This window comes from Mesorhizobium sp. M0306, from assembly GCF_040321655.1.
In the GTDB taxonomy this organism is placed as follows: domain Bacteria; phylum Pseudomonadota; class Alphaproteobacteria; order Rhizobiales; family Rhizobiaceae; genus Mesorhizobium.
Map to the genome: position 1 here is coordinate 1 of NZ_JAMYRY010000012.1, position 57,671 is coordinate 57,671.

50 protein-coding genes and 1 pseudogene (1 of these 51 running past the window's edge) are annotated in these 57,671 nt (G+C 61.9%); 26 read left to right on the top strand and 25 right to left on the bottom strand.

Going from position 1 to position 57,671, the window contains the following annotated elements; translation table 11 throughout:
- Positions 1-150: 150 nt before the first annotated feature.
- The 7 genes from NKI95_RS17935 to NKI95_RS17965 form a co-directional block, all read right to left on the bottom strand.
- Positions 151-579: a GNAT family N-acetyltransferase gene (locus NKI95_RS17935; RefSeq protein WP_352718543.1), complete on the bottom strand. Its 429-nt coding sequence runs from the start codon at positions 577-579 to the stop codon at positions 151-153.
- Between the two features lie 79 nt (positions 580-658).
- Positions 659-940 (bottom strand): type II toxin-antitoxin system TacA family antitoxin, encoded by a 282-nt coding sequence (locus NKI95_RS17940; RefSeq protein ID WP_352693593.1) that lies wholly within the window; start codon positions 938-940, stop codon positions 659-661.
- Between the two features lie 158 nt (positions 941-1,098).
- On the bottom strand, positions 1,099-1,518 hold the full coding sequence (locus NKI95_RS17945) for a hypothetical protein (RefSeq protein WP_352518116.1): 420 nt from the start codon (positions 1,516-1,518) through the stop codon (positions 1,099-1,101).
- Complete coding sequence (locus NKI95_RS17950; protein ID WP_352518109.1) at positions 1,508-1,768, bottom strand: type II toxin-antitoxin system prevent-host-death family antitoxin; 261 nt, start codon at positions 1,766-1,768, stop codon at positions 1,508-1,510. The genes NKI95_RS17945 and NKI95_RS17950 overlap by 11 nt, the downstream gene beginning before the upstream one ends.
- Before the next feature lie 62 nt (positions 1,769-1,830).
- Complete coding sequence (locus tag NKI95_RS17955) at positions 1,831-2,772, bottom strand: DUF2493 domain-containing protein (RefSeq protein WP_352689081.1); 942 nt, start codon at positions 2,770-2,772, stop codon at positions 1,831-1,833.
- 247 nt (positions 2,773-3,019) lie between these two features.
- The gene (locus NKI95_RS17960; RefSeq protein WP_352718546.1) at positions 3,020-4,075 is read right to left on the bottom strand and encodes a DUF7146 domain-containing protein; all 1,056 of its coding nucleotides are present in this window, start codon (positions 4,073-4,075) and stop codon (positions 3,020-3,022) included.
- A 12-nt stretch (positions 4,076-4,087) separates the two neighbouring features.
- On the bottom strand, positions 4,088-8,593 hold the full coding sequence (locus NKI95_RS17965) for a strawberry notch-like NTP hydrolase domain-containing protein (RefSeq protein WP_352718549.1): 4,506 nt from the start codon (positions 8,591-8,593) through the stop codon (positions 4,088-4,090).
- 183 nt (positions 8,594-8,776) lie between these two features.
- Here NKI95_RS17965 and NKI95_RS17970 point away from each other — a divergent pair, with 183 nt between their 5' ends.
- Complete coding sequence (locus tag NKI95_RS17970; RefSeq protein WP_352689067.1) at positions 8,777-9,970, top strand: DUF1173 domain-containing protein; 1,194 nt, start codon at positions 8,777-8,779, stop codon at positions 9,968-9,970.
- A gap of 35 nt (positions 9,971-10,005) precedes the next feature.
- Here the strand turns inward: NKI95_RS17970 and NKI95_RS17975 are convergent, their stop codons facing one another.
- The gene (locus NKI95_RS17975; protein WP_352718552.1) at positions 10,006-10,689 is read right to left on the bottom strand and encodes a transposase; all 684 of its coding nucleotides are present in this window, start codon (positions 10,687-10,689) and stop codon (positions 10,006-10,008) included.
- A 463-nt stretch (positions 10,690-11,152) separates the two neighbouring features.
- On the opposite strand from NKI95_RS17975, the gene NKI95_RS17980 reads away from it, so the two are divergent.
- Positions 11,153-11,548, top strand: a complete 396-nt coding sequence (locus tag NKI95_RS17980) for a hypothetical protein (protein ID WP_352718555.1) — start codon at positions 11,153-11,155, stop codon at positions 11,546-11,548.
- Positions 11,549-11,966: 418 nt separating this feature from the next.
- On the opposite strand, the gene NKI95_RS17985 is transcribed toward NKI95_RS17980, so the two are convergent.
- The 4 genes from NKI95_RS17985 to NKI95_RS18000 form a co-directional block, all read right to left on the bottom strand.
- Positions 11,967-12,599 carry a DUF1419 domain-containing protein gene (locus NKI95_RS17985; protein WP_352718557.1) on the bottom strand — a complete coding sequence of 211 codons (633 nt, stop codon included), beginning with the start codon at positions 12,597-12,599 and terminating at the stop codon, positions 11,967-11,969.
- A gap of 133 nt (positions 12,600-12,732) precedes the next feature.
- Positions 12,733-13,098, bottom strand: coding sequence for a hypothetical protein (locus NKI95_RS17990; protein ID WP_352718559.1), 366 nt, complete (start codon positions 13,096-13,098; stop codon positions 12,733-12,735).
- 111 nt (positions 13,099-13,209) lie between these two features.
- Positions 13,210-13,701 (bottom strand): UCP036055 family protein, encoded by a 492-nt coding sequence (locus tag NKI95_RS17995; protein ID WP_352718562.1) that lies wholly within the window; start codon positions 13,699-13,701, stop codon positions 13,210-13,212.
- A gap of 59 nt (positions 13,702-13,760) precedes the next feature.
- Complete coding sequence (locus NKI95_RS18000) at positions 13,761-15,911, bottom strand: ParB/RepB/Spo0J family partition protein (protein WP_352718564.1); 2,151 nt, start codon at positions 15,909-15,911, stop codon at positions 13,761-13,763.
- A 183-nt stretch (positions 15,912-16,094) separates the two neighbouring features.
- On the opposite strand from NKI95_RS18000, the gene NKI95_RS18005 reads away from it, so the two are divergent.
- Entirely contained in the window at positions 16,095-16,715 is a 621-nt protein-coding gene (locus NKI95_RS18005; protein ID WP_352718567.1) for a DUF433 domain-containing protein, read from the top strand.
- Positions 16,712-17,233: a DUF5615 family PIN-like protein gene (locus NKI95_RS18010; protein ID WP_352718570.1), complete on the top strand. Its 522-nt coding sequence runs from the start codon at positions 16,712-16,714 to the stop codon at positions 17,231-17,233. The genes NKI95_RS18005 and NKI95_RS18010 overlap by 4 nt, the downstream gene beginning before the upstream one ends.
- Before the next feature lie 255 nt (positions 17,234-17,488).
- Here the strand turns inward: NKI95_RS18010 and NKI95_RS18015 are convergent, their stop codons facing one another.
- Positions 17,489-18,685 carry a DUF932 domain-containing protein gene (locus tag NKI95_RS18015; protein WP_352718573.1) on the bottom strand — a complete coding sequence of 399 codons (1,197 nt, stop codon included), beginning with the start codon at positions 18,683-18,685 and terminating at the stop codon, positions 17,489-17,491.
- Between the two features lie 373 nt (positions 18,686-19,058).
- Here NKI95_RS18015 and NKI95_RS18020 point away from each other — a divergent pair, with 373 nt between their 5' ends.
- The 17 genes from NKI95_RS18020 (at position 19,059) to NKI95_RS18100 (ending at position 38,550) form a co-directional block, all read left to right on the top strand.
- Positions 19,059-19,523: a Ros/MucR family transcriptional regulator gene (locus NKI95_RS18020; protein WP_352718755.1), complete on the top strand. Its 465-nt coding sequence runs from the start codon at positions 19,059-19,061 to the stop codon at positions 19,521-19,523.
- Between the two features lie 292 nt (positions 19,524-19,815).
- Complete coding sequence (locus NKI95_RS18025; RefSeq protein ID WP_352718575.1) at positions 19,816-20,055, top strand: hypothetical protein; 240 nt, start codon at positions 19,816-19,818, stop codon at positions 20,053-20,055.
- A gap of 1,332 nt (positions 20,056-21,387) precedes the next feature.
- Complete coding sequence (locus tag NKI95_RS18030; protein WP_023803258.1) at positions 21,388-21,660, top strand: hypothetical protein; 273 nt, start codon at positions 21,388-21,390, stop codon at positions 21,658-21,660.
- A 123-nt stretch (positions 21,661-21,783) separates the two neighbouring features.
- A complete protein-coding gene (locus NKI95_RS18035) occupies positions 21,784-22,482 on the top strand; it encodes a thermonuclease family protein (RefSeq protein ID WP_352718578.1) in 699 nt (232 codons plus the stop codon).
- Positions 22,483-22,748: 266 nt separating this feature from the next.
- Complete coding sequence (locus NKI95_RS18040; protein WP_352718581.1) at positions 22,749-24,335, top strand: hypothetical protein; 1,587 nt, start codon at positions 22,749-22,751, stop codon at positions 24,333-24,335.
- Positions 24,319-25,521 carry a PAN domain-containing protein gene (locus tag NKI95_RS18045; protein WP_352718583.1) on the top strand — a complete coding sequence of 401 codons (1,203 nt, stop codon included), beginning with the start codon at positions 24,319-24,321 and terminating at the stop codon, positions 25,519-25,521. Before NKI95_RS18040 ends, NKI95_RS18045 begins: the two co-directional genes overlap by 17 nt.
- A gap of 596 nt (positions 25,522-26,117) precedes the next feature.
- Positions 26,118-27,131, top strand: a complete 1,014-nt coding sequence (locus NKI95_RS18050) for an ABC transporter substrate-binding protein (protein WP_352718585.1) — start codon at positions 26,118-26,120, stop codon at positions 27,129-27,131.
- A 29-nt stretch (positions 27,132-27,160) separates the two neighbouring features.
- Positions 27,161-28,168 (top strand): ABC transporter substrate-binding protein, encoded by a 1,008-nt coding sequence (locus NKI95_RS18055; RefSeq protein WP_352718588.1) that lies wholly within the window; start codon positions 27,161-27,163, stop codon positions 28,166-28,168.
- A gap of 45 nt (positions 28,169-28,213) precedes the next feature.
- Entirely contained in the window at positions 28,214-29,221 is a 1,008-nt protein-coding gene (locus NKI95_RS18060) for an ABC transporter substrate-binding protein (protein ID WP_352718589.1), read from the top strand.
- A 32-nt stretch (positions 29,222-29,253) separates the two neighbouring features.
- The gene (locus tag NKI95_RS18065) at positions 29,254-30,264 is read left to right on the top strand and encodes an ABC transporter substrate-binding protein (RefSeq protein ID WP_352718592.1); all 1,011 of its coding nucleotides are present in this window, start codon (positions 29,254-29,256) and stop codon (positions 30,262-30,264) included.
- Between the two features lie 20 nt (positions 30,265-30,284).
- On the top strand, positions 30,285-30,845 hold the full coding sequence (locus NKI95_RS18070; RefSeq protein WP_352718593.1) for an SCO family protein: 561 nt from the start codon (positions 30,285-30,287) through the stop codon (positions 30,843-30,845).
- The gene (locus NKI95_RS18075; RefSeq protein ID WP_352718595.1) at positions 30,811-33,465 is read left to right on the top strand and encodes a GAF domain-containing protein; all 2,655 of its coding nucleotides are present in this window, start codon (positions 30,811-30,813) and stop codon (positions 33,463-33,465) included. The genes NKI95_RS18070 and NKI95_RS18075 overlap by 35 nt, the downstream gene beginning before the upstream one ends.
- A gap of 14 nt (positions 33,466-33,479) precedes the next feature.
- The gene (locus NKI95_RS18080) at positions 33,480-33,827 is read left to right on the top strand and encodes a response regulator (protein ID WP_352718598.1); all 348 of its coding nucleotides are present in this window, start codon (positions 33,480-33,482) and stop codon (positions 33,825-33,827) included.
- Positions 33,828-33,841: 14 nt separating this feature from the next.
- Positions 33,842-34,969: an adenylate/guanylate cyclase domain-containing protein gene (locus NKI95_RS18085; protein ID WP_352718599.1), complete on the top strand. Its 1,128-nt coding sequence runs from the start codon at positions 33,842-33,844 to the stop codon at positions 34,967-34,969.
- Between the two features lie 695 nt (positions 34,970-35,664).
- A complete protein-coding gene (locus NKI95_RS18090; protein ID WP_352718600.1) occupies positions 35,665-36,669 on the top strand; it encodes an ABC transporter substrate-binding protein in 1,005 nt (334 codons plus the stop codon).
- A 565-nt stretch (positions 36,670-37,234) separates the two neighbouring features.
- The gene (locus NKI95_RS18095; RefSeq protein ID WP_352718603.1) at positions 37,235-37,957 is read left to right on the top strand and encodes an antitoxin Xre/MbcA/ParS-like domain-containing protein; all 723 of its coding nucleotides are present in this window, start codon (positions 37,235-37,237) and stop codon (positions 37,955-37,957) included.
- Positions 37,958-37,959: 2 nt separating this feature from the next.
- Entirely contained in the window at positions 37,960-38,550 is a 591-nt protein-coding gene (locus NKI95_RS18100) for an RES family NAD+ phosphorylase (protein ID WP_352456130.1), read from the top strand.
- 426 nt (positions 38,551-38,976) lie between these two features.
- On the opposite strand, the gene NKI95_RS18105 is transcribed toward NKI95_RS18100, so the two are convergent.
- Entirely contained in the window at positions 38,977-39,261 is a 285-nt protein-coding gene (locus tag NKI95_RS18105) for a hypothetical protein (protein ID WP_352453834.1), read from the bottom strand.
- A gap of 489 nt (positions 39,262-39,750) precedes the next feature.
- Here NKI95_RS18105 and NKI95_RS18110 point away from each other — a divergent pair, with 489 nt between their 5' ends.
- Positions 39,751-40,005, top strand: coding sequence for a transposase (locus tag NKI95_RS18110; protein WP_352718606.1), 255 nt, complete (start codon positions 39,751-39,753; stop codon positions 40,003-40,005).
- 165 nt (positions 40,006-40,170) lie between these two features.
- Positions 40,171-40,892 (top strand): annotated as a pseudogene (locus NKI95_RS18115) (transposase); the annotation flags it as partial.
- A gap of 809 nt (positions 40,893-41,701) precedes the next feature.
- Here the strand turns inward: NKI95_RS18115 and NKI95_RS18120 are convergent.
- Positions 41,702-42,154: a phasin gene (locus tag NKI95_RS18120; protein ID WP_502894983.1), complete on the bottom strand. Its 453-nt coding sequence runs from the start codon at positions 42,152-42,154 to the stop codon at positions 41,702-41,704.
- Between the two features lie 807 nt (positions 42,155-42,961).
- Positions 42,962-43,183 (bottom strand): hypothetical protein, encoded by a 222-nt coding sequence (locus NKI95_RS18135; protein ID WP_352718608.1) that lies wholly within the window; start codon positions 43,181-43,183, stop codon positions 42,962-42,964.
- Positions 43,184-43,436: 253 nt separating this feature from the next.
- On the opposite strand from NKI95_RS18135, the gene NKI95_RS18140 reads away from it, so the two are divergent.
- Positions 43,437-43,655, top strand: coding sequence for a KTSC domain-containing protein (locus NKI95_RS18140; protein WP_352718757.1), 219 nt, complete (start codon positions 43,437-43,439; stop codon positions 43,653-43,655).
- An 807-nt stretch (positions 43,656-44,462) separates the two neighbouring features.
- On the opposite strand, the gene NKI95_RS18145 is transcribed toward NKI95_RS18140, so the two are convergent.
- Positions 44,463-44,972, bottom strand: coding sequence for a hypothetical protein (locus NKI95_RS18145; RefSeq protein ID WP_352718774.1), 510 nt, complete (start codon positions 44,970-44,972; stop codon positions 44,463-44,465).
- Between the two features lie 110 nt (positions 44,973-45,082).
- Here NKI95_RS18145 and NKI95_RS18150 point away from each other — a divergent pair, with 110 nt between their 5' ends.
- Positions 45,083-45,280, top strand: a complete 198-nt coding sequence (locus NKI95_RS18150) for a hypothetical protein (RefSeq protein ID WP_352718610.1) — start codon at positions 45,083-45,085, stop codon at positions 45,278-45,280.
- Between the two features lie 630 nt (positions 45,281-45,910).
- On the opposite strand, the gene NKI95_RS18155 is transcribed toward NKI95_RS18150, so the two are convergent.
- From NKI95_RS18155 to NKI95_RS18190, 8 genes are all read right to left on the bottom strand, one after another.
- Entirely contained in the window at positions 45,911-46,162 is a 252-nt protein-coding gene (locus NKI95_RS18155; protein WP_352531233.1) for a DUF982 domain-containing protein, read from the bottom strand.
- Positions 46,163-47,087: 925 nt separating this feature from the next.
- A complete protein-coding gene (locus NKI95_RS18160) occupies positions 47,088-50,618 on the bottom strand; it encodes a hypothetical protein (protein ID WP_352718613.1) in 3,531 nt (1,176 codons plus the stop codon).
- The gene (locus NKI95_RS18165) at positions 50,615-54,796 is read right to left on the bottom strand and encodes a hypothetical protein (protein ID WP_352718616.1); all 4,182 of its coding nucleotides are present in this window, start codon (positions 54,794-54,796) and stop codon (positions 50,615-50,617) included. The genes NKI95_RS18160 and NKI95_RS18165 overlap by 4 nt, the downstream gene beginning before the upstream one ends.
- A 306-nt stretch (positions 54,797-55,102) precedes the next feature.
- On the bottom strand, positions 55,103-55,375 hold the full coding sequence (locus NKI95_RS18170) for a hypothetical protein (protein WP_352718618.1): 273 nt from the start codon (positions 55,373-55,375) through the stop codon (positions 55,103-55,105).
- Positions 55,376-55,411: 36 nt separating this feature from the next.
- On the bottom strand, positions 55,412-55,759 hold the full coding sequence (locus NKI95_RS18175) for a peptidoglycan-binding domain-containing protein (protein WP_352718759.1): 348 nt from the start codon (positions 55,757-55,759) through the stop codon (positions 55,412-55,414).
- Positions 55,760-55,924: 165 nt separating this feature from the next.
- Complete coding sequence (locus NKI95_RS18180) at positions 55,925-56,254, bottom strand: hypothetical protein (protein ID WP_352718620.1); 330 nt, start codon at positions 56,252-56,254, stop codon at positions 55,925-55,927.
- A gap of 99 nt (positions 56,255-56,353) precedes the next feature.
- Positions 56,354-56,659, bottom strand: coding sequence for a hypothetical protein (locus NKI95_RS18185; protein ID WP_352718622.1), 306 nt, complete (start codon positions 56,657-56,659; stop codon positions 56,354-56,356).
- Between the two features lie 14 nt (positions 56,660-56,673).
- Positions 56,674-56,997, bottom strand: a complete 324-nt coding sequence (locus NKI95_RS18190) for a hypothetical protein (protein WP_352718624.1) — start codon at positions 56,995-56,997, stop codon at positions 56,674-56,676.
- 580 nt (positions 56,998-57,577) lie between these two features.
- Here NKI95_RS18190 and NKI95_RS18195 point away from each other — a divergent pair.
- Positions 57,578-57,671 carry the start of a helix-turn-helix transcriptional regulator gene (locus NKI95_RS18195; protein WP_352718627.1) on the top strand. Its footprint extends 1,121 nt past the window's final position, so only the first 94 of its 1,215 coding nucleotides appear in the window; its start codon is at positions 57,578-57,580; its stop codon lies off the right edge, out of view.

The window sequence follows — 57,671 nt, forward strand, 5'->3', positions numbered from 1 at the left end:
CTCGTTGCGACGATCGAACCCGGCGAATGCAAAAACTACTTCGCAAACGCCGGATACGCTTCCGTCAAAACGTGAAAGACTCTAGAGCCCGGCCGGACGCAGGCCGGCGCGCCCGGACCTCGCCGCTGCCGGAGACGCTACGCGCGTGAGCTAGTGGCCTTTGTCGGCCAGCCAGAGGCTCACGTCCTGGATCGAGCGCATGAGCACCGACGGATTGTCCCGCGCGGGAATGAAGCCCCAGCTCTGCCAGTTGCGCTCGGCCTCGGCGTCTATCGCCCGCACCACCACCGCGCGGCCGCCGACGATGTCGGCGCTGGCGACGCAGCGATGCAGCGCGTCCTTGACCAGGCCGCTTCCGACGCTTTGCCCGGAATGGCGGTGGCTGACGGCGAGTTGTCCGATCAGCAGGCAGGGGATGGGATCGGGCGGGCGTCCGGTGCGGATAGCGCGCGGTGCGCTGTTTGGCTGGATCACGCCCGGCGCGAGGCCGTAATAGCCGACGACTGTTCCCTCGTGGTGAATGACCAGGACGCGGGTAAACCCGCGGGCCTGGTTCGTTCGCGCGAAGCCGCCATCCAAGCGTTGAGCGCCGACTTGCCGCAATTGAAGCTGTCGAGGCGGTGCGCGTCATCGAGGAGTTCGATGCCTGAAAGCGCCACTAGCGGTTCCCGAACGGGGGCCGACGCAGCCGCTCGGTCGCCTTCGGCGGGGGCGCAGCGGCCGGGGCTGAGATCGCCTGCATGAAGGCGTCATAGGCTTCCGGGGACACGCGGATGACGGTTTCGTTAAGGATGGCCGCCTGCGCCTCGTGGAGTGCTGCGCGCCGCATGAACTCCGTGCGCGACAGGCCGAGCAGCTGCGCGCCGCGGTCGATGATGGTGAGATCATCGCTGCGAAACCGCATCGAGACGGATATCTTCCTATTTGCGGCGGCAGCCATGGTGCGTTCCTGTGCTGGAATGGATATACGTCGGTGCAATGCAGCATGACACCGGATTTGCGTGACGAACATTCCTGTTCCTGCGACCGGCGTACAGGCATGCGGAAACGGCGGACTGATCCGATCCGAGGTATGCTCCCTGCTGCGAAAAGAGAACGTCAATCCAGACGGCTGACGCGGCGGCCCTCGCTGCGCGCTTCGATAAAGGCGCCTGCGATCTTCATCATGAATGCCTTGCTGAAACGACCGAGGGGCTTACCATCGGATTCGATGTACCAGGAGCGTTCGGCAATATCGTAGTTGTATTCGTCAACCACGATCCAGCAGCGTTTGAGATCGGTCAGACCGGCGCGGCGGCACTCGATTGCGGAGACTTCCAAACCGACCCGATCGCCGGGCGGTGGCTGGGTGGTTATCGCCAGGAGCGCGAGATGGGTCAGGCCATCTCTTGCGCCGCCGACAGCGATGACCACGCAGGTCGGCCGGCTCTTGCGGCCTTCCGTTTCGCCGCGCTCGTGTTGCCATGCCCAAAGATACGGGTAGGAGATCACCTGACCAGGCAGAAATCTACCGCTCATCATCGTATCCTTCCCCGCGCGCTAGTCGGTCGATCTCGGCGGCGAAGAGTTCCGTGTGTTCCTCCGGCATCTCGGAGACATGGTATGCGCGGCGGGGATCACTGCCGATGCGCATCCGCTCGTAGTGCTCGTAGCTCATCAGCACGAACCGGGGTTTGCGGTGCTTGGTGAGAATAACGGGTTCGCGGCTGGCAACGTCGGTGACGTCGCCAACCTGCTTGTTGAGATCCCCTGTCGTGAACTGACGCATGGCTGTACTCCTTGCCGATCTCCATATTATCCAGATTTTCTGGATTTGCAAGAAAACGGCGCTCACGCGCCGTCCTCCGCGAACCGCCAGACGGGGATGCCGAGCCGACGGGCTTTGTCGGCAAGGTTGTCGGTGATGCCGGAGCCGGGGAAGACGATCAGGCCGTAGGGCACCACCGAGAGAAGCTGGTCGTTGCGGCGGAACGGAGCCGCCTTGGCGTGCCGGTTCCAGTCCGGCTTGAAGGCGATCTGGGTGACCTTGCGGCTCTCGGCCCAGCAGGCGGCGATGCGCTCGGCGCCGCGCGGGCTGCCGCCGTGGAGCAGCACCATGTCGGGATGCTTCTCCCGGGCCTTGTCGAGCGCGTCCCAGATCCGGTCGTGATCGTTGCAGTCGAGGCCGCCGGCGAAGGCGATCTTGGTGCCGGCAGGCACCAGCACCTCGGATTCGGCGCGGCGGCGGGCGGCGAGGAAGTCTCTGGAGTCGATCACCGACGCGGTCATCGCCTGATGAGAGACCTTGGAGCCGGTGCGCGGCCGCCATGCCGATCCGGTTTGTGCTTCGTAGAGGTCGGCGGCCTCGTCACGCATGATTTCCAGCACGTTGCGGCGCTCGATATAGGTGATGCCCTCGGAGGTGAGCCGTTCCAGCTCGACGGACTTCACCTCCGAGCCGTCCTGCTCCTGCTGGCTCGAACGCTGGGCCTCCTCGTTACGATCGAGGCTGCGGGCGACGCGCTCGGCGGCGCGGTGGAAGACGTTTGCGAAGGACCAGAGCAGGTCGTCGAGATCGGGTTCGAGCCTGGTGTCGCCAAGCATGCCGGCGAAGCTCTCGACGATCCCGGCGAGGCCGGCCCGGATCACCTCGTTGTCGGGAAGTGGCCGAGGATCAGGTTCGTCCTGATGCGGGCGATGGCCGTACATCTGCAGTTCGAGGATGACGCGGTCGGTCGGCGAGGAGGCGTGGTAAGGCTCGTAGCCGTCGTCGAAGGGAAGCTCGTAGGTCATGGCGTGTCTCCGTCGGTTGCGGCCGCGCCCATCGCGGCCTGACAGCGCATCCCGGCCGCGCCCCGGGGCGCGGCCGCCCCGAAGGCCGAAGCGAAGCGTAGGACGGCGCAGCCGTTGCGGCCGTGACCCGGGGGTGGCAGGGATCGCCTCTCGGGCAGGCCGCGGGCGCAGCCTCTCCGGCGGACCGCCGCCATGCCTGCAGGCTATCCGGCGACGCCGTGCCGGCCCGCCTGCCAGCCCGACCCGTTCATCCGGGCGACAGGAAGAGACGGGCATCATCCGGGACGAGCTGATCGCCGAGCCATGCCGCGAGATGGGCCGGGCCGGAATGGCGCAGATCGTCGTTGAAATCGCCGAGCTGCGGCCGCAACACCAGGGCGAGGATCCCGGCCTCGCCTGCGCGCTGGCTGAGGCGTTCGATGCCGTGCCGGCCGGCAGCGTCGGCATCGGCTGCGATGTAGAGGCGGCGGCAGCCAAGCGGAAGCCTCAGGCCGGCGAGGTGATTGGCCGAGGTGGCGGCCGCCACAGGCAGCGCCGGTATCACCACCTTAAGCGAAGCCATCGTCTCGAAGCCCTCGCCGGCCGCCATGACCGGGACGGGCATGCCGGGCTCATGGCCTAGCCAGATGCCGTTGCCAAGGAGTTCCCCCGGCGAGCGGCGTGGATCCGCGAGTTGCGCCTTGCCGTGACCCGAAGGATCAAGCCAAGTCCGTTGCAGGCCGGTGATACGCCCGTCGAGGCTGGTGACAGCAGCAATCAGCGCAGGCAGGGTCTGCGTCTCGCCCGTTACGAGATTCCTATGGTAGCAGCCGGGATGGAAGCGCAGCGCGCGCTCGTGCGTCGAAAGCAGAATGCCGCGGCCGGCAAGATAGCGTTCGGCCAGCGTGCCGGCGATCGGCTGGGACATGGCGAACAGACGACGCGCGGCCTCAGGGGAGCCGCGTTTCGCGGCTGGCTGGCACTGCGCGCCAAGGGGCTGAGGTTGGGGCTGGGGCGGTGGCAGCGGCATGGAGAGGAAGCGACGTGCTTCATCCGCGATGTCACGGAAGTCGACGAGGCCGCAACTTTCACGGATGACATCGAGCAGATCGCCAAATTCAGACGTCGCCTCGTCGACCCACCTACCCGCCGGGCCCTTGGCGTTTGCCCTCAGCCGCACATGCATGGAACGGCCGCGCGTGTTGTGGACATCGCCGACCATCCAGTAATTGCCGGAGCGATGGCCGTTGGAGAGATATTCCCGGCACACCGCCTCGGCGTGTTCGCCAAGGCGGCGTGCCAGCTCGGAGGCCGAGCCCGTCATGATCGCCTCCCCTCAAGCCGCCGAGGTACGGTCGGTGACACCAACCAGCGTATGGCGGTCGAGGAGCGCGGCGAGGATGGCGGACCCTTGCGCGGTCGTCGGGATGAACAGCCGGAGCTTCCAGGAGATGATCTCGGAGATCAGTCCCAGCGCCTTCAGCCGAGGGACCATCGCGTCGGTGAAGCCGATCAATTCGACACGGTAGTCGTTCATGATCCGACTGCGGCGCAGGATCAGGCCATCGGCGAGTTGCAGTCCAATCCGTCCATCGGCGAGCCCGGTCCAGGCATCTTCCGGCGCCAGCCTCGGCACATCGTCGAGACCCAGATTGCGGAACATGGTCGCGACCAGCGTCGGCGCGATGTGGCGGCCGATGATGCGCTCCCCGGCATCGGTCTGGATTCGATAGACTCGACAGTCGCCGTCCGGCAGCCGACGCCAGATCGGCAACAGCAGACCCGTCACGATGTGAAAGGTGCTGGTGGTGAACTCCGGGACGGCGGCGACTTCCGAGTCCCACAGCTCGCAGAACAATTTCCGGTCGGCGGGCTGCCAGAGTGTTTCGGCAAGGGCGCCGAGGCCGAAGCGCAGCTCGTCGGTTGGCCGCAGGAGCCTCACACGGTGCTCGACGGTCCCGTCGTCGAGCATCAGGCTTGCGGTCGGCAGCCGGATCGCCGCGCGGCTCGATCGCGTGTTGACCAGCAAAGCCGATTGCGGCTCCGCCCGGACGATGGCCAGCGCATCGACCAGGCCGAGCGGCCGGATGCGGTCCTTGCGCGCGACGGTGAGCACATGCGACTGCGCGTCGGAGACTGGATGGGTATAGACGGTCCTACGATCGGTGACGACGATGCTCTCCGCCGTGATCGTCTCCAGGCCCTTGTCGTAATTGCCGGCGGCGATGGCGCCTTCTATTCTTACCGCCATCAGCTGCTCGAACACCTCGAATAACAGGTTCTGGGTTTCGATGCGCAACGCCAGCAGCCGATTGAGCCAGGTCGTGATCGGCGGCAACTCGTCGCGCAGCCCGCCCTCGTCAGTCGTCAGCGACAGCCCGGTCACGGTCTCGAAAGTCGAAAGCGAGCAGCCCTCAATCTTGCCTTGGTGCAGCAGATGATAGAACTGGCGCAGGGCCGCGCGGGCATAGGGGCTTTCAAGATTGTCCTCGGACCGGAACAGCCCTGCCCCGCCGGTCTGGCGCTGACCGCGCGTGATCGCGCCCAGCGTGTCGAGCCGTCGTGCGATCGTCGACAGGAAGCGCTTGCCGGCTTTCACGTTGGCGGCCATCGGCCGGAACAGCGGCGGTTGCTTCTGATTTGTGCGGTGGGTCCTTCCGAGACCCTGGATGGCGTTGTCGGCGCGCCAGCCGGCCTCGAGCAGATAGTGCTTGCGCAGCCTCTGGTTCCTGGCCCCGAGATCGGCGTGATAGGAGCGGCCTGTACCGCCGGCGTCGGAGAAGATCAGAACGCTCTTGTCGTCATCCATAAAACTCTGGGTCTCGGCCAGATTGGCCGAGCCAGGGCGGTTTTCCACGGCCAGCCGGTCGATGCCGTCGCGGCCGGTCTTCTCGACGATGCGGCGCGAGCGGCCGGTCACCTCGGCGACGGTGTCTGTGCCAAAATGATGGATGATCTGGTCGAGGGCGCTGCCGACCGGCGGCAGCGATGCGAGTTTTTCGATCATCTCGCCGCGCCGGCGAACCGCCTCGCGGCACTGGACCGGGTTGCCATCTTCGTCGTGGACAGGCCGCGAGTAGACGTTGCCCTCCGCGTCGGAATACTCCTCGAACAGTTGGGTCGGGAAGGAATGCATCAAGTACCCGCCGACATACTCGCGCGGCGTGATGTCGACATTCAGGTCCGACCATTCCTCGGTGGGGATCTCGGCAAGCCGTCGTTCCATCAGCGCCTCGCTGGTCGAGACGATCTGCACGACTGCCGCATGCCCGTCGGCGAGGTCCTGCTCGATCGCGCCGATCAGGGTCGGCGTCATCATCGAGGTGATCAAATGCGAGAAAAAGCGTTGCTTGGTACTTTCAAAGGCTGAGCGCGCCGCCGATTTTGCGTTGCGGTTCAGCGTGCCGGCCTCGCTGGTGATGTTGGTGGCCTCGAGTGCGGCGGTCAGGTTGTTGTGGATGACCTGGAAGGCGTCTGCATAGGCGTTGTAGATGCGGATCTGCTCCTCAGTCAGCGCATGCTCGAGGAGGTGGTATTCGACGCCGTCATAGGAGAGCGAACGCGCCGTATAGAGGCCGAGCGACTTGAGATCGCGGGCGAGCACTTCCATCGCCGCGACACCGCCGTCCTCGATCGCGGCGACGAATTCGGCACGGTTGGCGAATGGAAAATCCTCGCTGCCCCAGATGCCGAGACGTTGCGCATAGGCGAGGTTCTCGACGGCGGTCGCACCGGTCGCGGAGACGTAGACAATGCGGGCATCGGGCAGCGCGTGCTGCAGCCGCAGTCCCGCCTTGCCCTGCTGCGAGGGCGCGGCGTCGCCACGCTCGCTTTTGCCGCCAGCGGCATTGGCCATGGCGTGGGCCTCGTCGAAGACGATGACGCCATCGAAAGATTTTTTTGCCCCCGACGGGTTCTCTCCAGCCCCTTCGGCCCCTCTCGCCTCTTGTCCGACCCAGTCGAGGATCTGGGCGATCCGGGATTTCTTGCCCTCCCGTTCCTGCGAGCGCAGGGTTGCGTAGGTCGTGAACAGGATGCCTTCGGCAAGGCGGATCGGCGTGCCCTGCCGATAGCGTGAGAGTGGCTGCACGAGGAGTTTTTCCTGGCCAAGTGCTGCCCAGTCTCGCTGAGCGTCTTCCAGCAATTTGTCGGACTTGGAAATCCACATCGCGCGGCGCCGCCCCTGCAGCCAGTTGTCGAGGATGATGCCGGCGACTTGCCGTCCCTTGCCGCAGCCGGTTCCGTCACCCAAAAACCATCCACGCCGAAACCGGACAGCGTTCGTAGCTCCTTCTGGCGCGGCCGAGACGACATCGCAGGTCTCGTCAACCGTCCAGGCGCCGGTGAGATGACCGCAATGGGCTTCGCCGGCATAGATGACGCTTTCGAGCTGGGCGTCCGACAGCAGGCCCTCATCGATGATCGCATCAGGAAGAAGGGGCCGATAGGAAGGTTTTGGTGGCGCGACGGCGGCCATTGCGGCCGACTGTACGAGGGGCGTCGGATGGGGTTTGGCGCGGGGAATGTCGATCGACTGGAGCGCGTAGGGTTCGTAGATTGACTCGGTGAGCCGGCCGCCCTCCTCCGGCATCCAGTCGCGCAATTCGTAGGCAAGGGGAACAGCCGGCGTGCTGTTTGCCATGACCTGGCGAGCGGGCTTCGCTCGCGCAATCGGACGGACCGATTGCATTGCCTTTGGAGCAGCCGTTGAGACAGCGAGGGGTGCGGCTCTCCGGGATCGGGCAGCCATCTGCATGGCGGCATTGCGCAGGATGCCGCTGGACAATGCACCGATCGAATTCGGGAATCCACCCAAAGTCCGGGGCGGCAGATCGGAGATCCAGGAGAGCAGCGTTTCGACATCCTTGGCCTTGCCCGGCAAGGCGACGAAACGCGACGGATCGACGGCCGGCACCTTGTCGATGATCGTCAGGCGGGTCTCGGTGGTGGTTCCGTGGCGGGCATAGACGCGGCCGTCGATCGCTGCGGTGAAGATGACCGTGCCCTGCTGCTGCAGGCGTTCGAAGGCGAGCCGCCATTTCGGGTTTTCGGGAGACAGCCCGGCGCCGGTGATGGCGACAAGACGACCGCCCGAACGCAGGCGTGCGAACGCGGAAGAGAGGTGCCGCCATGCCGCATCGGCGACATGGCCGTCGACATAGGCGCCGACGCTGAAGGGCGGATTCATCAAGACGAGGGACGGCTCAATGGCCGCGTCGAGATGGTCGTCGATATGGGCGGCGTCGTGCCGCGAGACGGGGAACTGCGGAAACAGCAGGCCGAGGAGATCGGCCCGCGTTGCGGCAAGCTCGTTGAGGGTGAGCGATGCCCGGCTTATCTCGGCATGGACGGCAAGCAGACCGGTGCCGGCCGACGGTTCGAGAACGAGGTCGCAAGATGCGATCGCCGCGGCGTGCGCCGTTACGAAGGCCAGCGGCAAGGGCGTGGAGAGCTGCTGCATGGCCTGGCTCTCGTCGGAGCGTCGCGTATGGGTTGGAAGAAGGTCGGCGATGCGCTTTATCATCGCTAGCCTTGCCCGCGGCGTGGCGGACCGGGACAGGATCGCGGGGCCGAACCGGCGCAGAAACAGAACCTGGGCGACTTCGAGGGCCTCATAGGCGTCCTTCCAGACCCAGCACCCTTGCGCATCGCTGCCGCCAAAACCTGTTGTCATGGTGGTGCGCAGTTCCGCAGTGGTGACAGACTTGCCCTGCTCGAGGAACGGCAGAAGCCGCATTGCCGCTCGGTAGATCGCCTGGGCGGTGTCGAGGGCGTCTTGTGCCGGCGCGCCGAGGGGAGCGGCCGTCCGGGCAACGGCAGATGTGGTCGAAACAATGTTCATGGAGATGTCCTTTGCGAGAGGGAGTGGCGCCCGCGCCGGCACTCTCTCCGCGCCAGCCGGGCCGCACTCCTTCCGGCTCCCCTTTGCCTCTGCCGCGATGCACCAAACGGGTTGCGCTCTGCGCAAAGCCATGACTTGAATGCGCGGACAGGGATGCGGCGGCGACCTGGAGCTGCGGAGGTGATGCGACGGTTCAGAATTGGCAGTGAGGTCTACGAGGAGGGAGCGCCTGACCTGCAGGCGGCGCTGGCGAACGCCTATGGCCGCACCGAGCGTCCGCTATGCCTGTGCCGCGAGCCGGGCTGCCCGATGTACATCGCCCGCATCGGCGACCTTCACCTGATCAAGCGCATGCCGCTGAGCGGCAGCGGGCATGATCCATCCTGTGATTCATATGAATCGCCTTACGAGCTGTCCGGCCTGGGCGCCTTGATGGGCAGCGCGATACAGCTCGATCCGCAAAGCGGCTTGGCGGCTTTGAAACTCGATTTCAGCCTGTCGAAGACGGGGAGCCGGGCAGCATCCGCGCCTGCTGGCGAGAGCTCCGCCAGCGTAACTGGAGACCCCAGGAGGATGTCGCTGCGTGGCCTGCTCCATTATCTATGGCAGGAGGCCGAATTGACGGTCTGGACATCCCGATGGGCTGGCAAGCGACATTGGTGGAATGTCCGCTGGCATCTGCTTGAGGCTGCCGGGCAAATGACGGTGAGGGGCGGACCGCTCGCGGATATCCTGTTTGTGCCCGAGCCGTTTCGCGCCGAGAACAAGGAAGCGATCGAACAACGTCGCAACGCGGTTTTCGGCACGGCGCTCCCGCCAAAATCCGGCCCACGAAAGCTACTGGTTCTGGTCGGCGAAGTGAAGGAAATCATGCCCGCCCGATCCGGTCGGAAACTTGTCGTCAGACATTTGCCCGGCTTTTCCTTTGTCATCGACGATGCATTGCATCGGCGTTTGCAGGCACGTTTCGAGAGAGAATTGTCGCTGTGGGGAGCGGATTCCAGCTCACATCTGATAGTGATCGCGACCTTCGGACTGAACCCGGCCGGCCTCGCCGTTGTTGAGGAGGTCGCATTAATGGTGGTATCCGAGAACTGGATCCCTTTCGAGACGGTCTCGGAAAAGCGGCTCGTTGACGCGCTCGCCCGCCTTCGCGAGAAGAGCGTGAAGGGATTGCGCTACGACCTGCAAACCGACCACCCGATCGCCAACGCTTTGCTCCAGGACAGGCAGCAGCCGACCGCACTCTTTGTCGTCCCGGCCGGCGCGGACGAAGCGTTCGAGGCTTCGCTCGACGAAATGATCGCCGCGCGTCCGGAGATCGGCTTCTGGGTGTGGCGGGTCGGCGAAGGCGATATGCCGCCGTTGCCGCTCTGAGCGTCGGCGGAATTTCCGACGAGGCTCAGTATGTCTTACCCCAGGCCCAGCTTCTTCTTGAGCTCGGCATTTTCCTTGCGCAGACGGTCAGCAAGCAGGTTCTTAAGGCGCTTGTTTTCTTCCTCGAGCGCGAGCAGGTCCTTCAGATCGCCGCTATCTGCGGCTGGCGCTGCAACCTTCTTCCACTGATAATAGGTCTGCTCCGAAATGCCGGCTTGGCTGACCGCACTCTTGCTGGTCGCACCCCCAGCGATCGACTTCTCGATCTGAGCAAGCTTCTGGGCGCGTTCCTTCTCAGAATAGGTCTTCCGGGCGGTCCGCACCGCCACCGCAGGTTCAGCCGCCTGAGGCCCTGGTCTCGCCCCGTTCTTGCGGGTCGGCTTGGCGAGCTCTGCCTTCGCTTTCCTTGCTCGCGGAACTTTCTTCTTCGCTTCAGGGGCTTCCACTTTGGCTGGTGCCACTGTTGTCTGAACAGTTTGAGCTTCCTGAGAATCGGCCATGATATGCTCCGCTTGTGGATTGTCACCGTCATCAGCATCGATGGGTCTTATACTGGAGTCAATGAGCTCAGAACCTGGCAACTGAGCACCATCAGACAGCTGCGTCATCTCGGTGACAATTTTGGACAGGTCGAGAGCACCCCAGATCGAATGGCTTGGCTTTTGCTTGCGGCGCTTCTGTTTGACTTCCACGATAAATGGCCGGATCTGGCGCTTCATAGTCCCTTCCTTGATGTGAGGACGACTTGCAGCCAAGTCGCTGTTTCGCGTCAGCGAGTATTCTGCGCCTAGGCATCTTATCGCTCTTGCCGAGCTTTATCGGAGAAGGCCAGCGACGAGCAAGCGAGGTTTCCCTGACCTCGGGGACTGGCTCGATCACCGGGACGCAAACGGTCTATTGCGAGCCGAGGTCTCATTTGACGCGACCTTCAGAGCCTATCCATGCCCGCCATCCACAGGCGCCACTTCGCTCGATCCACCGGCAGCTGACAAATTTCGACATGCTGACGGGGCTCGCATGCTCCAGGTTCGGTAAAGAACCCCCCTGCATCGAGCGCCGCCTACCCCGTCATTCGTTGCCGCCGGGCAAACGGACAAGGACTAACAGCCGTCCGCATCCGATGACTGTGCACAACCGACTGCATCGATTGCAATCCTGATTTTCTTGGGAGCAAATCTTCTCATGGCGGCGGATGAGCTGGACGCGATTGTTTTCGGGATGGCGGTCGACAGCGTCCGTGCGCTTCCTCTTGGATTCACGGAAAAAGTCGCAGAAATTGCCAACCGAAGCCACGGCGTCCTGCTATTTGATTTGCGCATCGATGGCGACTTGGAAATGCAGCGGATCGCCGCCGTCCGATATCCAAGCAACCAGACAGGCATTCTGGCGCTGGACAAGCAGGGCTCGGCGATCAGCAATTGCATGGTCAACGGCACTTTCTCCAGCTTTATCGCTCCCTTGGAGGACTGGAACACTCTGCCGCTACCGATGCAGGCCAGGACGAGTATCGCCGGCCCGGCCAGCCTCTTCATCGGCGCCTTACGTAATGCCGGGTACATCCTGCGCGGCAGGTCCTGATCCGAAGTTTTGCGCGGTGACTGGCCGATCATATCGTCGAACCAGTCGGCCACACGGCTTCGCTAAGGGCGATTACCCACGGTGATCAGGTGACAAGGATCATCCGAGTTGAAGTCTGACCCTGATAGGTGGCTCGCTGGACTACGAGCACCTGGTCGGTGCTGGCCTTAAATACCGTGAAAATGCGCCGGCCGGCGGCGACGCACTGATCGAGCAATGTCGGTTGCCGTCACGGTATCTTGGAAAGCGATAGGGGTGTGTGCAAGCGATCGTAATGTGCGAGAGCGTCTCGCCCGTCGGCGTCCGATAGTACGCCTCCTCGATAGACATCGCGCCGCATAGCCTATCCGATGCGCCTCATTTCAGCGGAGTAGGCGGACCGTGTTAATAGGGACGTTTCGCTTCCGAGCGGCAGCTCTCAGGGATAACCTTTATCGTCGCCTCCCTTCTTTGAGTTCCGGCTTGATCGGGCGGAGGACAGGAGTTCGTCAATCTCGAGATCCGACAGATCATCGAGCAGCTTGAAGACAGCATCATGCTTTCCGGCGTTAATGAGAATCGTGCGTTTGCCGCGATGTTCGGCCCACCCGGTTCCGGGATTTGCATTGCGGGCGATGCCCCTGAGTTCGACAGGGGTCATGTTCCAGATCGCCTCGAGCTTCTCCGCGCGGGTCATGCTGTCGCTCGCGCCGGTCTCGTGGGCGATGATGGCGGCGCGCATCTTATCTGGGGACTGCCTATTCGCGAGGTCACAAAAGCCGTGAAACCAGCGTTCGCGGCCCCGGATCCGGATCGCGAAGAATACGCTGGTCACGTTGCCGGCCTTGAACTCCGACATGCCGAACATGCCGGTGCGCATGAAGAGCGGCGGCAGCAAATCGAGCATGAAGTGGTAGTCTGACGCGGTGATCTGGAACCACTCGCCTGAGTAGGGAGTGCCGGAAAGCAGATCGATGCCGGGAGTATCTTTGTGTCGGCTGAACAGTTGGAACATCTGCTCGCGGGTGGCGACGCCGTCGAGCACCTTCCTGAAGGGTGGATGCGCGGTCATGGGGTTCTCCTGAACGCGGGTCGGCCACGCGCGGCATGAACCGCGTCGTCGCAAGTGCTTGGTGATGTTGTGGCTGTCGACTGGCCGAGCCTGCGGCCAGCGTGTGCACCGGCGATGATGGGGTATGCAGGGTTCAGGCGGCGCATCGCTCGGAGGAACGCGAAACGTCTCGACCAACCCGAGTGATGGCACGCACGGCGGCGGCGAGCGCCGGGATGTCGTCGAGCATGCCGAGCGCGACGAAGTGGTTGGCTCCGCCGGTATAGTCCTTGCGGCCCTTGCAGGTGCGGATCAGGATGCCGTGAGCCGATGACAGCCCGAACTGGCCGACCTGAATGTAGGTACGGTGATGGTACAGGGTGACTTCGCCGGAAACGGCAATACCCGCCTTGTTCGAGCGCAGGTCAAAGCAGCCCGATGGCAGGTTTAGTTCGGCGGCGAGTTTCTTCAGCCGTGAACGCGCTGTCGTGTGAAAACGCCTCTTCTGCTTGCTCGTCATAGGAGCAGCTTCTGTTCCAGTCGAACATGTCGATCTCCATGAAATGAACAGGCCCGCGATCTCTCACGCGATCCCAGGCCCGTCGTCGGGGGGTTCAATGCGGTGAAGCGATCAGGCGGCCGTGCGGCCCTCGATAACGTCGGCGCCGACCTCGTCCGCGGAGACTTCCTCGAGATAGGCCCGACCATACTGGTTGTTGGCGAGCCAGCGTTCGGCCGCCTCGCGATCCTTGGCGAGATAGAGCAGTTCCGGGCTATCCCCGAGTTCCTGCAGGACGCGGACCATGCCGATCATGGGACGCTCGACGATCTCGAAACCCAGGTCACTCTCGACGGACCAAGTGCGCCTGACCGAGACGACGATGATGCCGCCCTGCCCGAAATCGCCCTCGTGCAGGGTGAAATGGGCGGGCGAGCTGTAGGTCGCGCGCTCGCGCGGCGGTTCCTTCCTGACCAGGCGACCGACGCCGTTGCGGCTCTCCCAGGCAGCGAGCTTCTTGGAAAAGCGAGCCGGCGGTTTCGCGGTGCCGTCCGCTGTACTGGATAACGCTCCCCGGAGAAGCAGATTCGTAAACGATATGTGCAGACATGCGGGTTTCTCCATTCGGAAAACGAGAAAGGGCCCGGCGGGAGTGCCGGGCCCGGTGCGGAGCGGGATGCCGATTATTCGGCGGCCTGGAGGTGGTCGGCCTCGTCGCTGTCGATGGTCACCGGCTCTTCGGAGGACGAATCCGCATCATCGGCGAGGAAGGCCGGCAGATCGGCGGCATCGCCGTCGAGAGCCGCCTGGTCCGACATGTCGCCGGCGACCGCGTCGCCAGCATCGGTAGCCACTTCATCGACCTCAAGGCGCAGCGGCTCGGGCAGCCAGTTCGATCCTTCGAGAAGGCGGGCGGCCTCACGCGCCATGATGTCCTTTTTCATGTGGTCGATCAGCTGCGCGGAGTCTGCGCCACGCGCTTCACGGACAGCCTGTAGAATCCGCGCCTTGGTGAGCCGCCCGAGGAACTCGACCGTGGGCGTCCAGCCGGCGTCGACCATGTCGAACTGGAGCGAGCGGCCAAGCACGTCTGCATGCTCGAGCGCCTTCGCTCGCCTGTTCCAGGGTTCGACCACCGCATTGAGGGTCAGCGAGACACAGTGCGCGAACAGCGCCTTGCGGCTTGCTTCATCGAGGCCGAGCAGGAAGTCCCACAGGCCTTCCGCCTCATCGGGCAAATCGCGGTCCCAGGCTTCGTGCCGCTCGGCGATCTCCTTGGCCCAGGATGTTTCGGCAAGACCGTCGACCTGGCTGAAGCTGCCGCTCTTCATGCTGATCTCCAGGCATGTGTTCGGCGCGAAGCGATAGAAGACCTGCAGGACGAAGGCATGGAGTGCGGCGACGATGGCGATGTCAACGTCACCGGCGAGCGCGTTGCGCAGTGCCAGCGTCCGCTGCGCGGTCAGGTCGAAGACGAGCCGATCGGGCAGTGGCTTGATGCTATCTTCCTCGCCGTCGTCACTAGCGCTGTCGTTCACCGGCTTGCCGTTGACGACAACACCGTCGCCATCGTCGTCGCCATTGGATCGGGTTTCGCCGGCGGCGCCCCCTTCCTCGCCCTCATCGACGTCGCCGGCTTCGGTCCGCGGCTCGTCCTCGGACCGCACGAAACCGCCCTCGATCTGGAGCTTGCCGTCCGCGGCAAGCGTAACGAACACACCGGCATTGGCCTTCTGGGCGGGATCGTAGCTTTGAGGACGATCATCGATCGCATCGAGCTCGGCGCCCAGTTGGTCGAGCTTCGCCTCGATTGCTTCGTCAGCATCCTCGGCCTGGGCATAGTCCGCATCCAGCTTGTCGTATTCGGCCTTCAGTGCGTCGTAGCGTTCGATCTCCTCGGCATTCAGTTCCTGCGCCTCGGCGTAGATGCGCCGCATGCCGGAGGTGTGGCCGTAGGGAAAGCTGATCGCCGCTTCGACCCACTTCCAGCCATCGGCGCGGATTGCCTCGGCATCCACCTTCAGCCTGTCGAAGACAAGCTGCTCGAGGAGCGTCGCATCCTGGTACCAGCCGCCTGAATCCTGCTCGAACAGGTCGCGAAGGATGATACCGCCAGCCGCTTCATAAGCTTCGGCGCCGACATACACGGCCCGACGATCATCGGCTCGGACCGTGGTCTCCGTCAGCAGGCGCCTGATGTAATAGGGTTCCTGCATGTGCGACCTGGCAATCCGTTCCCAGACCTGCTCCTGACGTGCATGATCGTCCGAGATCGAAAACGCCATGATCTGCTCAAGCCGGATTTCGTCCTTCTCGTAGAGAGCGAGAAGCCTCGGCGACACCGATGCCAGCCGCAGGCGCTGCCTCACCGTCGCAGGCGATACGAAGAAGCGGGCGCCAATCTCCTCCGGATCGAGGCCCTGATCGCTGAGCGTCTTGAAGGCCCGGAACTGGTCGAGCGGGTGCAGGTCGGCGCGCCGCAGGTTTTCGGCAAGCGAATCCTCTTCGGCCGAGGTCTCCTGCTTGCGGTTGACGATGCAAGGGATCGGCTCGTTCTTGGCCAGGCGCTTCTGCTTGATGAGGATGCCGAGCGCGAGATAGCGACGACCGCCGGCCGGCACCTCAAACGTGCCGGTCTCCTCGCCCTCGCCGTCGAGCACGGGACGGACGTTCAGGCTCTGGATCAGCTTGCGCCGTCCGATGTCTTCGGCCAGCTGCTCGATCGACACGCCGTCCTTGATGCGCCGAACATTCTTTTGCGACAGCATTAGCTTGTCATAGGGAATATTCTCCGCGGCGTTCATCGCGACCTTCTGAATGGCGTTCTTTGCCATGGTCAGGTTCTCCATGACGGGCGGCCCGGGGCCTCTCCCCGAACCTCCAAGCCCGTCAGGAATCTCCCCTCCCCCTCTGCCTCCAGGCCTCGCGCCGGCGCCGGCCGCCTGCCGCAAAGCTTCGCTGGACTGCGGACGGCAGAGTGACTATATATCTTCCATGAACGTGGAAGGATTATTGTCATGCCAGGGTTTAGTACCGAAGTGCTCACCGCCAATGAGGCGGCGGCGGTAACGCAGGTGCCGCTTAAGCAGGTGCATCGCATCATCGATGCCGGATTGCTACGCGGCCGTGTCGAGACACGCCGCGGCAGCCGCGTCATCATCGGAGCGGGTCTCGTCGGCCTACGCCTCGCCTGGCTGACGGCGGAGACGCTGACGCCTGCCGCGCGGCGGCGGATCGTTGAGCACGCCATTGCCGATGATGCTGCGCCCGTAGTCGCGGACGATCCGCTTAAGGTCGACCTGAAGCCGATCACTGCCGGGGTAAGGACCGGCCTCAGCCGGCTGAGGAAAGCCAAGGCCATGGTGGCGCGCGATCCAGCGGTACTTAGCGGTCAGCCGGCCTTTGTGGGAACACGCGTGCTTGTTCATGACGTTGCCGACATGCTCGCCAATGGCGATACTCCCGAGACGATCCGTGCCGCCTATCCGCAACTGACTCTCGACCGGATCAGGCTCGCGGCCGACTATGCGCTCGCCTATCCGCGGCGTGGCCGTCCGCCGGTCAAGCCGGCGTGGCGCAGCACGGCGGCGAAGTCGACACGCACAATCCGTCTCGACGATCTGCCGGCCGTTTCGTGAAATTCCTGAACGACGAATGCCTGAGCCCAGAGCTTGCGAAACTGGCGCGCGAACGGGGTTTTCCAGAGTCGAGCCATGTGCGCTGGCTGGGCCTCGCCGGCGCCAAGGACCATATGGTGACCCGGCGCGCGGTCGATGACGGCTATGTGCTCGTCACGCACAACACGACCGACTTTCGCGGCCCCTATCGCCGCGAGGAGCTGCATGTCGGGCTGGTCGCCTTCAACACCGCCCCTGGCCTGATGAGCCTCGATCTCCAGCACAGGCTCTTTCATCTCGCCCTTTCGGAGCTCGGTGGGGAGGAGGCATGGAACAAGTGCTGGAGATTACGGTGGATGTCGCGCGTACCATCACCATCGAACGGTTCAACCTCCCCGACTGACGGACCTCCGCGTTCGTTTCCTGCAATCGGGCTGCCAGAAGCCGCCGCTCGCACAACGAAAAAGCCCGCCGCGGGAGGAGGTGCGGCGGGCTTGATTTGGACGACAGCATTCGGGAGGAATAAATGCCGTCCCTGATCGCCAAGGTCGGGAGGAGGTGACCCGGACGAAACTCGATACCGACAGGCTACTCCCTTCCGCGCAGCCGAGAAGCATTAATTGTGCATAGCAGCATTGCCGTTTTGTGCGGCGCACATCCGGGCCGGAGAGATGGGTTTTCCCGGGTACCAGCGCAGGCCGTATGCTGCGCGCCGCAGCGATGCACATGTTGGAACACTGGCAGCATCAGCAGCCCAGTGACGTTCATACGCCTCGGCGCGCAGCATTGCGGTATCATGCTGCCAGATCGAGCAGCTTCTTGGCCTTGCCCTCCAACTCCAGGCGAACGTCCTGATGCGGCTTGTCGCGCGCCACCCGCGTAATGCCCTGCACGAAGTCGAAAATCGAGGCGGGCGGGTGCCCTTCCTCCGAAAGCACGGCATCGATGATCCTCGTGGTCTCCGCCTTGGAGAAGCCGCGCTTGCGCAGGAAGCTCTGGCGATCTTCATCGTCGCGAGCGACGATCCGCTCCCGCGAAGCCTTGATGCCATTGACGAACGGCATGGGCGAAGACTCCGCGAACTGGATCAGCGCTGGTTCGGCTTCCATGGCAAAACGCGAGGCGGCATATTTGGAATGCCGGATGGTGATTTCCTCGAAATTTTCCACGCCCCACAGACAACGATTCTGGCAAACTGCACGTAGATAGAAGCTGGCGATTCCGAGCGTTCGGGCGCCGACTTCGGAGTTCCAGCAATAAACCCCCCTGAAAAAGACGTCGGGCGAGCCATCGGGCAGCTTGCCGGCTTCGATCGGATTCAGGTCGTCGACGAGGAAGACAAAGACATCACGGTCGGACGCATAGAGCGTTGTCGTGTCGTTGGAGATGTCGACGTTCGGATTGTAGATTCCCGTTGACCAGTCGAGCACGCCAGGCACTTTCCAGCGCGTGTCGCCGCTACCGTTGCCGGCGATCTTCTGCACGGCATCGACCAGTTCTGAGTCAAATATTCTGCCGTAGTCGGGGCCTGTTACCGCCCGCAACTCGAGGCGTCCGTTCTCGATTTCCAAGCTCTTCATCTGCTCGGCGCGATGATTAAGAAGACCGTGCTGAAGGTTGATCGCCGCAAGCGGGGCCGGAAGCTGGCGCAGATAGGCGGCTGGCGCGCCGACCAGGCTGGCGAGTTGGCCAAAGCTCCAATGCGTTGGGGCCACAGAGGCATGCGCATCGGGCAGCATCAGCCTCAGGCGCTCCGGGTCGTCGCGGCTGGCCTCGACGCGGATCAGCTCACTTTCAACGATGCGGGTCTTGCTGCGTTCGGACCGCCGCTTCACCGAATTATGGAGATCGGTGAGAGAAAGGTAGCGCTCGTCCGCCGGCCGGTTGAACCACTCGGAAGAAACGCGACCGACACGTTGGCCACGGCTGACATCCACCTTGTAACCGCCCCGTGGATTCACCGCAGGAGCGAGAACTTGCAACTGGCTCATGGAACTTTCTCCGCGACGGGCGCCGGAAGCCTCTCTTCCAGCCCTCGACCCGTCACGCGGGCCATCCACCCTCTCCCTCTGCCGTCCGGCAAACGGACAAACGCCGCGGCCCCACCTCCGCAAGGAATACACGTCAGAGAATCGATTTGACCGCGTGCTTCAAAGCCGGGACGCCGGAAGCGATGGTCCTGCTGTTGGCGGAACCGCACGCGGCAATCGCTACAAGGTCGTCGCCGGAGCGGATCGGCCATGTCGACCAGTGTCACGCGACTGCCGAAACAACAGAAATGCAACAGGTTCGTTGCTATCGGAAGCGGTCGTCATTATGAAACGACTGTTCGACGCCAATCGTTTGATCCGCCAGGAGTATTTCGTGACCGAAGAAACCGAGAGCAATACGGACAAGCTCATCGAACTCACGGCTGATGTAGTCTCAGCCTATGTTTCACACAATCCGGTGCCGGTCGGTGAACTACCCGCCCTCATCGGACAGGTCCATGCCGCCCTGAAGGGCACGACCGGCGGTGTGGTGTCGGAAAGACCTGAAGTTCTCAAGCCTGCCGTGCCGATCAACAAGTCAGTGACGCCCAACTACATCATCAGCCTGGAGGACGGGAAGAAGTTCAAGTCGCTGAAGCGGCACTTGTCGACCCATTATGGCCTGACTCCGGATGAGTATCGCGCCAGATGGGGCCTGCCGGCGGATTATCCCATGGTTGCGCCGAACTATGCCGCAGCGCGCTCAGCCCTCGCTAAAACCATGGGCCTCGGCCGCAAGCCGAAGGAGCCCGAAGAGCCGGCGCCCGCGAAACGTCCCCGCAAGAAGGCCACAGCCTGATTGTAGCCTGATGGGTCGGTTGGGCGCGTTCCCGCCTGGCAGCTTTGGGGCCGGCAGCGGTCGGTCTGCTTTCAGCATGAAATCGAATTAAACAGCCGTACGGCCAACGACCTTACCCAGTCATTCGAGACGACCGTTATCGCTCCCGTGGTCGGGTGATCCGCCCTCGTCGGGACGCGAGTTTCTGCTTAGTGTTCCCTTGGAAACGGCTTGCCTAGACGACCGGCAGATTCCAGCGGCTGAGTATGTCGTTCAGCGCTTCGATGCACTCTTTGGGTAGCTTTTCGAGATCATGAGCAAGCACAGAATCCGTGAAGTCCAAAAACCCGTGGACTTCTCTGATTTTCTTGTCTTTGCGCCCTTGCTCGAGCTTGCTCCGCAACTGCCGGAGCCTTTTGTCGATGAAGCTAAGACCCTCTCGAGCGTCCTTGTCGTCGAGGTCTCGCCAACCCCCGACGGATTTGCGAATTACGTGGCGGCTCTCGCGATCAAGAAGTTCACCGGTGCGGACGGCGCGTTGCGTGTCAGATAGAGCCTGAAGAAACTCTGCAGGGCTCTCGCAATGCAATGGCACCTCGAACGCCGGCCTTGAGAAGGCCAAGCTATCGTGCGAAGGATCAACTCATCGAGGTCAGCTGTGCCGCGAACCTGGATCACATCGTTGTAGTACCAGCGTTGCAATTCGGGAAAGCTGTTTAAATACGCGATGCACTCGTCCCATGACCAGACAATGGCCCGACGATCGAGGTTCGCATTCGCCCATTCGTCATTGAGCTGGTTGACCCAGCCTTGCACTCCCGTGTCCCGCCGCGCGGTGGTGACGAGGATCCAGATTGACAGACTCGGTTGGAACGCAAGTGCCTCCTTCGCAGCGGAGCGGAGAAATTTCCGAGTAATGGGCCCGCCGGGGTAAGGAATCCCATCTTTATCCAAGTCAGAGAGGCGCTTGCACTGAACGCCAATCCAGCCGTACCTCTTCGACCGACCAAACACATCGACGCCATTCTGCGCCTGTCCGGGCGGCCGTACTGCTGCGCATCGGGAATGCTATAGGCCTCACTCAACATGCCGAGCGCGAGATCTTCAAACTGCTGCCAGTAAAGAGGCGGCTGAAAGAATTGTGAAACTGTCGGCACCTTAACCTATCCCCGCCTATGCGAACCCTGCACCCTGTCCCTTTGCTATCTACTATTGAAGGTGGTTACAACACGGAGGGCTCGGTTCAGCGCTACTGGATCGAATAGCGAGCGGCGTTGAACTGCTTGATAGAGCGGTCCGTAGCCGCTCCCTCTGTAGCCAGCTCAAGTCGTTTCCGGATCTCTCCCCGTATTGCGGAGCCTGATCCGTCTCAGCCGGCGGATATGTTTGTGCGCTGGGCAACAGAGGTAAGTTCCTACCTGCCTCGCCTGACGGGGAGACCACAACATGCGGCGAGATAGAGCTTTCCGGCGTCGCGGAAAAAAGCCCGCCGGTTTTGAGCCTGCGGGCAAGTTCTGGAGTAGCTGAGTTCAACCCAGCATCAGTCAACGACCGGCGGAAGGGTTGGTTGCAGTGGATGCCAGCTAGCCGCAGCATGCTGTGAATCGTAGCAAAGTGAAAAACAAAACTCTGGACTTCCAGGTCGGACTCGCCCCAATATTTGTTTGGGGGAATTCACATGAAAATTGGAGCACTCATCGCAAGTGCAGCCCTGTGCGTCAGCGGCTGCTCTACGAGCACTGTCGTGTCGGACAGCGATCTCACGGCAATGAATACCGTTGCGCTATGTCACGTTCTCGCCAGCAACACGGACGAACAGTATCGTAGTCGGGTAGCGTCCCTTCTAGTGCGCAGGGGCGCAACAGCAGAGAAGTGCACCAGGCTTGTGCAAACCGACAATGCTGTCGCGACGGGCATAGCGGTCGCGGCTGTCGGCGGCGCAGCTGTGGGTGTCGCTGCCAACAACGGCTATGGAGGCGGAACATATTACCGGCCACCGCCACCACAAACCTATGGCGTCGCGTGGGACCAATTCTATGGCCAGAACTACAGCGTTATCTGGCGCTGCCGCGACCGGTCCACCGGGCGGTTCGTTGACGACTACTATTGCGCCGGCCTGCCCATGGTTGACAGCGCATGGCCGGGCTGGTCGGCGTAGCGGATGAGCAGGCCATACCGCAAATATCGATCCAATCGGTGGCAGAGACCCACCGGTGCCAAGCTGTGGCGGCGCCAACTTGCGAGCGTGCCGGCAATGCTCGGTCTTACGGCAGCGGCGGCAGTGGCCGCCTTCCTGGCGCCGTCGAGCGCGCAACGTAGCAACGATGCATCAAAGGCCAGCCCACGAAGGGTGGCGCCCGCTTCGCTTACCGGTGTCGCTTCCGTCATTGACGGCGATACGATCGAAATCCACGGCCAGCGCGTCCGCTTCAACGGCATCGACGCGCCAGAGAGCCGGCAGCTGTGCCGCGATGCGAATGGCGCCGAGTATCCTTGCGGCCGGCGATCGGCCGAAGCGCTGGACACTTTCCTAGCCGCGTCGAGGCCGCTCGAATGCACATTCGTGACGTGGGACCGCTACCACCGCTTTGTCGGCGATTGTCGGCGCGCCGACGGCGCGGGCGTGGCCGCCTGGATGGTCGAGCACGGCCAGGCGCTGGATTGGCCTCACTACAGCCAGGGCGCTTATGCGGGGCAGCAGGCGCAAGCCCAAGCCTCAAAGATCGGCCTGTGGGCCGGGACGTTTCAGGCACCCTGGGAATGGCGCGCTGCGCACGCCGACGGCGCGGCGCCGTCGAGTCGCCCGCTGGGCATCATCAGCCGTAAGCTGGTCGCGCAGAGCGGCTATTCTTGCGAGCCGCGGAGAACGTGCAAGCAGATCGGTTCCTGCGACGACGCCAACTGGTACCTGCAAAACTGCTCATGGGGCGGAAAACTCGATCGCGACAAGGATGGGATCCCCTGCGAAACACTCTGCTAGTAGCTGAAATGTAACGGAGTAAGCGCGCTACGGCCTGTTCGGCTTTCCGCTTACACCGATCCAACGAAGACCATGCATGGGCGGCGCGGTCTGCTAGCCCCATTTTTTGACGAGGTATTCTATATCTGAAGGGCAGAAAAAGTTGTTGCGACAATAGAGAGAAGACGCCTTAACTAAGACTTTCAAAATCGTTAACATAGTTATTTTTCAGTGTATGCTGACAGGCGATCAAGGCGTGATGTTGCCCTGTCGGGGGGGCGAGTAAAATGCAGACTGTGATGAGTCAAAAGCTGGCAAGCTATGGCCAGTGGACCTACCGTGGTGCCTGGGCCCTAGAGATTGCGGCCGCAGCGATTGGTCTTACGACAGGTGTAGCATTAGGCGTACAAGCGTTTTCTGCAAGCGAGTCTGTCACTGCAATGGACTTGACGCTCGCCAGTGCACCCTTTCTCATGGTGGCAATCGCGGAGCTCACCAAGATTCCGATAGCTACACTGCTTTTCAGCGCGTCTTGGCTCTGGAAGCCCATAATCTTGGTCTTCCTCCTGATTCTTGCAGGCATCACTTTCGAAACTGTCTTTATGGGGATGGAGAGGGCAGGCGCATTGCGTCAGCTGCGTTATGAGGAGCTCGTAAACAAGATTGATGCCCTTGAGCAGGAAGCGACAAAGCTCGCCTCTGCTGACGAACTTGGTCGAAGAGCCGATCAGGTCGATCAAGCCCGTTCCGAAATTGAGCAGCTGACCTCTCTTGCGGAAAAATCGCGTGCGACCTTTCAGTCGCAAATTGCCGAGGCCAATGCGGAATTGGAGGGAACGACAGCCCTTACTCCAGAGGCCTCGCGTGTTCGCGATCAAGTGGATGAGAAAAACGCGGTTCGATCGGCGCTGATTCAACAGCGTGATCGCGAAGTTAAAGACGCTGTCGATCAGTTTGAGCGCCAACGCGACAGCTTTGTTGAACGTATCAAGATGGCGCGCGATTCAGGCGACAGCGACTCGGCACGCAGGCTAGAATCGGAAGTGGCTAAACTTGCCAACCCCCGCACGAAAATTATCACCAAGTTGGACACTCGGATTGAGCCGCTCGATCAAGAGATTGCTGCGCTGCGCGAAAATTTCGATAGTTTGCGGGCAAATAGCCCTCCTATGACTACTGACCAGAGGCAGAAGCTTGTCGATAGGCGTTCGTCTCTGGAGCAAACGCGCGATAGTGATGCCGCGGCTTGGCAGCGTCGATTGGATGAAGCGGGCAAACGGCTCGCAGATGCCCAGGCGGCAGAAGCCAACAAGGCAAACACCTCGGCGCAAAACCAGGTCAGACAGGACCAGATTGCCAAAGCCCTCAGCGCCTTGGCCAAGGAGCGGATCCCAATGGCGCGAACAGATCAGGTCCGCCGTATTGCCTCCCGCTGGTACGGCAGCAAACCTGAACTGGTGACTGAGGCACAGGCCGGAATAATCTCTGTGATTTGGTTCGGCTCGCTCGCGCTCATCGCCGCGCTCGCGGGACCAATTACGGCAATGGTCGCTCTAGCGCTCCAGCGCATTGCCGCCCGAGAAGAGGACAATTCAGAGAGCAAGACTTCCAGGCTGCTCCGCAGAATGCTTCTGAGTTGGCGTTGGCGCCGAATTCGAACGATTAAGGTACCAGTTGAAGTTATGGTCGAGAAAGAGGTTGAGAAGCGGGTTGAGGTGCCTGTGGAAAAGGTGGTCAAAGAGATCCTCTATGTTCCGCTCTTCACCGATGATCCCGAAGTCCTTCGCAAGGCCCTCGACCAGGATTTGCCGCCTGAGGTTTCAGACCTCGTGACGGTATCAATGAAGGGTCGCAAAAGTGCTCGTCCGGCATAACACCACCCTGCTTGAGCAAGCCGTCGATCTCGCCGTCAAAAGGTCAGCGATTCCAACCTTGCAGGCTCAAGCCGCGGCCCAAGAGAAGACAGCCCGAGCGACCGCCTTTCGCCGAATGGCGACTGGCGGAGCCATTGCAGTGGCGGCGGTCGGGATTGGGCTAGGCATCAATCTTGGTCTATGGGACAAAACCTTGCCGGAGCCGGCGGCTTTGCCGACCATAGAGCAGCCAAGCGATCTCACCTCTTCAAAAGACGAGCCGCCTATTCCTGTTCCAACTCCAAAGCCAACTCAGGAGCAGGCGCCCCAGGCTGACGCCCGTACCAAGCCTGACGTGGTGACCGTCGACTTCAACAAGTTCGCCACCAAGAACGTCGAGTTCCAAGGCACCACTTGGGAGTTAATCACAGGTCACCACTTCAAGGATGAGAACGACGAAAACTGGGACCGAGCGTGGTGTTACTCTCGGCGGAGTGTGAACGGCGTAGACGTAAATGTATCATTGGCAGCTCGTTCTGCCCCGACAGCGCCACCAGCCGGGCCTGGCGCTGCTGCTCAGACGCTTCAGTTGGTCGGCCTTAATGATTCATCCGCCGTCGATCTTGCAACAAGATGCGCGTGGCTGGATGGTCGCACATTTGCGTCTTCAGACATCATTCCTGACCCGTCACGAGAGCAGGCCGCAACTGTCCCCGCAGAAACTCCTGCGACAGAGGTCGATCCAGATAGTGGATTTGTTGTCGTGTCCGGGTGGGACGCGATCGGAAACGACCTGCCGGATATGCCAATTAGGAACGTGAGTTCTGAGCAGTGTCAAACCGCCTGCGATACCGACTTCAGGTGTCTAGCGATTACTTATAACACAAAATTTCGAGCTTGTTTCATGAAAGGGGACGCATCGCTACTGGTCAAAAGCGAAGAGTCGATCATGGCCGCAAAGAAAGTGGTCGAGAGCAATTTGCGCTACTCGAATTTGGTGTTCGCCACAAAAACGGAAATTTCTGGCAATGCCTATTGGACCTCTCCGCTCCGATATCCCGACTGCATACTGCAATGTGCAAACGACAAATCCTGCTTAGGGTTCAATTTCCGCAAAAAAGAAAGTGCGTGTGTCCTTTTTAACAGCATAACCCAATCCGCTGATAACGCAGCGGTCGCATCTGGCATCAAGAGCGTCGCCAACTAAAGTTGAAGCAAAGCATCTATCCTCAAGGAGCGATTGAAGCCAAGCCACTTATCAAAGAAAGTGGCTAGCAAAATTCCACGATAACCTTTGGGTTAGCGGTAGGAATGTTCGAATGTTCTTCGACGAAGCTCTAACAGAACGCAAAGTGGGGCCAACTGAGGCATCTCAGAGAAAGAATTGTCGTCGGCGCATTGCGGGCACCGTCTGACTGAATGTCAAAAGGGGGCCGACAGCGGAATGGCGGCTTTTGGCGTCCGAAGAACGATAGCGGACGTTCAGCGGGTGGGTCCGGCCGCAGCAAACTTGAACTGGCCATTCGCAACCCCGTAAACAGTCTCCCGACAGCGAGGCGCTGGCGGGACGTTCGGCGTAGCAAGTTTTGCGCTCGCTACCTACGCAAATTGGGCGTATCGTGGCATATCGTCTGTTGCTAATAAATGAGCCGGCGACTGAGAGCGCAAGACTCTCGCATCGGACTAGGCGCGCTAGGTTCCACAACTACTCGTCGCGCTCACCAGACCATCTGCCTCTGCTGAAACCTCTTTTCCTCGGTTCCGGCCAGTATTGCTTTTGCCAATCGGAAGAGGAGCGTTCTGATGCAGATCATCCAAACCCGCCGCCGGTTCCTAGCCGGCGCTGCAATGGCAGGCGCTGCCGGTATCGTCGGTGTTCCAGGGTCACTCCACGCGGAACCGCCGTTGGAAACGACCACGGTTCGTCTGCCGCTGTGGGTCGGTAGTTCCTACTGTTGGGCAGGTGCGTACATCGCCGGAGAACTGATGCGCGCCGAGGGTCTTACCGATGTCCGCTACATAGAAGGCGACAGAAGCGTCAACCAATCGGAATGGATCGCACGCGGTGAGACCGATTTCTCCGTGAACTTTGCGCCGAACCAGGTCGCGTCGATCGCCGCCGGCGTGCCGATCAAGGTGCTGACCGGGTTGCACTCGGGATGCCTCGAACTGATCGCCAAGGAGAGCATTCGCAGCGTCACGGATCTGCGGGGCAAGAGAGTGGGCGTGAACGGTTTCAACAACTCGCGGCACGTGTGGCTGTCCCTCATGTCCGCCTATGTCGGACTCGATCCAGTGAACGATATCCAATGGGTCTTGACTAACGACGTCAAGCCGACGGAACTCTTCGTCGAAGGGAAGATCGACGCATTCCTCGGGACGCCGCCCCAGCCGCAGGAGCTGCGCGCCAAGAAGATCGGCCACACGATCCTCAACAATGCCGTCGACCGCCCGTGGTCGCAGTATTTCTGCTGCATGATTTCGGCCACGACGGACTATGTGACAAGATACCCGGTGGCGACCAAGCGGGTCTTGCGATCCATCCTCAAGGCCGCCGACCTCTGCGTGTCGGATCCCGAAAGTGTGGCCCAGCAGATGGTCGATCGCGATTTCGAGACCAGCTATGACTACGCGCTCCAAACTCTGAAGGACATTCGGTACGACCGCTGGCGGGAATTCGATCCCGAAGACTCCTTGCGGTTCTACGCACTGCGCATGCAGGAGACGGGCATGATCAAGTCGAGCCCGCAACAAATTATCGCCAACGGAACGGACTGGCGCTTCCTCGACGAGTTGAAGCGGGAGCTGAAAACCTGATCCCACCTGTTTCGAGGGGAGACGTAGACATGCAAATTATCCAGAGCCGCAGGCGCTTCCTGGCCGGCCTGACGGCTGCCGGCACCGCAAGCCTCGTCGGCGCTCCAACTCGAGTTCTTGCCGAGCCAGAGCCGGAGACCACACGCATTCGCTTGGCCAAGATCCCTAGCATCTGCGTGGCGCCACAGTATGTTGTAGAGGACCTGCTGCGCGCTGAGGGCTTCACCGAGGTTGCCTATGTCGCGGCAGGCCCCGGTGCGGCCACGGCCTCCGCGGTGGCGAATGGCGAGATCGACTTTAGCCTCAACTTCGTGACAAATTCGATCGTCGCCTTGGACTCCGGTGCGCGGCTCACTCTGCTCGGCGGCGTCCATCCCGGTTGCTTCGAGCTGTTTGCCAAGCACGGGATCGACAGCGTCGTCGATCTGAAAGGCCGGAACGTCGGCGTCCAGGGGCTCGGTTCGGGGCCGCATCTGTTCCTCGCCAGTATCGCCGCCTATGTCGGGCTCGATCCGGCGCGCGACATCAACTGGGTGGTGGACCCGGCGGTCAAGCCCAAGGAGCTGTTCGCGCGGGGCGAAATCGATGCATTCCTGGGCTTTCCGCCGGACCCGCAGGAATTGCGGCGCAGCAAGGTCGGGCACGTGATCGTCAACAGCACAGTGGACCGACCTTGGTCGCAATATTTTTGCTGCATGCTGTCCGGCAACAGCGATTTTGTGGCCGCGCATCCGGTTGCTACCAAGCGGGTGCTGCGCGCCATCCTCAAGGCCGCGGATCTATGCACCGCCGCGCCGGCCTTGGTTGCCGAGCGCATGGTCGCGGGCGGATTCGCCAGCCGCTACGATGACGCGTTCGCAGCGATCAGCGAGTTGCCCTACCGGAAATGGCGGGACTACGATTCAACTGACACCGTCCGCTTCTATGCGCTGCGGCTGAAGGAAATCGGTTTGATCGGGTCCACACCCGACAGGATCATCGCCAACGGAACAGACTGGCGCTTCCTCAACGAGCTAAAGCGAGAGCTGAAGACGTAGACCTATCGCCGATACGCGTTGCCTTTTCAAGGGAAGGAGAGACTCGTGCAGATTGTCCAGAACCGTCGCCGTTTCCTTACAGGCCTGTCCGCGCTCGCAGCCGCGGGTCTTGCAAAGGGCCGCAACGCGGCCGCCGCCGAAGCGGCACCTGAAACCACGACCGCCCGCTTTGCGGCGGCGCCTGGTATCTGCATCGCTCCGCAGTACGTCGCCGAGGATCTGATCCGCGCAGAGGGGTTCTCAGATTTCGGCTTCGTGGCCGCCGAGGCCGGTATCGCCCAGACCGAGATGCTGGCGCGCGGGGACATCGACTTCGGCATTGACTTTGCCACGGCCCTAATCATTCCGGTCGACACTGGCGCACCGATCAAGGTGATCTCCGGAGTGCATGTCGGCTGCTACGAGTTGTTCGGACGCGAGGACATCAAGAGCATCGCGGATCTCAAGGGCCGCAAGGTCGGCGTCGGCGGCAATCTATCGTCGGATCCACATATCTTCGTCAGCGCCATGGCGACCTATGTCGGCCTCGATCCGCAACGCGACATCGAATGGATCGTCGGCGAGGCAAAGCCGGCGGAGCTCTTCGCCGATCGCAAGGTCGACGCCTTCCTGGCTTTTCCGCCTGAGGCTCAAGACCTCCGCACCCGCAAAGTCGGCCACGTCATCCTCGACAGTTCCAAGGACCGACCGTGGTCGCAATATTACTGCTGCATGCTGGCGGTCAACGCCGCGTATGCCGAGAAAAATCCAGCCGCCACCAAGCGGGTCATCCGGGCGATCATCAAATCGGCCGACATCTGCGCGGCTGAACCGGAACGGGTGGCACGCCTTCTGGTGGATCGCGGACACACCGAACAATACGACTACGCTTTGCAGGCGCTCCGCGAGCTCCCATACTCTAATTGGCGCGACTTCGATCCCGAGGACACGATGAGGTTCTTCTCGCTGCGGCTGCATGAAGCCGGGATTGTCAAGTCGAGCCCAAACGAGATCATCGCTAACGGCACGGATTGGCGCTTTTTCAACGAGGTCAAGCGCGAGATGAAAGGCTGAGTCTGCTCGTGCCGAGGGAGAGGAGACGTGACATGGAGATTGTCCAGAGCCGCCGCCACTTCATGATGGGCCTGTCGGCGGTCGGCGCCGCGGGTCTCGTCAACGTGCCGAAATCGGCTCATGCCGAGCCGGCGCCAGAGACCACGACAGTGCGTTTGCCAAGGACGTTCCGCGCCCTTTGCGAAGCACCCAAGAATATCGCCGGGGAGTTATTGCGGGCCGAAGGGTTCACCGATGTACGCTACATAGACTTGGCCGCCGACTCCGATCCGTTCGCGATGCTCGCAAACGGCGAACTGGATTTCGCCACCGACTTTCCGCCACCGCACATCATGGCGATCGAGGCCGGCATGCCGATAAAGGTGGTCACCGGCCTGCACTCCGGCTGCCTCGAACTGATCGTCAACGAAAGCATTAACAGCATCTCCGACCTCAAGGGCAAGAGGGTGGGCGTGTTCGCGCTGACCTCAGCTCCGCACATGCTCGTAACCCTCATGGCCGCCTATGTCGGTCTCGATCCCGCCACCGATCTCAAGTGGGTCGCGAACCCGGACGTCAGCTCGATGCAACTATTTAACGAAGGAAAGGTCGATGCCTTTCTGGCGGTGCCACCCGAGCCGCAGGAGCAGCGCGCCCGGAACGTCGGCCACACAATCCTTAATACGACCGTCGACCGGCCATGGTCGCAACACTACTGCTGCATGCTTGCCGGCCGCGCGGACTATGTCGACAGACACCCCGTGGCGACCAAACGCGTGCTGCGAGCGATCCTCAAGGGCGCCGACATCTGCGTGTCGGATCCGCAACTGGCTGCGCAACTATCGGTCGAGGGCAAGTTCACCGATCAATACGACTATGCATTGGAGGGCTTGCGCGAAGCGCGCTACGACGTGTGGCGGGAGTTCGATCCCGAAGACACAATGCGCTTCTACGCGCTGCGGATGAACGAAGTCGGCTTCATCGAGGCCGGCCCTAACAAGATTATCGCCAACGGCACGGATTGGCGTCTCTTCAACGAGATCAAGCGCGAGATGAAAACGTGAGCGAGTGGCCGGCGCGGATCTTGCTGCTGGCGCTGATGGCCGGGCCGGCACATGCGCATGACGCGCCGCACGACGAGCGCCTGCCGACGATTGGACCGGCGCCCGACTTCAGCCTGGTATCGCAGGATGGCGAACCTGTGTCGCTGCACGACTTTCGTGGCAAGGTGGTCGCCGTTGCATTCATCTATACGTACTGTACCGACGTCTGCCCGATGCTGACCGCTCATATGGCCAGCGTGCAGGAGAAGCTGGGCTCGACGTTCGGATCGAAGATTGTCTTCGTTTCGATCACCGTCGACCCGGAGCGCGATACGCCCGATGTTTTGAAGGCATATGCGCAGAATTTTGGCGCCGATCTGAAGGGCTGGTCGTTTCTTACCGGCGATCCGGCGGTCGTCCATGAGGTGGGACGGAAATACGGGGTCATCGCGAAGAAGGCGGCGAACGGAGATGTCGACCATACCTTGTTGACGTCGCTCGTAGACCCCAATGGCATCTTGCGAGTACAGTATCTTGGCGTCCGGTTCGACTTGGAGGAGTTCCGGGATGACCTTGTCAGCCTCTTGGACGAATCCAAATAGCATAACGAACCGGCTCGTTGGCTGGGTTGCCCGGCTGCCGGCGCGCGTCCAGACCAAGCTCTTGATCGCGTTCCTGTCGATCGTCGGCCTGCTGATCGTGCTCGGGGCCGTCGGGTTGCAGGTGCTGAGTGGGGTCAACGATCAGACCAACGAGCTGATCAAGCTGCAGCGCAGGATCGCGGCCTACCGCCAGGTACAGCACGATACGACCAGCCAGCTCTACGGCATCTCCACCGCCCTGTTGCTTCAGGACGACCGGATGCTGGATGCGGCGCTGCGCCAGCTCAATCAGTTCGGCTACGACCTCGACCGCATGGAGTTCGTCGCCAAAGCCGAGGTGGAAGTGCTTGGCCAGGTCAGGCAAGAGTACGAACGGCTGACGGCCGGCGTGACGCACGTGGCAGAACTCGTCCGCGCCGGCCGTACTGAGGAGGCGCGCAAGGTTCAGCTTGATGAAATCATACCGTCGGCTGATCGCCTCGAGCGGCTGACAAACCAGCTGGTCAACATGGCCGAAGCCGACATGGTGGCGGCCATCGAAGCGAGCGAGGGGGCGTACGGCACCTCTCGACTGGTCGTGGTTGCTTTCGCTGTGGGCAGCATCCTGCTGGCGTTGGGGCTCGGCTACATCATCTCCTGGTCGTTGATCGAACCGGTCAAGAAGATCGAGACGCGTCTCAGCCAGATAGCGGCCGGCGACTTCGCCCAACAGGTTGCCGTCGCCAATCGCGACGAACTTGGAGTGCTCGCCGCTAACGTCAACCGGACCTCCGACCAGCTGGGGCGCCTGTATCAGGAGATTGAGACGCGCACCCAGCAGCTCGACGAAGCCCTTCAGCAGCAGACAGCCACTGCAGACGTTCTGAAGGTCATCAGCCGCTCTACCTTCGATCTGCAGGTCGTGCTCGATACGTTGGTGGAATCGGCTGTCAGGCTCTGCCGTGCCGACAAGGGTGGTATCGTGCAGTTGCTTGATGGCGTATTCCGCTATGTGTCGACGCATGGCTACCCGCCCAGCTTCCGTGCTTATGTCGACGCCAATCCACTTCCAGAGCTTGCCGCAGGCCGAGGCTCCGCCGTAGGGCGCGTAATCGAAGAACGGCGGATCGTGCAAATCGAAGACGTGACCGCTGATCCGGACTACCGCGTTGTCTTGATCGCTGAGGCAGGCGGATTCCGCACCGTCCTCGCTGCCCCGCTGTTGCGGGAAGGTGATCTCGTTGGCGTATTCGTCATGACGAGGGTTGAGCCGCAACCTTTCAATCCCAAGGAGATCGCGCTCGTCGAGACATTCGCCGACCAGGCCGTGATCGCCATCGAGAATGCGCGGCTCTTCGAGGCGGTGCAGTCACGGACGCGCGAGCTTGCCGCGTCTGTTGGTGAGCTCGAGGCGCTTGGTGAGGTGAGCAAGGCGGTCAATTCGACGCTGGATCTCGACACCGTGCTGAAAACGATCGTCGCCAAGGCGGTCCAGTTGTCGGAGACGGATGCTGGCACCATCTACGTGTTCAGCAGCACGCGGCAGCAATTCCGTCCGCGCGCAAACTTCGGTATGAGCGATGAGCTTATCGCCGCAGTCTCGCACCAGACGATCGGGCTGGCCGACATGGGGATCGGCGACGCGCCCGGGCGCTGCATGCCGGTGCAGTTTCCCGACCTCAGCGAGGAGACCTCATCCTTCCTTGTAAGAAAGACGATCGTCGACGCCGGATATCGCGGTATCCTGATCGTTCCGCTGCTGAGGCCCAACAAGATCGTCGGTGCACTGGTCGTCAGGCGCCACAAGCCAGGTGCCTTCCATGAACAGGTTGTCCACCTGCTGGAGACCTTCGCTGCCCAATCGGTGCTCGCGATCCAGAATGCCAAGCTGTTCAGCGAGATCGAGGAGAAAGGCCGGGAGCTGGAGGCAGCTAGCCGCCACAAGTCCCAGTTCCTCGCGAATATGAGCCACGAGCTCAGGACACCGCTCAATTCGGTCTTGGGCTTCACAGAACTGCTGGTCGACGGCATCTACGGCGAACTCCCGGACAAGGCAAAGACGACCGTCGCGCGCGTGCAGGCGAACGGCCGTCACCTCCTCGGGCTCATCAATGACGTACTCGACCTTTCCAAGATCGAAGCCGGCCAGCTCACGCTGGCGATCGAGGACTACTCCATCGCGCAGATTGTTCGATCGACCGTTACGGCTGTCGAACCGCTGGCACGAGCGAAGGGTCTTGAGCTTTCAACGACTGTTGCCGAGAACCTTCCATTCGGCCGCGGGGACGAGCGCCGTTTGACGCAGGTCCTGCTCAATCTTGTAGGCAATGCCGTCAAGTTCACCGAAACGGGTGCGGTCGACATTCTTGCCGATGCGGTCGACGGGCACTTCGAGATCACCGTCCGAGACACCGGTCCCGGCATCGCGTCCAAGGACCAGGCTCTCATCTTCGAAGAATTCCAGCAGGTCGACAACAGCAGCACCAGGCAGAAGGGTGGCACAGGTCTTGGCCTGGCGATCTCGAAGCGCATCGTCGAAATGCATGGTGGGACCATAGACGTCGAGTCCGTGCTCGGGTCAGGATCGACATTCCGGCTGAAGATACCAATCCGGGTGAATGAGGACGCGAGGGCGGCATGAGCAAACGAATCCTGATGGTGGAAGACACCGAGGACAACCGCCAGATCATCCGCGATCTCATTGCCACCACCGAATACGAGCTGATCGAGGCGGCGGACGGCGCCGCCGGCGTCGCCGCTGCCGCGGCCGAGAAGCCAGACCTGATCCTCATGGACATTCAGCTGCCGGTAATCGACGGGTATGAAGCGGCCCGCCGTATAAAGGCCGATCCGGCGCTGCGGCACATCCCGATCATCGCCGTCACGTCCTATGCACTGTCGGGCGACGAGGCGAAGACCCTTGCTGCAGGGTGCGATGGCTACATTGCCAAGCCATTCAGTCCGCGCCAGCTGCTCGCCGAGATTCGTCAGTTCCTTTCCTGAGGGGAGACAGTGCCTTGCACGATCCGCCTCGCATTCTCGCGGTCGACGATACTCCGGAGAACCTTGAGATCCTGCGCATGCGCCTCGAGGCGAATGGCTACGAAGTTGCAACCGCCGCCGATGGTGAAGAGGGGCTTGCGAAAGCCCGCGAACTCACGCCGGATCTGATCCTGCTCGACATCATGATGCCGAAGCTCGACGGCATCAGCGTGGTGCGCATGCTGAAGCAGGATCTCTCGCTGCGATCGATCCCGGTCATTCTTGTCACCGCAAAAGCCGACACGCGCGATGTGGTCGAGGGGCTGGACGCCGGGGGCGATGACTATTTGACAAAGCCCTTCGAGCACCAGGCGCTGTTGGCGCGGGTGCGCTCGATGCTGCGCCAGAAGGCGCTTCACGATACCGTCGCAAGCCAAGCCGTGCAGCTTTCCGATTGGAACCGCTCGCTCGAGCAGACCCTGGCGGAGCAGGTGATCGAGATCGAGCGAATGGGCCGGCTCCGGCGTTTCCTGCCCGCGCAGGTCGCCGACCTCATCCTTGCGGCGGGAAATGGCGACACGCTTCTGCAAAGTCACCGTCGCGAGGTGACCGTCGTTTTCTGCGATCTACGCGGCTTTACAGCCTTCGCCGAGACTGCCGAACCTGAGGAGGTGATGGCGGTTCTTGGCGAATACCACGCCTGTCTTGGTGAACAAATCGTCCGCTACGAGGGAACTCTTGAGCGATTCGTGGGCGACGGTATCGTCGTCGTTTTCAACGATCCACTGCCCTGCGCCGACCATACGGAGAGAGCCGTCCGCATGGCTGCGGCGATGCGTGATGCGATTGACGAGCATTCAGAGCAATGGCGCAAGCGCGATCACTTGCTCGGCTTCGGAATCGGCATCGCCCGAGGCCATGCAACCATCGGGCGGATCGGTTTCGATCAGCGCGCCGATTATGCAGTGATAGGCACAGTGTCGAACCACGCCGCCCGATTATGCGAGGAAGCCAGGCCACGCCAGATTCTCGTCAGCCAGCGGGTCGTTGGTGCCGTCGAATCCCTGGTTGAGTCCGTCGCCGTTGGCGAACTGACGCTGAAGGGCTTTCGCCGACCGATGCCTGCCTATGAAATTGTGCGGTGGATCGGTCGGCCAAGCTAGGGATCACTGTGCCTAATGAGATAGATCGCCTCCTGCGCTGAATGGGCCATACAATGATGCGGGCAGCTAGACCGATCAGCGATCGGACGGCCTTTGAGCTCCATGGCCGTTGCTCCCTATTCGCCTCGCTCGGGGAAACTTCCCAACGTCAGCTCGCAAGGCACGTTACAGATACCTGGTTGGCTTCTTTCAAGCCCGGTCGCCACAAGGCGCGACAGGAGTTTCCGGAAGTCCAGCCCAACCTATGAACAGCGCCTGGACAAGATGGCCGTAGCGGATGGGTGCAGCGTCCGTGGCGCAAGCCAGCCCTCTGCCAACGCGAACTTTGGACCCGATCCAGTCGTCACGTGGGATGAACTCGAACGTCTCGAATTGGTTCGAGAAGGCGCCTTTTGGCAATTACCCGATGGATCCGTTTTGTCAGCGCCCTGGAAGGTACGAGGGTTCCGTAAAGGGCTTGGCCTTGGCTGAGAGCATTGCCCTCGCCACGAACGTTGAGAAGGCGTATGGTCGTTAATCGTTGGCTGAAAGCGTTCTTGGCCAGCGACTGAAGAACGAGAAGACTCCCGCCTTGAACAGGGCGTGCTCCAACTCGCGATTACTCGGCGCGCTCACGCATTGTCCGTCCTCTATTGGGTCATTTGGTTGATTCCTAGGGATGATCAATTTGCCAAAGGAGCGTCCCGATGAAGCTAATGCAGGATCGTCGCACATTCCTGACCGGCCTGTCGGCGATCGGCGGTGCCGGGCTCCTCAATGTTCGCACATCCAGTGCGGCCGGGGAGCCTGCTCTGGAAACGACAACCGTCCGCTTGGGGCAGTGGGTCGGAGGCGCTTACTGTTGGGCGTCCATGTACCTTGCCGGAGAACTTCTGCGCGCCGACGGTTTCACCGATATCCAATATGTCGAAGGCGACACCCACATCGACAATTCCAAGTGGCTCTCCGCCGGCCTGATCGATTTCGACATGAACATGCCGTCGATGCACATTAGGTCCATCGACGCCGGCGTGCCGGTGAAAGTGCTGATCGGCGTGCATTCCGGCTGCTTCGAGTTGATCGGCAACGACAGCGTCCGCAGCATCAGGGATCTGCGTGGAAAGCGCGTCGGGGGAGGGTCGGTGGAGTCGCATCCTCACATCCTGACGGCTCTCATGGCCAACTATGTCGGGCTTGATCCCGTGCACGATATCGAGTGGGTGGAGGGTGAACAAGCCCCAATGCAAATGTTCATCGACGGCAAGGTCGATGCCTACATGGCAGGTCCGCCCGAACCGCAGATCCTGCACGCCCGGAAGATCGGCCATACGATCGTCAACAACGGGACCGACCGCCCGTGGTCGCAATACTTTTGCTGCATGGTTGCCGGCAATGCGGACTATGTGAGCAGATACCCGGTCGCGACGAAGCGGGTGTTGCGCGCCATTCTCAAATCCGCTGACCTGTGCGCTTCTGATCCGTCGTTGGCGGCACAGCAGCTCGTCGACCGAGGCTTTCTACCCAACTATGACGAAGCGCTTGGGACGCTGAACGGTGCTCAGCACGACAAGTGGCGCGTGTTCGACGCCGAAGACAGCGTGCGCTTCTATGCGCTGCGCATGCAGGAGACCGGCATGATCAAGTCGAGCCCGCAACAAATCCTGTCCAACGGAACGGACTGGCGTTTCCTCGAGGAGCTCAAACGCGAGTTGAAGGCCTGAGACCCTAGCAGACGCAGTCACGCCTTGGCGCTGGTCATAGCGCGGGCGAGTGAGCACGACGCGCCGAAGGACGAGCGCCTGCCGACAATCGGACTGGCTCAGGACATCACGCTGACATCGCATGACGGGACGCGCGTGTCGCTGCGCGATTTTCGCGGCGACCAACGCCGCCGGATGGTGGCAGCAACCAGCCTCCAGATATTAGTTGTCTCTGGAGGACTGCTGTTTCGTGGGAGCAGCCGTTTCCATCAACAGCAACCACACGGCAACAAATGTCGCAAACGTGTTATGTCGTCTGTTCGCTCGAATGTCCGCTTTTGGGTTACGGCTTTGGGCTGCTCAACGGCCGACATTAGGCGCGAAGCGGTCATTCGCCATGCGATGGTCAGAGGTCCTTTTCGGGTCATGAGCGTTGGTTCTGTGGACGCCGCCTTTCGGGAAAGGGATCCGGCGTCAGGAAGGTCCGGAATGGGTCCAGATCACCAGCAACAGGTGCAAATTTGCCAGACTACAATCTGGACATTTCGAACAATCCGTACTATCTAGGGCGAGAAATATGGTACCAATGGTGGTCATTATGAACGCTCGCAACTCGGCAGTTCGCGCAGATGCAAAGGTCGATCGTGAGACGGTCGCTGACATTCTCGATGTGTTATCGCGACGGCATCCAGGAATATCCAAGTCCGCTCTGAAAGCCGCCGGCAAGGCGGTCGCCGCGCTGACGGCGGTAACGTCTCGTCTGTCCCCTGCCGAGCAGCGCCAGATCGCTGCGCACGAACAGGCCCTGGCGAGAGCAGTGGAGAATGTGGTTACGCAGCTCGCCCGACCCAGTAAGATACTTGCTCCAGTAGAGGTCGAAAAGCCCCTGGAGGTCAGCCAAGGCGCAGGCCGCGGGAAGGTCTTTGATCTTGAAGAGGGCCGGCTGCGCCTCGCTGAATATGCAACGCCGACACGCCTTGAGGATTGGGCTGGTCCTGTCGCCGGTCCCGGCGAGATCGAAAAGATGTTCGGGACGAAGCGTTCGACCCTGCACGATTGGCAAAGGCGCGGAGCCGTGATCGGACTGCTCAAGGGCGAGCGGAAGCACGTATTTCCGCTCGCCCAATTCGTCGACGGTCGTCCTGTTGAGGACATGGCCCGGATCACGAAGATCATCGGGAATCCTCGTGCGACGTGGCTGTGGCTGACCCAGCAGCATGTGAGCGACACCGGCGAAACTCCGCTCGACCGACTCAAGGCTGGGCGCATCGATGAGGTCGTCGCTGACGCCGAGTTCGATTTCGGCTGATCGTGGAGCTTGACGCCGAAGTCGTCGCGGACCTGGCAATCAGGTTCCAGCCGCAACACTACCTGCGGGCAATGCGACAGGAGTACGCAGCTACTCCATTGGGCATGGGGTTCGGACAATCGCGCTTCGCAAGCCCCGACCGGTCCTTCATGGTCCTCTACATTGCTCGCGACCTGGCGACGGCGATCGCCGAGACGATTATTCGCGACCGGTTCGAGGGAAAATCTTACCGCATGCTGCATCTCTCGGAAATCGCTGGCTGGGCCGTGTCCGAAGTCTCTGCTACGTCGCCCCTGACGGTGATCGACGTCCGGACCACCGGCCTGCTGCGGCTTGGGATCAGCACCGACGCTGCACGTGCCAAACAACAGGAGGAAGGCCGGAAGCTGAGCCAGGCTCTCTTTAACGGGTTCGCAGTTGACGGGATCCTTTACTATTCGCGGCTGACCGGAGCGGAATGCGTGGCGGTCTACGACCGCGCCGTTGAGGGCAGGCTCAAGGCCCGACGGGCCACGGCGCTCGAACGGCATGCCGAACTCGTGCCGGCGTTGAGGCAGCTGAACGTTCGGGTTATCCGCGGCGACCTTTCGTAAGGAGCCGTCGGGCTATCTCTAACCTAGATCACTCGTGCTGCGCAACGCGAGCGCTGGCGCGTGACGCAGGATGGCATGAAAACATCACATCTGGAGCAATGGCTGAGAGGGTTTAAGGCAGAAGTCTCGAAAACTTCCGCACCTGGAACGGTACACGCCTACATTGCTAGACGGCACGCCTCTGTTCCGGCAAAGCTGCGAATCGCGGGGCCACTGGCAATCCGCAGGTCGGTGGGTTCAGGCAATGCTCATTGAAAGATGGGCCGCCGACTTTCCTTTGGCCGTAAAGCTCGGCGGGTTGTCGGTCTCAATTGCCGTCTCAAATTGATCGGCGGGACGCGGATGGCTAGCACGCTGCCGTTCGAACGCACCAGCGTCGTCGGCGCCTTGCTTTTGTGTCGGAACAGAAGACTTGCCTTTGGGTGATCACCCGTCATGACTAGGGATGAAGCAGAACAGGGTGTTCGCTACTTTTGCACAAAATGGGCTGAAGAGCGCGGGCTTCCTCATCAGCCAGAGAATCCAAGATTTTCCGATTTCTTTTCTTGGCTTGAGCAGAAGTCGCCGGGCCACTTGAAATTCCGAAGCAGCACTTCGGTGCGGGACGACGTCGAGCGATGGTTCATCGACGAATTCAAGCAAGGTTGGCGCTACTAGCAAGCGATTTCCGGAGAGGCCGGTGCCGTGCTCCGGGCCACCTTCCGCGATCACGCCATACCCACTTCACTTGCCTCTGTTAGCTTCTTCCTGCGGCGGGAGACCCCAATCCCGCCTGGCCGGCGCCTAACAGGCAAATCTACCCCAACGCCCCCCAACGGCGCCGGCCACCTTCCCGCGAGCGACTGTCAGCCGCTCTAGTGGATCCCGCCAGGAGGTTGTAGATCGAGCGTTCCTTGTCGTTTATATGCTGCCCAAGCCTCGGCAGGCACTGCCGAATCCGCCCGGGCCAGCAGTCCGCGCGCTCAGTCTCGGTAAGTGAATTCCACCACTGCATGCCGGCTATTTCATCAGCAGTCGGATTCCGGTTCGGTTCGTCTGCCATCTTCTTATCCTTGCATACGGCTTGAGTGGCGCAGGCCCGCACTATCAGAACGGCCAAAAGCCGGCCAAAAAAGCCGGCATTTTGGAGTGCGCCCCTGAGGGTGGACAGATCGGGATGTGTGGATTGACCAGCCTTCCGGGTTTTCGGAGAGAGAACCCATGGCAAAGCACCGCGGTCACAGCATCGAGTTCAAACGCGAGGTCGCGCAGGAGTTCATCGCCGGCGAGACGCCGCACGGCTTGGCTAAGCATCACGATGTCTCGCGCAACCTGATCCGCATCTGGGTGCGCAAATATGAGCAAGGAGCGTTCGACGATGATGCGCAGGCCGCTGACCTGATCCAGGAATACGAAGCCCGGATCGCAGCGCTCGAACGGTTGGTCGGTAAGCAGGCTCTGGAACTGAGTTTCTAAAGGGGGCTCTGAGAAACGCACCGCGGCCGAGAAGCGGGACTACATCCGTCATCACCGGCCCTGCGGCATCAGCGTTGCCGAAGGATGCCGGTTGATGGGATCGCGCGCTCCACCTACTACGATCCCCTGGAGAACGCGGCCGACGACATCGCGATCGTCGAGGCAATGTTCTCGATCAGCGACGAGTTCGAGTTCTACGGTTATCGCCGTGTCGGCGCTGCGCTGCGTCAGCAAGGCCTCGTCGTGAGCCACAAGAAGATCCGGCGCCTGATGCACGAGCATGATCTGCAGCCCAGGATCAGGCGGCGCTTCGTGGCCAGCACCGACAGCGATCATGATGGCCCGATCTTCCCCAACCTGGCCAGGGACATCGTTGCAACCCGCCCGAACCAGCTCTGGGTCTCCGACATAACCTATGTCGCGCTGCCGACCCGCTTCGTCTACGTCGCAGTCATTCTCGACGCCTGGTCGCGCATGATCGCCGGCTACGCCATTGGCCGATCGATCGATGCGCGGCTGACGATGGCAGCCTTGAAGCGGCCATTGAACGGCGCCAGCCGGTGTCCGGCTGCATTCATCATTCCGATCGGGGCTCCCAATACGCTGCGCAGATTTACCGCGAAGCGCTGGAAACAAACGGCCTGACGGGCTCGATGGGCCGCAGAGGCAATCCTTACGACAACGCCAAGGCGGAGAGCTTCATGAAGACGCTGAAGGTCGAGGCGGTCTACCCGATGGCCTTCGAAACCTTCGACGACGTCATTGATCACCTTCCCCGCTTCATCGAGGAGGTCTACAACAAACGCAGGCTCCATTCGGCGCTCGGATATCTGAGCCCGCAGCAGTTCGAGGATCAACACATCCGGCAGACTGGCAAATCAGCAGCCTGATATCTGTCCACCTTCAGGGGCGCACTCCATTTCGCTGCTCCACTGCATGAAATTTTGGTACCAGCCAGACACCGTTTCCTAAGCAACCTGCAGTGCGCCCAGGAAGAAAACGAAACAGATAGCTTGCCAAACCCCTCGTCATCTTTCGGGTCGTTGCTCTGGTAAACGTAAACCTGTCGATTGAACGTGGCCCTCTAACGGACCCGGTCGTCGCGGTCGCGTTCCCTTCTTTATAGTTCGTCGCGCTCCAACTCCTCGAGGCGAGGGATATGCTGTTGCGCCGGATCGGTCCGCGTCGTTTCGCTGCCGCGTTGTGCGGCCTCCTTGTCGCTGTCGAACTTATCCTGCAGCCGATTTGTAGCATCTACGGTCGACCCAGTTCGGACGGTTCGTCCGGCCGGCGCTCGGCCTCCTCGGGGCGACGATCTCGCTGCTGTTCGGTCACGGCATCGACATTTGCAGGGGTTTTGCCCTGCACTTCTGCCGGCCCCTCTCGGGTCTGCTCTGCCGCCTCGATAGCGCGCTTAAGCTCCGGATCGTTCTCGGCTACCTCGCATATAGGTGTTGCCCTGGACGGCAAGCTCCGCCGCGCGAGCCAGTCCGCGCTCAAAGTCAGCTCGGAATAGCCTTGGAGCAAATTATCGATGCCATCAGAGACATGAACGCGTCGCTAGACGACCAGCGATCAAAAACCGAGGCCCGCCTTCCAAAGCTGACGTAAGAGACACATAGCCGGTCAGCCCAAAAGAAAAAGGCGGCTGGAGAAGGGCGTCGTTTTGCGGGTATCTCCGATCGCTTAGACTCAATTAGGCGACTTTGAGATCTTTCATCGCCTTTTCAACGACATCCTTGATCGGCCTCGATACATCTTCGGCAGCCTTGGTCGTCACGGCCTGAAATTCCTTGGCCTGCTCGACGGTCTTTTCGAGCTGCGTGCGCAAGAAGGCAGTCTGGACTTCGATGAACTCGGACGGCGACTTCACGGCAACCAGGGCTTCGAGGTGCGAGAAGCCGGCTTCGGCATTGGCGCGCAGAGCAGCAATTGTCTTCAGCGACAACTCGTTGCCGACGGTCTTGGCGGTTTCGAAGCTCGACTGCAGAGCCTTCTGGGTCGTCTCGGTGCCTGAGGCAAATTTCGCATAGGCTTCTTTCGACTGCTCGACGCCCTTTTCGGCGACAGCGCGGACCTGGTCGGCAGCCTTCGACGCGTCGAAGGTGGGGAATGAGGTATTTTCAACGGTGTCATCGGTCTTGGCCATAGTTTCCATCCTTTCCGGTGGACGGCCCTTCACAAAAGCCGTCTCGTTCATTTACGAAACTGACGTTACGGCATTTATAGTGCATTGCAACATTTTTGTGCGACGCACCATCCTCTTTGTCCCAGCGTTAACCCGCTGAACTTTTCGCCTGCCGAGGCATGATCCATGACGACAATGTCGCCGGGCTTGAGGGTGGGACGAGAACTTTGTCGTCATAGATTTTTGAACCTATCGCCGTTGATCGGTCCGTCGATGAGCGATGGTGCATCCACACGGTCGTGGCGCAGCGCCGCCAGGAAGGTCACGATCTTCCAATGGTCATTCGGCGCCTTGGCTTTTATCCTCTCGCCTCGCGGTGCCCATGCGGGATCTGGTGTGCGCCTGCTCAGCGGCGGTCGATACACTGGTCATGCATCGTCAGCAGGTTGGCGGATTCATGCTCAAACATGGTCGTCGATTCCCAGGAAACCTGGACGATTCGCTATCTGCGCTGAGTTCAGGAGCAACGGTTTTGAATATCCAGCGCAGCAGCTTGCCAAGATCGAGCATAACCGCAAGACGGGCCACCTCGCGCCGCCCAGCGTAATCAGCCAGTGCGTTCATCACGTCAGGATCAAGATGCGATCACCGAGCGAAAGGTGCAAATGTCGCTCCGCTGACGCTTCAAAGCCAAGCCCGCGCGCCTCACCGATAAGAGCTTTAGCTATCGCGTTGGCGGCATCGTCGCGGTGCCTTCGGAACGTCGAATCCCACCCGCGGCGCTCGCACTTGATCTCGGCGCGGGTTCTCCCTTGTCTCATCGCCCTGTCAACCCTTGCAAATGAGCGAAACCAAGCTGTCGCGCCCTCGCTTGTGGAGTGCGCCTTTCGGCCGCCATGCAAGGAAATCATCAACGCTCATCCAATCAACCGGGTTTGTGTCGGCGTCTGGCTGGCTGAATTCCACGTACAGATGCAGTTCGTCCCGCACGAAGACGACCCTCCACGATCCTTTGATGTCATTGGCAAGGTTGTAGGCGAGGACGGTCATGGCGGGGCACTCCTTTCGCCGTGGAGCGTGCCTATCTCATGGGAAAATTGACGCTCGCGCTTTCTCAAAAATCCAACGTCCGCGTGATGCCGAAAGGTGCAGCTAGCTTTTTGTGTATCTCGATTGGGAACACGGGACCGCCGCGAAAGTTCGGTGCACGCAGCGAATCCTCCCCCTCCAGGTATTGCTGCAGATCGGTATCCCGATCGGCCCGCGCTCCCCGCAAGGGCGCGGGCCTCGGCCTGTGGTGCTCATGCCATCTACTTCGATCCGCAAGATGGAATATGATCTGGATAGAAGGACCCTCTCGGTGTGGTTCGTCGCCAGCGGGAAGCGGTACGAGTTTGAGGGGGTACCGCCGGAAACCTTTGCCGCGTTCCGGGCCGCGTTCGCCAAGGGCCGCTATTTCAACGACCACATCCGCAACAATTTCCGCTACCGTCTGGTTGCGAGCGATAGCGATTCGGGATGACCTGACCTGCCGGCGGCTCAATCGTCCTGTCGCTCCAACCGGCGGTTGGTGGACGCGTTGCCGCTGTGGCGCTTAGGGTTGGTTACGGTCCGCGCTCACTTGGCAAGCCCACCCCCCGCATCCCCCCGCCTGGTGCAAAGCGTTTGATCGCTCCCGCCGTTCTGGCAGTGCGGCGGGACTTTTTTGCGGTCCAGGTGGAGCATCGGCGCGCGGGGAAGGCGCGGTGCACGCAGCACCCTTTTCTCATCCAACGTACGTCGGTGGCGCGCTGAAGGGTCTCAACGTCGGTCTGCCGCCGGAGCTCAACTAGCTGGACTATTGCTCGACCGGAAGCGGCTCGTGCTGCGGCTCAGCGTGGTGGAAGACCTGTCCAAGATCGCGCGCGTCGAACGTCTGGCCGCAGACTGGGCAGTAGACCAAGTGCTTCGATTCGTCCTCTACCGGCCCGTCATGCGGCCTGCCCTCATAGCCCGTCGCGATGTTGTCGGTTCTAATCCGGGCATCGACAAGTCACAGGAGCGGAAGAAGCTCGAACGCCGAGGCTTTACCCCAAGCCAGATCGACGCCGAGATCAGCCGCTATGCGACGGCGATCAGCCGCATCCTTCATTCTCAAAAGCAATATGGCTCAACACCGGATAGTGCCGCACGACCGAGGGAGCAAGCATATCCGTCCGCGAAGCGGAACGGAGTGGGGGTGTGGGGCCTCAAGCCCCACGTCTTCCTTATGTTGGCGCTAACGCCGCGCGCGCGATGGCAGCAACATGCAGCGACCAGTAACGCTGTCCGGCTTGGTAGGTGCGAGCGTTCAGCGCGGTTGGTATGCTGCGAAGACGTAACCTTGCACCTCGACTAAGGCGATCGGTCCTTTGGGAACAGTGCCGTCGGTATGGAAGATCGCATCGGCACTGTCCTTCCAGCCCTGATTGAAGTGGCCCGTACGCGCAACGATCGCCTTCAAAGCCAAATCGTAGGTGATAGGCTGGTCGCGCAGCCATGGTCCGAACTCGCGATGAGGCACTGACGGCGTCCGGGTGCTCGCGACGTCCTGCCTCAACCGCGCAAGCGCGTCATCATCGCCGGCGAGCGACAGAGCCAAACCGGGAGCGCTTATTCTCCACGGAGCACCGGGCATTGTCTGGTTGTGAAGACGGTGCTTGATCACCAGCCGCCTGAGTGTGTCTTCGCTTACGTTGTAGTCGTGCCTGAACAGATCAATGGCCCTCTGGACCGTGATCGCCTCTGCCCGTGGGACGTAGCGCGGCCGAAGCCGTTCGCCTGTTTCTGGCGCTGTTTTGACAGGGAGCGCATTGGTCATTCGGCCCATCGCGCTTTTCTGCGGCCCGCCGTTTCGCCCGACATCAGGGAACGATATCGCCCCCCATGTATTAGAAACCCACGGACACTATGGAACCCCACGGCCACGGGATGGCGGCCGATCTTTTGACAGCGGAAGTTGCCAATGCCAGGCAGCGCATCCACCGGACCGAGCTCGCGCTTCAACGCACTGAAGAAATGCTGGCCGAAAATCTCGCGCTGTGCAGCAGGATACGACCTGCGGTCGAAGCCGCAGACCGCTTGGTGAAGATCGATCCCCCCAGCTTTGAAGGACGTCGTGCGAGTTGAACTGGGCCGGCGGTTGATTCGTCGCGACCTTCAGGCCACCGGCACCACTCGCGCTCAAGCACGGCGGCAACCAGGTCGACAGACGGCGAGCGCGGCTCATCGTGCGCGGCCTGGTGCTCGGCGAGGAACCTGTCATCGGGCATGCGCTCCACTGCCTCGGCGACATGCGCGAGCGACTGGTCGATCCAAGCGACGGCGGAACGAAATGCGTCAGCTTTGGTCATCCGGGACCGAATAGTCTCATTTGCCGATAGCGATCCCTCGTGAGGCGCCGGAGGTATAGAGGATGCCGGCAAGGGCATGCCCCTGATGAACGCGGCCGCGCAGCTCATTGACGATTGCCATGTATGCGCCGAGCGGATCGCGTCGAAAACCTCGAGCACAGCAGCCATGCCTTGCTACACCAGATCCGGACAGGCCCGCGGCTAGTCCGACACGGCCGATCAAGCTGCTTTCCTCAATCAGGGCATGGTTGCCGCGGCCGCCAGATCTCTACGTCGAACTCGCCATAGAGCGAGTCAACTCGCGTCGGCGTCTCCGCATGATCGACGCACGATGTTTGCACAAATGTAACGGCCGCTACAAGAGTGATGCACGATGGACAGTGGTGGGGCACGCATTGACGAGATGTCAAGCGTTCAGGATTTTCGCTTCCTTGGCGGCGCTGAGAAATGCCACGCGCGCTATCTCCGGTGCGCTGCCGCCACCGAGCACCTTCATGCACGCCATGCGAGCCTGGATGCGGCGCCCGGTTTCTCCAATGGGCCAGCGGTAAAGCAGCATTTCGGCGGCTTCGCGGGTGCTCGAAACACTGACTTTGCCCGAGGACAGCAAAACCGTCACGGGCTCTTCGAACGTGCCGACGTCTCGTTCGCAGGTCATATGCTGGTCTCCTTTCGCAATCTCCCCAAGACCTTACGGGTGAACCATCCGTTCCGTTGCGTCACGTTTGGCCCGGTGGGCGAACATTCTGTGAGGATGGGACCTCGTCCAAAGCGCGGGCTTGATCGCTCAGACTAGACTCGCCAACGCGTTGCGGTCCTTAAATGGCGAGAACCGTCCTTATCGTTACGAGCCCGCTATGCCTTGGTCAGTTGCCGGCGCTGAAATCGGAGACCGAAGTCAATACTCATTTCTGGGGATGTCCCTTTGCAGTTAATTATGAGAATCGGATGTCAATCATTTCAGTTGGTTAGCTGTGCACTTAATTTGAAAACGTGCACTTAATTTGATAATCATACCGGGCCATTCGCATTTAATGTGAGAAGCAGCGTCGGCAACGTAACGGGTCGAATTTCCCGAAGACAGGGTATGAAAATTCAAAGAATTCATGATCTTCACGCTGATGCGATTGCAGTTAAATTGAGAATCCGGGCTGCCCCATTCTCGCAACTAATTGCCAAACCTAACCGAAGCGACCGCATTCTCATCATTAACTGCCAAGCGACACCACGGAACAGGTGAAGATCCACCGCGGCGAAGTTCGAATTGCGCGATGCCGATGACAGCTCAGCGCCTGATTGCGGTCGTTCAGATTGGCGTTGCGGAACCCAACAGCTGACATTCGTAGGCGAGCGCGAAAGTTCAACACGTGCGAATCCAGGCGGCGCGTGCAACATCAACATGGCGCACGCTGGACTAGGATATCGGACCGTTCGCGGACGCGGCATAATTTCCTCAAGCCGCGCCACCAGCCTGTCGATCGAACCCTGAAACTTCGGTCGCGCGCCTCCGCCGTGACGGCTAGGCTAGGCTTAGGCGGACAGCGAGAATGGCCGACATTCGGACTTGCACTCAGCCCGCGACGTCACAGGGTCGACAGGTCCACCACGTCGACGAACACGGTGCGGTCGGCCAGCTCGTCCGGTGCGTCGATGCCGAGGGCGGTGACGTTCTCGGTCATCTCCTCGACCTCTCGGACCACCAAGCGCAGGTCACCCGCTACGCCGGAGGGCACCACTACGGCCAGCGCGTCACCGACGACGCCCGTCGCGGTGCTGCCGGACACGCGGTTCCAGGAGGAGAAGCTCAGGTCGCCCGCGGTCAGCGAGGTCAGGTCGCCCGCGGTGACGCCGGCCGGACCTGTGAGGCGCTCGAGCGACGCGAACACTCGGTTGGGCTGACCCGTAAAGGCGCGGGCCAGCCCGGCGAGGGTCACCGTGAAACCAGCGCCCTCCCGAGCAACGGTGAGGGTGCGGTCGGGGAGCGCCGGCGCTAGGTCGGTTGCCACGACCGAGGACATCCGGAGGTCGAGGTCGGGGCCTACCAGGCTCTGGTCCTGGAACCGAGCGAGCGCCAGCCGCACAAAGGGCGCGTACGACGCAGACGCGACGCCGGGCAGCTCGATGTCGGCGTACCAATGGTCGTTGTGGAAGAACACCGGGTAGACGAGCGCGCGCACCACCGGGCCCCCGGGCGCAATCGGTACGTCGACGGCTTGCTGGGCACCGGTGAACTGCGCTTCGGCCGCGAGCGCGGGCAGCGTGGAGGTCGCGTGGATCGGGTCGCGGTTGCACCAGGTCACCTGGTCGCGCAACTCCGCGGGCAGCGCGGTCTCCTCCCGTGGCCACAGTATCACGGCGACCGCCTCGCCCTCTCCGGTCGTGAACCAGGGACGGGCCAACTCGACCCGAAGCCGGCCACCCCGGCGGCGGCGCGTCACGGTGCCGGCGGCTCGGTCCTCTTCCCAGCGGAACGCGGGGACCACCGAGAGCGGGACCAGGGCCCGTGGTCGGGCCGTGCTGGGCACGGAGACATCCTCCAGGGTCCCCGGCAGCTCAAAGGGGTCGTCCCTGGTGTCCGCGAAGCAGTCGCGGAAGCGGCTGATCGAAGTCAGGCCGAACGCCACCGTCCGGTGCTTGGTGTCGCCAAAGTCGTGGCTTACGGGCGGGAGCGCCGTGCTGCCCCGGGGCAGGTTCAGCTGTGTCACCGACGCCGAAGCAGTCGTCGGCTCGGCCGAGTCGCCCCACTCTCGCCAGGTCGCGCCAACCCGCACAGAGCCGGTGCTCGGCACGTGTATACCCCAGACCGGGTCGTCGGTCGGAAGCAGCCGGGCCACTGTTTCGTCGCGGGCGCGGTCGACCTGCGCCGTACCGTGCGCGGCGCGCAAAGGGAGGCGGACGGCGTGCGAGGCGAGCAGCCGGCGCGGCGGGCTCAGCAGGGGGTGCCGGCCTGTCGACATGGCGGTCTGCGCTGCATTTCCGTCGGCGTTCGACGCTAGGCCCTCGGACAGGAAGCGGTTGAGGGCAAAGTTGTCGATCCAGCCCGTCAGAACCGTAGAGGTCACCTCGACCTCGACCTGGCAGCCGGGTGGCAGCTCTATCTGTACGCGCGGCGACGACGACCCGTTGGGTGACCCGGGGTCGTCCTGGGTCACCCAACGCACCCTGGGCATCGACTGCGCCGGTCCGGCCGTCACCTCGACGACCTTGCTGGCCCGGGTAGGCCAGGCGCCCTCCCACGGTCGCTCGTCGTGCACGTCCTTCGCCAGCAGGCCGGGCTGCGCCAGGATCGCCACTCCAACGCCGAGCGCCGCAGGGTCGGGCAGCTGCGTCACCGGCTGGCCGTTCAGCGATACCTCCCCCGCTTGACCGTTGGCGAACGCCAGCGACGCAAGCGACAAGCCCTGCTCGTCGGTCAGGCGCAGCACGCCGTGCTGCTCGGCGAGGGAAAAGGTCGTCACCGGCGCCACGACGGTGCGGTGGTCGTTGACCGGGTAGGCCGGGTCGTCGGCAAACGGCACCGTCGTGAATGCGTCGCCGTCGGGCTCCGACCGGATCACCAGGCGTTCCAAGGAACCTCCAGGGCCGAGAACCGCAGCGTCGATGCGGAAATTCCCCGGCTGAAACGCGTCCGCGACCATGAGTCCGGGAGGAACGACAACCTGGGGCGGCGGGACTGGCTCGTAGCGCACATAGGCCGTAGTGCTAGCTGCGTCACCTACCGCAGGATCCGTCAGAGCCAGCCCGCCGCCGGCGATGTCGGCCACCCGGGCCCGCAGCTGATAGCTGCGTCCGAACTCCAGCTCCACCAATGAGGTGTCCACCACGCGGTATTGCACCTCGAAGTCGTAAGGCATCTCCAACGCCGAGCGGCGATTGGGGCTGGGCGCCCCGTCCAGACGCTGACGCGGCACTGATAGGCTCCAACCATCCCATCGAGCGACGACCTCGTCGGTGCGCAGGCCCTTCTCGTCGATCACGGCCGCGTGCGCCTTGACGTGGCCCTCCTCGTCAACGACCTTGATCCCTGGCAGGTCTCCGATGCGATAGGTGGCGTTGCGGCGGTGCAAGGAGAACCACGTGTCCGTGTCCTCCACGCGCACGTCGATGCGGTAGCCTAGCACCAGATCTTCGGCGGTAAGCACCTTGTCGGCCAATTCGTCGGCTGACGCGGCCAGGCTCTGCGCGCTGCGCTGGGCGAGCTGCTCCTTACGACCGACGCGCGTGAGCATCAGGCCGGCCGAGCGCAAGGGCGGAAGGCTTGGCCGCCCCCCGTCGGCCGGTGCGCCCTCCGCCCGGCGCGACCGGTCGGTGGCGAGCATCCGTGCAGCCCCACGCAGCTTGCCCACTGCGCCGTCGACGTCGAAGCCGACGATCCGCCATCGCTCCTCGTCGCGCAGGTCAACCACGCCGCGGCCGACATCGCCAGACGCCGTCGGGAGGAACAGATTGCCGTCGAACTCGTACCTCGTCCAACGGGGTACGACGTTCACCGGCGAGCCGTCCCATGTCACCGACACCTCACGCGCGGCCGCCTGCGGGAGACCCTCCAGCTCAAGGTCCACGATCAGGCCCAGGAGCCTCAGCATCTGCGGATGCTCGCGCAGCATCGCGACGGCGCGGTGGAAGTCGGGCGCACCTACGCGGCCTACGGCCGTGTCCCGCTCGGTCTGCGTGGGCCGGGCCACCTCACCATGCCACTTGTCGAGTTCGCGCTCGACCGCCTCGGGACTGCCGATGGCCATTGCGGTGTTGAGGTAGGTCTGCCGCACGGCGGCGGCGTCCTTGGTCGTCTCCAGAACGGCCGGTGGGTGGTAGCCGCGGGGCGAGGCCGTGGCCGGGGTGACACCAATCGTGCCGAAAAACGCCTCCCAGACGTCGGTGCGAGCCACGGAGAGGAGGGTCGCCGTTGGGCTGCTGGCGTCCGCGGTGGTGCTGCCTGTCGCCCTCGTGTGTACGGCGAATCCGTTCGCGGCGGCGTTGATGACCGATGGCCAGTCACCCATGCCCGCTGTCGCGAGGGCCTGGGTAAGACGCGGCGTTATCACGACGCTGAGCACCGCTTTGCCATTGCGTACCCGGCCACCGGGCACGGGGATCAGGGTCAGTGTACTCACGGCAGCGCTCCCTCGTCGAAGGCAGCGCGATATGCGCGCCAGGCGTCGACATCGAGATGGGTCACCGCGCCACCGGTGGCGGCGAAGCCGTGCCCCAGATCGAGTCCCAGCGCCGGATCGAGCGCGAATCGGGGGCCGGGAGGTATGTTGGGCGGCGGCAGCGGCTGGTTCACCTGCCGGTCGTCACCGCCGATCGTCCACTCGCCGCTGTCGATCTCCACACTGTCGCTGAACAGGAACAGATCGATCTCCAGCACAAGTGTGGCCTGGCCCACGAGCGCTTCGCGGTCCGCCTTCCAGGTGAGGGTGACCAGCAGCTCAATCGAAACTGACACCAGACCCAAAACCTCGACCATCCCGCCGAACCTCAGGTAAGCCTCGAGGTCAAATTCCTCGTCCTTGACGACGCGGATGCCGCCCATAGCGTGTACTTCGCCGGAGGCGACGATGAAGTCGATCTCAAGGCTGGCCCCGAACTCTAGGGCGATCTCCAGCTGTTTGAGGCCGGACTTGTCGAGCACGATGTCGACATATCCACCGCCTCCGAGCGCCAGAACACTGACGTTAAATGGGTCCTGCCGGCTAGCAAAGGCCAGCCCGATGCTGACCGGTCGTTCGTCGAACGGTACGTCGACGAAACCGTGGAACGTCAGTCCGGTGAGTTGGAAGCCACCGGTCGTGACGTTGGGCACCGGCAGGTCGAAAGTTGCGGTGACCCCCGTGTCGGAGGCGTGCACGCCGGGAGTCCCGCCGGCAAACTTCACGGAATTCTGCAGGTCCTCAAGCAGCTTGAGGAAGCCGAAGAACTGGGCTCCCTTCAGATCAACGTCAATTGATGGGACGTTGCTGCCCTCCTGTAAGAACTCGAGCCTTTTGAAGCGGACCTCAAGCAGCTTGTCGTCTTCGTCGGCGGTCGGAAAGGCAAGGGCGACGTTGGACACGGTGCAACGAACCCGGTGCTCGGTCGGCGACAGCACGACCTCGATGTCCATGGTGGCGTCGTCGGCTGCCAGGAAGGAGTCCTTGGTCTGCAACGGCACTTGCAGCCACGTCATGGTCACCCTGGGCGGGCGCCCGGGAGTCGGGTCGGCGAGGATCTCCGGCGTGCCAGTGAGCGCGGCGTCTTTGATCAGGTCGATGAGAGAGAAGCCGAGCAGTGATGCAGACTCGTCGAGGAAGCTTGCGGGCCTGAGGTCGCCGCCGGTCACCTGGGCGAGGAACGTCGCCGCGTCCACCGGCCCGCCCGCCCGGGAGACTGCGTTGATTTTCAAGTCCGGGGCCGACAGCCCCCCACTGCGCGACGAATCGCCGGAGAACGGGGCCGTCACGGCATCGACGTCTTTCGGAGCGCGGAAGAGCAGCCTCGGGTCGGGAGCGCCGCTGAGCAGTTCGGTGCTCAACGCCATCCGTAGGACCGGGGTAGCGGCGGCGACCTGACCGGACAGCGTCCCGATCTCGGGCAGGGCCATCTCAAAGCCCCACCGCCGATCGGGAGGGACGTCCTCGTCGGCCTTGGGCGCGATCCCCAGCCGGGGAGCGAAGCCGCCGTCGCGCGACTCGCCGACGATGTGAAGGCGACGTACCTCCGGCCGGTCAGTCGCCTGTCCAAGCCCGGACCCCACCATGTCGATGCGTGTAGGGGCGATTGCCACCTCACCGTCGCCGGCCTTGATGTAGGCGGCTTCCACCCCGTCCAGGATAAACTTATCCTCCAACGAGCGGTACGACGGGTGGAGCAGGCCGTCGGGCCTGCGGATGTCGGCGACGAAGACGACCGGCACGTCCACCTGTACCTGCGACGAGGCAGCGGACAGCAGGATCGGGAAGCGCAGCGGGGTATCGACGCCACCCGGCACCATGAAGACGTCCACGGGCACGTTGGTGAAGAGCTGCAGCGCCCGCAGTTGCTCCTCGATGCGAGCGATTTCGACGAAGAAGTCAACATACTGCGAGGCGGCATGGGCCACCTCGTCCGCGATCCCTCCGCCGCCCAACGCCAGGTCTTCCACCGGCAACTGACCCGCGATGGGACCCATATCGCCGCCGTCGATCGTCTCCCTGAGGTCCCTAGCGGACGATCTAAATCGAGACTGTGTCGCGATGAGCTCGTCGACCCCTGGGACGGGGAACGTCTTCTTTCCCTCGAAGACCGGGTCTGCGCCGAAGTCGACCAGGGTCCGTTGGAACTCCACCCGCTGGAACGGGAAGGCGCGCGAAGGGGGTAGGTCGCGGACGGGTTCGGTAATGATCAGTACCGACCGCTTCCGCAGGTGGGCCACCGAACCCTCAGCGGTCGCCTCTAACTGGCGTTCGCTCGTCTCAACATACATGGCGCGGTTGCCGTAGGGGCAAATTACGCCCTGGGTCGCCGTCCGCACCTTTTGGTCACGACCGAGGGTTGCGACGTGGTCCCACTCGAACGTCGGCCACGTCCCTGCAACGGCCAGTGTGCCGCCTAGCGCGCTGAGGCGCAATCGGTGGATATCCGCCGTTGCCTCCTCTCGCAGAATCCTTGATCGGGACGGTCCCGAGAGACTGGTGCGGAACGGATCGTGGTTGTCGACGGCCAGCGGTCGCAGGGTGAGCCCGGCGGGCTGGCCAGAAACAACACCCGATGCCGAGATACGCGTGTTCCAGAGCCCCACCGCGCCGCCTGGGCCTTGGACCGACGTGGGCGCATGGTCGAGACCAATCGCGACTTCGTCGTCACGGAACGGGGTCATCAGGAACCGGTAGGGCAGCTCAATCTGGGTACCCGTGTCGGTCGCATCGGACGAAGGGACAAGCGCACCGTGCAGCAGTGCCTCCAATACCCCCTCGACTGTGAGAGGTACGCGGGTGCCGGCTTCCAAAGACACCACGACACGGCTCGGACCGGACGCGCTCGCACTCCAGACCGGGACTCCGCCTGTGAACTGCGGGTCAACCGACGGTGTGGCCGGCCCTCTCCCGTCGACCACCTGTTCGGCCACGTGCTGTGGTGGGAGGGTCACGGTGAGCTGCGCACCCCTGCTGGCGACCAGCTCAGTCGGCTCCCCGGGCTCGATCTGGACTGCGTCGTTCCATCGCACGCCCATGAGCACGAGATCATCGGGACGCCGCGCGAGAAGGTTGGGGTCGACGTTCGCAGGCGTGAAGGTCTCCGGTGGGTATGGTGGCTCGGCCAGCTTGAGTAAGTGGGGCGCACTCTCCCAGCCGAAGCGGCCGTCGATCGAGTGCTCGTTCGTTAGGGTCCACAGCTGGTAGGAGAATGAGCCGTCAGCGGTGCGGGACAGCGTGTTCATCTGGCCCCGCGAGGGGCTGCTACTGTCGTCCGGCGAGGTCAGGGCGAGCCAGACTGTAGTCGGCGTACTGCCCCCCTCCATATCTTGGGGGCCCAGCCATCCGAAGGGCGGCTGGTCGTGCAGGTCCCAACCAGACAGCAGGGGTGCACCGGCACCGTTCGTGCTCGCGATCAAAGTTAGCCGGCGCTCCCTCGGGCTGATCAGGGTCAGCTCGCCCGGCTTCGCACCCGGACTTCCTACTCGCACCTCGTCGGTGAACCAGGTTTGGCCGTCGAACCCCCAGTGGATGGGCACCCCGTCGTTGCGGACAGCGAACACGTCTAGCCGACGCTCCCCGCTCCATAGTGCGGTGGGCCGACCCTCGAGCCTCTGGCCGTCGACGGAGCGCGACAGGTGCTCAGACGCCCAGCCGCCGCCGCTCTGGAACCAGTGTCGCAAGCCGTTGTTGTCGGTGTCGACCGAGAACACGTCGATCAGGGCATCGGGCCGGCGAACGGCACAGGGTCGCTCCGAAGGATCGGCAATGTCCTCGGTGAGGACATCCGGCCCCTGCCAGCCCTCGTCCAGTGAGGTCAGGAACCAGCGTCGCATCGGGCCGTCCAAGCTCGGTGCGAACACTTGGAGCGCGCCACCGGACACGAGCACATCAGGGTCGGCCACCGCCAGCCCAGGCAGGACCAGCTCTTGCGGCGCTCCCAAAAGGGCGGGCTCCCCCGCTGCGGGCCACACCCAGTCGACCAGCCGCGACCCGACCCGGCCGATGAGATGGAGACCGCCCGGCCCGAACGTCGCGATCGGGTCGGTGTCGAATTTACCCCCCAGATCCTCGGGACCGAACATCAGGTCCCCATCACTCGGCCAGAAGTGCTCGACGTTGCCGTCGTCACCACGCACGAAGGCGTGCAGCCTCCACTCGTCCCACATAGCGACCGGAGGGTGGACTTGTCCATGCCGCAACTCCCAGACGAAGGGACTGGATCAACCTGTCATCGAGCCGTCGTCATCCCCTGTTGCTGTCGTTTGTCCGACCAGCGAAGCCCCTAAGCCTGGTCGCCTCTCCCATGTTCACCGCAGCCGCGCCGCAGCGAGATCGTCACCTAACCCATGAGACCCCTCCGTTCTTCCGTTCTTCGCCCGCGTGCGTTTCGCGCCCCTCGGACCCTTCCGCTTCATAGCTGCGTCACCGAGATTCCCGATGTTCTAGTGCACTCTCTGCTTCAGGCTCTCAAGCTCCTGACGTAGCCGGTCTTGCTCCCGCTTCAACGATTCCGCATCCTGCTGCCTGCCATTGTCTTCAAAGCACTTGACGAGGAAGCCGATCGCCACGAGCAGAGCCGCCCAGGAGAGCCACATTTTCAGTGCCAAAGCCGGCTCGAGTGGCGGAGCTACGGCCCCGAAGGCAACACTTGGCGTCGAAGCTACCGCGTTTCCCAAAGCGATAGCGACACCGACTTCCTGAATTTCGCAAGCCATATTAGCTCCCTTCCCGAGACAGAGCGGCGTCTCAGTCTACGCGTTGTTGTCGGAAACAATGCCCAGGTCGGCGAGGTAGGCGTCGACATTCCCGTCGGAGGCGTGGCTCACCGCGAGAGTCAGGCCGGGGAGATCGGAGATGTCGATGGAGTCTTCCACACTGGCCTCCGGGCCTTCGAGGACCGACCATGTGTCCTGATCGACGACACCATCGGCGACCAGGCCGAGCGTGGACTGTAAGAGCACGACCGCATCCATGGTCGACTGGCCAAAGGATCCGTCTGCGACATCGGAGAAACAACTGACGGCGGTCAGGTCCTCTTGAAGTCTCGTGACTTCAGGGCCACTGTCACCCAATTGCAGGGTGGGTTGATCAAAAGGCATCGTCAAACCCTTTCCATTGTTTGGCGTCGGTCCCAGAGACTGAGACTGTACGCGATGATCCGTCTCGGACATTAATCTTTGCGTGGTGCTTGACTCCCGTCATCTGCTTCATTCTCTTTCTCAAGGAGATGCGCTCCCTGTCGGTATGCTCAGCCCCAGCCGGGATCAGTCGGGCCCGCTGATGACGACGAAGTTCATGTCGTAGCGGGCATCCCCGGTGAGTATGCCGAACACCCGCTCAACATCCATGTCCTGCGTTAGGTCGATCGTCGCGAGCACGTCGTCTTCGATAACGTCGGCCTCCAGAATCGTGAGTTCCGTGACTCCGGGCGCTATGGGCATCTCGATGCCGACATCGAAGCTGGTCCCCGCCTCGAACTGTCCGATCGGGAAACGATCCGTCCCCAGCACCCCGACGAGGTCATCTGGTCCAATGAAATCATCAGTCGCCAAACAGGTGATAAGGCCCAGTTTCAGTAAAGACGGATGCGGCACGGTCGTATCCCTTGCAAAGCTTAGAAGCGACGAACTCGTATGACCAACCCGGAGTTGTTCCACCTTGGAAGAGGTCAGTGAGCTCGATGAGGCATCTTCTTAAAGTCTCTCCTCGCAATCGATGCACGAACGCACCAACAGCGCCCATGACGCGCCCCCCAGGAGTCCGACCAAACAGACACCGATGAATTCACCCACACCCTTGGTGAGTATCTTAAGCAGCACGCCGGTAGCCGTGCTGGCAACTATACCCACGAGCGCACGGTCAGCTTCGCTGAGACCCCGAAACCATGAAACAAACGCTCGAATGTTGTCGGCACCGAGTTGCCGAAGGTCGTTGATGACTGCATCCACAGTAGTGCCAACGTGTTCCGCGTAACATTCGGCGAACTCTTCAATTGCCATCTTCACCTCCCACGTCAAATATTTTGGCTCGCCGCAAGGACCTCTCGCGTAGTTTGCAGCAACTGTGACAGGCGCTGACCGGCGACCTGGTCGAAGGCTTGAAGAATGCCACGAAGTTCTGGAGCAACGTTGATTTCCGGCTCCCCCAGTATGAAGCAGACGGCAAATTCCTCGCTACCTTCATCAAATCCGTCACGGACAGCGGCGTTCAATTCATCCCACCAGAGCTGGACGTTGTTCAGCGCTCCTTCAATGATCTCAGGATCAGGAACGACGGATGAGTCGACGGCGATTCCTCTTTCATTCATCAATGCAACAAAGTTATCGACAAACGGCATAGTGAACCCCCTATTGCTTAGATGATGCGGCGTACCTGTGGAACCCTTGGCATATACGTCTCCATGCACGTCTGCGAAGTCGCGAATTTCATCTTAAAAGAATGATCAATCACAGCGCCTTTCGATGATCTGCCCAGCAAGATCACGCCTACGCCAAATTTCATGCCATCAATGTCGACTGCGGCATGCCCCCCGATTTCTTACGCGAGGTGCACTGAGGAACAATTTCCCGTTCAACGCCGAGGCGCACAGCAACCCACTAGTAACGAACAAATTCATCGCACAGCTTGGACAATGGCGCATCGGACGTTCGTCCTATATCTTTCACGCTTCGGTTGTAGGGTGTTGAAGGGGTTCTGGGAAACTCAGGCAGGAGGACGCTGATGACACGAGAAGAGACGGTCCTTGCGGCAGTGCAGCGCATCCATGAGGCGTCGCCGGCACCCGAGGACTGGACGTGCGCCGCCATCGATGACCGTTGTCGCCGACACGTGTATGGATCGGCCAATCGAATTCAGGCGACAAAAGCGTATCGTAGGGCTGGACGCTCCCAGACATTCAAGAAACTGGGCGGTGGGTCATGCGTGGCATGATCGACGGGGATTCTGGAGCACCGGCTCGGAGCCATACGGTGTCGCCGCATACCCTTTCGGAGCTTATCGGGTCCATTTACG

Coding starts and splice junctions, on each gene's coding strand:
- NKI95_RS17940 (WP_352693593.1), bottom strand. CDS start 940: ATGGCTGCCGCCGCAAATAGGAAGATATCCGTCTCGATGCGGTTTCGC.
- NKI95_RS17945 (WP_352518116.1), bottom strand. CDS start 1,518: ATGAGCGGTAGATTTCTGCCTGGTCAGGTGATCTCCTACCCGTATCTT.
- NKI95_RS17950 (WP_352518109.1), bottom strand. CDS start 1,768: ATGCGTCAGTTCACGACAGGGGATCTCAACAAGCAGGTTGGCGACGTC.
- NKI95_RS17955 (WP_352689081.1), bottom strand. CDS start 2,772: ATGACCTACGAGCTTCCCTTCGACGACGGCTACGAGCCTTACCACGCC.
- NKI95_RS17960 (WP_352718546.1), bottom strand. CDS start 4,075: ATGACGGGCTCGGCCTCCGAGCTGGCACGCCGCCTTGGCGAACACGCC.
- NKI95_RS17965 (WP_352718549.1), bottom strand. CDS start 8,593: ATGAACATTGTTTCGACCACATCTGCCGTTGCCCGGACGGCCGCTCCC.
- NKI95_RS17970 (WP_352689067.1), top strand. CDS start 8,777: ATGCGACGGTTCAGAATTGGCAGTGAGGTCTACGAGGAGGGAGCGCCT.
- NKI95_RS17975 (WP_352718552.1), bottom strand. CDS start 10,689: ATGAAGCGCCAGATCCGGCCATTTATCGTGGAAGTCAAACAGAAGCGC.
- NKI95_RS17980 (WP_352718555.1), top strand. CDS start 11,153: ATGGCGGCGGATGAGCTGGACGCGATTGTTTTCGGGATGGCGGTCGAC.
- NKI95_RS17985 (WP_352718557.1), bottom strand. CDS start 12,599: ATGACCGCGCATCCACCCTTCAGGAAGGTGCTCGACGGCGTCGCCACC.
- NKI95_RS17990 (WP_352718559.1), bottom strand. CDS start 13,098: ATGACGAGCAAGCAGAAGAGGCGTTTTCACACGACAGCGCGTTCACGG.
- NKI95_RS17995 (WP_352718562.1), bottom strand. CDS start 13,701: ATGGAGAAACCCGCATGTCTGCACATATCGTTTACGAATCTGCTTCTC.
- NKI95_RS18000 (WP_352718564.1), bottom strand. CDS start 15,911: ATGGCAAAGAACGCCATTCAGAAGGTCGCGATGAACGCCGCGGAGAAT.
- NKI95_RS18005 (WP_352718567.1), top strand. CDS start 16,095: ATGCCAGGGTTTAGTACCGAAGTGCTCACCGCCAATGAGGCGGCGGCG.
- NKI95_RS18015 (WP_352718573.1), bottom strand. CDS start 18,685: ATGAGCCAGTTGCAAGTTCTCGCTCCTGCGGTGAATCCACGGGGCGGT.
- NKI95_RS18025 (WP_352718575.1), top strand. CDS start 19,816: ATGAGCAAGCACAGAATCCGTGAAGTCCAAAAACCCGTGGACTTCTCT.
- NKI95_RS18040 (WP_352718581.1), top strand. CDS start 22,749: ATGCAGACTGTGATGAGTCAAAAGCTGGCAAGCTATGGCCAGTGGACC.
- NKI95_RS18050 (WP_352718585.1), top strand. CDS start 26,118: ATGCAGATCATCCAAACCCGCCGCCGGTTCCTAGCCGGCGCTGCAATG.
- NKI95_RS18055 (WP_352718588.1), top strand. CDS start 27,161: ATGCAAATTATCCAGAGCCGCAGGCGCTTCCTGGCCGGCCTGACGGCT.
- NKI95_RS18065 (WP_352718592.1), top strand. CDS start 29,254: ATGGAGATTGTCCAGAGCCGCCGCCACTTCATGATGGGCCTGTCGGCG.
- NKI95_RS18075 (WP_352718595.1), top strand. CDS start 30,811: ATGACCTTGTCAGCCTCTTGGACGAATCCAAATAGCATAACGAACCGG.
- NKI95_RS18080 (WP_352718598.1), top strand. CDS start 33,480: ATGGTGGAAGACACCGAGGACAACCGCCAGATCATCCGCGATCTCATT.
- NKI95_RS18090 (WP_352718600.1), top strand. CDS start 35,665: ATGCAGGATCGTCGCACATTCCTGACCGGCCTGTCGGCGATCGGCGGT.
- NKI95_RS18095 (WP_352718603.1), top strand. CDS start 37,235: ATGGTGGTCATTATGAACGCTCGCAACTCGGCAGTTCGCGCAGATGCA.
- NKI95_RS18110 (WP_352718606.1), top strand. CDS start 39,751: ATGGCAAAGCACCGCGGTCACAGCATCGAGTTCAAACGCGAGGTCGCG.
- NKI95_RS18120 (WP_502894983.1), bottom strand. CDS start 42,154: ATGGCCAAGACCGATGACACCGTTGAAAATACCTCATTCCCCACCTTC.
- NKI95_RS18135 (WP_352718608.1), bottom strand. CDS start 43,183: ATGACCGTCCTCGCCTACAACCTTGCCAATGACATCAAAGGATCGTGG.
- NKI95_RS18140 (WP_352718757.1), top strand. CDS start 43,437: ATGCCATCTACTTCGATCCGCAAGATGGAATATGATCTGGATAGAAGG.
- NKI95_RS18145 (WP_352718774.1), bottom strand. CDS start 44,972: ATGACCAATGCGCTCCCTGTCAAAACAGCGCCAGAAACAGGCGAACGG.
- NKI95_RS18150 (WP_352718610.1), top strand. CDS start 45,083: ATGGCGGCCGATCTTTTGACAGCGGAAGTTGCCAATGCCAGGCAGCGC.
- NKI95_RS18155 (WP_352531233.1), bottom strand. CDS start 46,162: ATGACCTGCGAACGAGACGTCGGCACGTTCGAAGAGCCCGTGACGGTT.
- NKI95_RS18170 (WP_352718618.1), bottom strand. CDS start 55,375: ATGGCTTGCGAAATTCAGGAAGTCGGTGTCGCTATCGCTTTGGGAAAC.
- NKI95_RS18175 (WP_352718759.1), bottom strand. CDS start 55,759: ATGCCTTTTGATCAACCCACCCTGCAATTGGGTGACAGTGGCCCTGAA.
- NKI95_RS18185 (WP_352718622.1), bottom strand. CDS start 56,659: ATGGCAATTGAAGAGTTCGCCGAATGTTACGCGGAACACGTTGGCACT.
- NKI95_RS18190 (WP_352718624.1), bottom strand. CDS start 56,997: ATGCCGTTTGTCGATAACTTTGTTGCATTGATGAATGAAAGAGGAATC.